The sequence below is a fragment of the Xinfangfangia pollutisoli genome (assembly GCF_020179405.1).
GTDB classification, from domain to species: Bacteria; Pseudomonadota; Alphaproteobacteria; order Rhodobacterales; family Rhodobacteraceae; genus Pseudogemmobacter; species Pseudogemmobacter pollutisoli.
Genome location: NZ_JAICBZ010000002.1, coordinates 55083 through 112753, shown reverse-complemented (window position 1 = coordinate 112753; position 57671 = coordinate 55083). Strand labels below are relative to the sequence as shown.

The following is a 57671-nucleotide window of genomic DNA, read 5'->3' as shown; positions in this document are numbered from 1 at the left end:
ATTTTCGAGGCCACGGCGCCGGGCGGGGATGAAACCCTGAAACAGGCGAATTTCGACCGCCGTTTCAACGAATTGCTGGCCGTCGCGCGGCAAGAGGCCGACCGCGACCGGATCCAGCTGGACTCGCTTCGCACCTCGCTGACCACGCTTGAGGAAAGCGTGCGCAAGCAGACCGAAGACCTGATCCGGCTGGACGAGCTGACGCGCAAGGTCGATGCGGTGCGGCTGCTGTACGAATATTTCCAGGGTCGTTTGCGCGAAACCTCGGTGCAGCAGGGCCTGCAGCGCGCGGATTCGCGGGTGCTGTCGGCCGCCGTTCCGCCCGAGCGTCCGGCCTCGCCGCAGAAGGCGCGGATCATGGCCGCGTCGCTGGTTCTGGGCGGGCTGGTCGCGATCGGCTTCATCTTCCTGCGCGACATGCGCCGCCGGGTGGCCGTCACCGCGGCCGAGCTGGAGATGGGCGTGGGCTATCCGGTGCTGGGCACGGTGCCCTTGCTGCAGGGCCGCCGCACGCGCGAAATGCTCAGCCTGCTGGCCGGCCGGCCCACGTCGTTCGCGGCCGAAAGCGTGCGCAACCTGCGCACCTCGCTGATCCTGCGCGGCGCCTCGGGCGCGCCCAAGGTGATCGTCGTCACCTCGGCCATGCCGAACGAGGGCAAGACCACGCTCTCGGCGGTGCTGACCCAGGCGCTGGCCGGGATCGACCGGCGCGTGCTGCTGATCGATGCCGACCTGCGGCGCCGCACGATCACCCGCGAACTGGTGCCGGCCGACGTGAAGAAGGGCGTCCATGCCATGGTGCTGGCGCAGGAATGGATCGACGGGATCGCCTATCACGACCCCGATCTTGACGCTGACATGATCCCGGCGGAAGACAGCCGGATCAGCGCCTCGGACACGCTGTCTTCGGGTGGGTTCGAGCGGCTTCTGGCGGCCGCGCGGGATCGCTACGATTTCATCGTGGTCGACGCTCCGCCGCTGCTGCTGCTGCCCGATGCACGGCTGATGGCGAAATTCGCCGATGCGGTGCTGATGGCGGCGCGCTGGAACAAGTCGAACCTGCCGCAGGTCCGCGCCGCGGCGCGGCTGCTGGAAAAGGACGCGCAGGCCCAGCTGACCGGCCTCGTGCTGACCATGGCCAATCCCAAGGCGATCGCCCGCTATGGCGACCCCGAGGGCTATTATGCCAGCGGCCGGGTGATGAAGACCTATTTCCGCGAATAGGCCGACAGGAAGCGCGGCCTTTCGTCCAGGCCGAAGACCGCGGCCGACAGGACGCCCGTCGCATAGGCGCCGGTGTCGATGCAGATCCTGTCCCGGATGATCTCACATTCGGGGCGGATCGTGTGGCCATGCACGATCCACAGCCCATCGCCCCGGGCCTGGTCGGGCCAGTGGCGGTTGCCCCAGATCAGATCCTGCTCGCTTTGCTCTTCCAAGGGCAGGCGCGGATCGGCGCCGGCATGGACGGCCACGACATTGCCGCTTTGCCACCACAGCGGCAGATCGCGCAGCCAGTCGATCACCGCCGGATCAATCGCGTCGCGCACCTGATCGCGCAAGGCGACCATCGCCGGGGCGCCGCCGGTCATGGTCAGGCCGCGCAGGCCCAGGCTTTCGATCATCTGCAACCCGCCATGCGACAGCCAGGCCGAGCCATGCCGCGCCGGGTCGTCGATGAAGGCGAGAAACATGCTTTCGTGATTGCCCAGCACGCTGAAGACCCGCGCCCCCTCGACCGTGGCCTCGGCGTGAATGGCGGCAAGCACGCTGGCCGATTGCGGGCCGCGGTCGATCAGATCGCCCACGAAGACGACCGGCAGGTCCGAGGACAGCGCATCGATCTGCGACAGAAGATCCAGCATCAGCGTGCCGCAGCCATGCACGTCGCCGATGACGGCGAAGGGGCCTTCGGGGGCGATGGGCGCAAGGGCAGGCTGCTCTGCTGGTTCCTGCGCAGCACGGTTTTTCCGCAGGGCTTTGCCAAAGAGACTCAACATGTCACAAGTCCTGATTTTGTGCGGACCTGACGGATTTTCGGCTTCTCGGCAAATCGCGTTCCTGTTATCCGGCTTACAACCGGGGCGCGTGTCGCCTGGCGTCATGCCACGGTCTTATTGCCCGGTCTTAATGATTGTCCACAGTTGCGCATAACTCACGTCCAGAACAAGCTCAACTTGCCGGACAGGACTGAATGACTCATAGATTTGCAGGGTTTACCCTGGCGTGCATTTCCCTGACAGCCCTTGCGGCGCCGGCTGCGGCCGAACAGGTCAACCTTTCCTTCTACGGCACGCCCGGGCTGATCGACATGCCCAGTGCGGTGATGATGCCGGATGGCGATCTGGCCTTTACCGTGACACGGGCGGGGGGAAGCCAGCGCAACACGCTGACCTTCCAGATCACGCCGCGGCTGTATGGCAGCTTCCGCTACGCCATCATCGACGGCTATGAAACCGATGGCGGCGACCGCTTCGACCGCAGCTTCGACGTGACCTATCTGATGATCGAAGAGGGCCGGTTCCGGCCCGCCATTGCCGTGGGTCTGCGCGATTTCGCCGGCACCGGGATCTACAGCAGCGAATTCGTCGCGGCGACGAAATCCTTCGGCCCGAAGTTCCGCCTGACCGGCGGGATCGGCTGGGGCCGCCTGGGCGAGCGCAACAGTTTCGACAACCCGCTTGGCGTCTTCGGCGATTATTTCGACACGCGGCCGGCTTCGGGCACGGGCGGAATCAGCCAGACCGGACGGCTGGATTTCGACAACTGGTTCCGCGGTCCCGCGGCGCTGTTCGCCGGGCTGGAATACATGCCGAACGACCGCACGCGGTTCGTGATCGAATATTCCTCGGATGAATACAGTCGCGAATCCGGCCGCGGGGTGATCGACCAGAAATCGCCGCTGAACTTCTCGGTCAGCCACCGGCTGAAGAACGGCATCGACCTGGAACTGAGCTATCTCTACGGCACCGAGATCGGGCTGCGCTTCAGCTATGTGATCGACCCGCGCCGGCCGGCCGGCGGGGCAGGGATCGAATCCGCGCCCGAACCGATCCGGCCGCGCGATGCGGTGGCGGCGGCAAGCTGGGGTCTGGATGATCGCGGGCGCTGGCAGGGCAGCGGCAGCGACCGGCTGCGCACCCGGCTGGAAGCCCAGGATCTGCGTTTCGAAGGGATGGAGCGCGAAGGGTCGACCCTGACGCTGTATATCGGCAACGGACATTACGGCGCGCCCGCGCAGGCGGTTGGCCGCGCGGCGCGGGTTCTGGCCAATGTGGCGCCGCCCGAGGTGGAGACCTTCCGCATCGTCACGGTCGAGAACGGCATCGCGCTGAATTCGGTCACGCTGGCGCGGCGCGACCTTGAGGCGCAGGAATTCGCCCTGGATGGCAGCTGGGACAGTTTTGCCCTGGCGCGGATCGACGATGGCTATGGTCTGACCGCGGTCGAGCCGCGGCCGCGCTTCAGCTACGATCTGCGCCCCTATCTGGACCCGTCCTTCTTCGATCCCGACAATCCGCTGCGCGCCGACCTGGGGCTGCAGCTGCAGGCCAGCTGGTCGCCGACCGCGCATCTGGTCTTTGCCGGCGGCTTGCGCCTGCCGCTGGCCGGCAATCTGGACAGCTCGACCCGCGCCTCGGATTCGATCCTGCCGCATGTGCGGTCGGATTTCGCGATCTATGACCGCGAAACCGATATCGGCCTGACCTATCTGACCGGCGAATACTTCTTCCGTCCCGGCCAGAACCTGTATGGGCGGGTGACGGCAGGCTATCTGGAGCGGATGTATGCCGGCCTGTCGACCGAAGTGCTGTGGCGCCCCAGCCAGGGGCGGCTCGCACTGGGGGCCGAGATGAACTATGCCGTGCAGCGCGATTTCGACGGCGGCTTCGGCCTGCAGGACTATGATATCGCGACGGGCCATGCCTCGGCCTATTACGATTTCGGCAAGGGCTATCTGGCCCAGGTCGATGTGGGGCGCTATCTGGCCGGCGATTACGGCGCCACGCTGACCTTGAAGCGCGAATTCGCCAACGGATTCACCGTCGGCGGTTTCATGACCCTGACCGACGTGTCCTTCGACGATTTCGGCGAAGGCTCGTTCGACAAGGGCGTGATGGTCACCATTCCGATCGCCTGGCTGTCCGGCCGGCCCTCGACCGACGGGTTCACCACCGTGCTGCGGCCGGTGCTGCGCGATGGCGGGGCGCGGCTTGAGGTGCGCAACCGGCTGTACGAGGTCACCTCGGGCCATGTCCAAAGCGATCTGCAAGACGATTGGGGGCGGTTCTGGCGATGAGGGGCTTGCGTCTTCTGGGGGCGGGGCTCGCGCTGGCCGCCCTGGCCGGCTGCGGCAGCAATGGCAGCCCGTTCGACCGGCTTTTGCACAAATCCCAGCCCAGCCCGCGCTTTCTGGCGCTGCATCAGGCCGGTGCTCCGGTCCTGTCGGTGAACATCCTCAACCGCAAGGCGCTGGCGGTGATGTTCCTGGAAACCCGGCGGGCCGGGGTGGAAAGCTGGATCAGCGCCGATGGCGTGGCGTTGCAGACGGCGGACGGCTTTCTGGTCGGCGCCCGCGGCATGGGCGACGAGTTGATGAGCGCCGATGTCTCGGCCAGCCGGGCGCTGGTTCTGGCCGGACGGGCAGGGCAGGCGCAACGCTTCCATTCGATGCTGGACGGCAACAACCAGATCCGCACCCGCAGCTTTGTCTGTGACATCAGCCTGCGCGGTCCGCGCGAGTTGGATGAACGCGGCGCGAAGGTCACGGTGCGGTTGATGCAGGAAGACTGCCACAACCCCGAATTCAGCTTCAGCAATCTGTATTGGGTCACCCAGTCGGGAGCCCGGATCATTCAGTCCCGGCAATGGCTTGGCCCATATACCGGCTCTATTTCGATGCGAAAGGTCACCGAATGAAGAAGTCTCTGGTCAACGGCCCGGCGGCGCGATCGGGCCTGGCCGCGGCGCTGTTCGCCCTGGCCGGCTGCGGTGCGATCTATACGAGCCCCGAAGTCGGCACCTCGGATGACAAGGTTCGCGTGGTCGACATCACCGCCGAAACCGCGATGCAGGCCAATCGCAGCGCCTATGAACCCAAGGCCCTGCCCGAGGTCTTCTTCGCCAATGCGGGCTATGGCAGCCCGCGCGGCATTGGCGCCTTGCCCGAGCCGGTCTCGGCCCCGGATTTCGACGCCTCGGCCGAGGTCGAGCGCCTGCCGCCCACGCCCGAACCCGGCCCCTACCGGATCGGCCGCGGTGACGTGATCGCCGTTTCGCTGCCCAGCGTGGTGATCACCGGCAGCGCCTCGGACCCCTCGCTGATGCGGCGGGGCGAATATGCGGTGCAGGATGACGGCGCGATCTCGCTGCCCGATATCGGCCGGCTGTCGGTGGGCGGTCTGACGCTGAGCGAGGCCGAAGCCGCGCTGTTCCAGCGGCTGGTCGACCGGCAAATGTCGCCGACCTTCTCGATCGAAGTGTCGCAATTTGTGTCGTCGCGCGTGGCGATCGGCGGGGCGGTGCGGGCGCCCGGAACCCAGCCCGTGGGCCTGACCCCGCTTTACCTGGACGAGGCGCTCAGCCAGGCGGGCGGCGTGGACTCGAACGACGAAGGCTCGATCGTGGTGCGGCTGTTCCGCGATGGCGAGTTGTATACCGTCCCGCTGAAATCGGTCTATGCCCCCTCGGGCAAGGCGCGGGTCCGGCTGGTGGCGGGCGACAGCGTCTTTGTCGATCTTGGCTCGGACCTGACCCAGGCCCAGGCCTATTTCGCCGAACAGATCAAGGTGGCCGAGCTGCGCCAGTCGGCGCGGCAGGCGGCGCTGGAGGAACTGGCCTCGGAAATCGCGATCCGGCGCGGCACGCTTGAGGAAGAGCGCAGCAATTTCTCGACCCGGATGCAGCTGGATGCGGTCGATCGCGATTATGTCTATCTGACCGGCGAAGTGGGCAAGCAGGGCCGCTATCCGCTGCCCTTCGGCAAGCGCGCGACGCTGGCGGACGCGCTTTATGGCGAGGGCGGCGGGGTGCGGCCGGAAACCGGCGACGTGTCGCAGATCTATGTGCTGCGCGGCTCGGACGATCCGCGGGCCTTCGGGGCGGTCACGGCCTGGCAGTTGGACACGCGCGAGGCCACGCATCTGGTTCTGGCCACGAAATTCGAGCTGCGGCCGAATGACGTGATCTTCATCGCCGAACAGCCGGTGACGCGCTGGGGCCGCGTGATCAAGCAGATCACCCCCACGCTGATCGCCACATCGGTCAACGCCGCGCAATAGCGGCCGGGAACCGGCCGGAACGGGGCAGGGCGCGCGGATCCGCGCGCCCTTTTCCGTCTGCGCGCAGGCCCGCGCGAAGATCGTTCAAATGCAGCACATCTTTCGGTGCGAAGCGAAGACGCCCGCGATGGCATTAGCCATTGGGTCACCAATTTGCGCCTAGGATTTCGGGGTGTTTCAACCGGACGTCCGGTTCCGACCGGGCGGGGGGCCGTTGCGGAGGCCAAATGACGGCAGGTCTTTCTAGAGCGAAACCCGGGCGCGATCCGGTGCTGATCCTTGGGGCGGGTATTGCCGGCCTCGGCGCCGCGCGCGGCCTGTCGTCGCGCGGGCATGAAATCGTGGTGATCGACGCGGCCAGCGAAGTTGGCGGCACGCATCGCTCGCGGGTGATCGGGCCCTATACATTCGATGTGGGCAGCATCTTCTATGAAGACGATGCGCTGGTCTTCCGCATCTTCCCCGGGCTGCGCGATCTGTGCCCGGTGGTGCGTCGGGTCGAACGACGGTTGACGCCCGAAGCCGGTCTGGTGGATTTCCCGCTGGGGGCCGCCGATCTGGCGGCGCCCGGCCGGCTCCACCGGCTTGCAGCCCAGCTGTCCCTGGGGTGGAGCAAGCTGACCCGACATGGCGACGGATCGCTGGAAGGCGCCTGCGTCGCAAGGCTCGGCCGGCATTTCTACGAGGATTCGGGGCTGAAATCCTATCTGGAACGCATCAACCATGTGCCGCCCGCAGAGGTGGATCAGGAATTCTACGCCCATCGGCTGGGCTTTCTGCAGGGCTGTCCCCGGCAGCCCGCCATGCCGGGGGCCTTCTGGCCGCGCCGGCACCGGCCCGGGCCACGCAGCCTGCGGGTGCGCCCCTCGGAAGGATTCGAGGCGCTGTTCGATCCGGCGCGGCGCATGCTGGATGCGGCTGGCGTGCGCATCGAACTGGGTGCCGAAATCCGCCGGATTCGCAAGATCGGCGACCTGTTCGAGGTGGAAACGGCGTCGCGCAGCTTCCGCGGCTGCGCGGTGGTCAATGCCATGCCGCTGGCAGCCTGTCACAAGGCGGTGTTCGGCACGGAAAGCGGTTTGCAAAGCCTTGATCTGATGACGCTTTTCGTCTCGGCCAAGCGCTTGCCCGCAGCCATGGGCAATGTGGTGCAGAACTTCCATCCGCAGGGGCGCTGGAATCGTGCGACGATCTATTCGCGGATCTATCCAGGCCTTGGGGCAGGGCGCGAATTCCTGTCGGTCGAAGTCACGCTTCCGCCTGAAACGCCCCCCGATCCCGCCGCCGCATATGACGATTTCGCCCGCCATGTCTGCGGTCTGGGCCTTGGGATCGAAGGATTGCGTCTGGAAGGCCATGATCTGGTGCCCCAGGCCTATCCGTTCACGCCGCTTGGCCAGGCGCAGGCGGCGGCTCCGGTGCTGGAGGCGCTGGAGGCGTTTGGCATCGTCTCGGTCGGGCGTCAGGGTCGGTTCGAATATCTGCCGACCGCAACCGGCGTGCTGCGTCGGGTGAATGAGGAACTGGCGCTGGCCAGCGCGCGGTTGCAGCTGCGCAGCAGCAATCCGCCGCGGGCGGTACAGGCCTGAGCCGATCCCGAACCCGTCGCGCGCCACTGGGCGGCTATGATGGAAGAATTGCGCAAAGACAGGCCGTCAGGGCAGTCGGAAAGTCTGCCAACGGCCTTTGAAGCAGGCCAGCTTACAGGGGGCCGGATCTTCTGAGGATCCGGTCATCCAATTTTCGCATAATCAGTATTATGTAAATAAATCGTTAACCGGGCGCGCGGCGCTAGACGATCGCGCGTTCCACAATCGGCCGGCCGGCCTGAACCCTGTCATAGGATAGCTCTGACAGATCAAGGCTTTGCCAGCCCCCGTTCAGAATATGCTCGGCCGTGCCCCGACCCAGCGCTGGCGATTGCTGCAGGCCATGACCCGAGAAGCCATTCAGCAGATACAGGTTCGGCAGCGCCGGATGCGGCCCCAGGATCGCGTTCTGATCCAGTGTGTTGTAATCGTAATGCCCGACCCAGTGCCGCACGACCTTGACCGCGTCGAAGCCCGGGCATCGGGCGTAAAGCGGCTCCCAGATTGCCTCTTCGAACAGATGAAGATCCGGCTCGAAGTCATCGGGATCGCAGGCGGAATCCGAATCGGGCACGGTCGCTGTGATCCAATGGCCCTGTTCGGGCCGCATGTAGAAGGCCCGGTCGATCAGCAAGGGTCCGTCGGGATGGCGCGCATTCGGCGCGTCGATCACGAAGACGGTGCGCTTGCGCGGCTCGACCGGCAGATCCAGCCCGGCCCAACGCAGCACCTGGGCGCCGCGCGTGCCGGCGGCATTGACCACGGCGCCGCAGGACACCAGCCCGCGCCCCGCGATCTCGACCCCGGTCACCCGGCCGGCATTCACCGCAAGACCCACCGCCTCGGCCTTCTCGAACCGCGCGCCCTGGGCCCGCGCGGCATTCCGGAACCCGGCAAGCAGCCCCATATTGTCGAACCAGCCTTCGTCACGCGGCCCGAAACTGCCCGCGGCCAGATCCGACGTCTCGATCCAGGGAAAACGCGCGCCGACCTGGGCCGGCGTCCAGACCTCGGTCGCGGCCCCGCAGGCGCGCTGCATGGCCGCAAGTTCTTCCATCACCGGCTTCTGCGCCGGATCGGTGGTCAGGAACAGATAGCCATTCTCTTTCAGCCCCAGCGAGGCCACCTCGCCCGCAGGCCCCAGGCGTTCTGCAAAATTCCGGATGAAATCAACGCCGAAGCGTGAAATCTTCACGTTGGTCGGGTCTGAAAACTGCTGGCGCACCGACGCAACCGACAACGCCGTCGCCGCCCGCGCATAGCTGGGGTCGCGTTCGACCACCAGAACCTTCAACCCTGGCGCCATCTTGGTCAACCAGAAGGCCGTCGCAGCGCCCATTGCGGCACCGCCAATGATGATGACATCTTCCGTCATGTTTTTGCCAAGTCTCGACAGGGCCGATGCGTCTGAATATGACGGAGCGGGGATGAGGACAACGGGTTGCCGCGAGAATTGCCGCAGCAACATATGGAGGTTTGGTGCATGAGTGGAACTGCCATACTCAGTCGTCTTCGCCAGATCGGTGAGGCACAGTCGATCGATCAGGCCTGGTCGCTGGCGGCCGAGCATTACGCGTCGCTGGGCTTCGCGCGCCTGCTGTATGGCTTTACCCGGTTCCGCCATATCCGCACCATCGGCGATCCCGATGATGCGCTGATCCTGACCACCTGCGACGACGACTATGCGCAGCGCTATTTCAAGGGCGGCTTCTATGCCAAGGCGCCGGTGTTCCGCTGGGCTGAACGCAATTCCGGCGCCTGCACCTGGACCTGGGTGAAAGAGGCGTTCGAGGCCGGCCGCCTGTCGCCGGACGAGGTCGAGGCCGTAAAGTTCAACGTCTCGATGGGCGTTCTGGCCGGCATCTCGGTCAGCTTCCCCGAGGCCTCGGCGCGGTCGAAAGGCGCCATCGCGCTGATCGCCGATCCGGGACTCATGCATGACCGCGTCGAAGAGATCTGGGCCGAACACGCCGACGAGATTCTGTCGGTCGCCCATATGATGCATCTGCGCATCTGCCAGCTGCCGCAGCTGACCCGGGCCCGCGCGCTGTCGCCGCGCCAGCGCGAGGCGCTGGAATGGGTGGCCGATGGCAAGACCACCCAGGATGTCGCCCTGCTGATGGGTGTCAGCGCCGCGATGGTGGAAAAGCATCTGCGGCTTGCGCGCGAAGCGCTGGCGGTGGAAACCACGGCGCAGGCGGTCGCCAAGGGCGCGATGCTGAACATGATCTTCCAGTGCCCGCCCGAGCCGGTGGCCCAGGCGGCCCGCTAGCCCGGGCGTTCTGCCGAAAAGTACACAACCACAGGGTTGGTAAGGATTCCCGCACTCGCTTGACCCAGCGTCATACGCCACTGTGCGCCTGTTCCGAACCGGGTGACATTTCCCCAAGGAATTCATGATCGGGTGGCCGCCCTCTTGCGCTGCGACCCGGTCGACCGTTGCCCGCAGGCCATGCCTGCGGGACAGACCGGCCTGGCTGTCCTCATCCCCAAGGGTCAGGGCCGGACTGGAAAAGGCGCGGCCTTTCTGGGGAAGGCCGCGCCTTTTTTACTGCCTCTGCGGTGCCCGGAACGCAAAAGGGCCGCCCGACATGCGGACGGCCCCTGCCCCACCCCGAAGGGTTGGATCAGCCCTGAGCGATCTTCGCCACTTCGGCGGCGAAATCCTCTTCCTTCTTCTCGACGCCTTCTCCGACCATGATCCGCGCATAGCCGGTGATCTCGACCCCGGCCTCTTTGGCGGCCTGTTCGACCGTCAAATCGGGATTGATCACGAAGGCCTGGCCCAGCAGGGTGTTCTCGGCCAGGAACTTCTTCATCCGGCCCGGGATGATGTTGTTGTGGATCACCTGTTCGGGCTTCGGCTTGGCCGAGGTCGCATTTTCTTCCAGCGCCTTGGCGGTCTGCACCGCCAGCTCGCGCTCGACGATCGACGGGTCCAGCGTGGCTTCCGACAGCGACAGCGGCGAGGTCGCGGCGATATGCATCGCGAATTGCTTGCCGATCTCGGCCGCCTTGGCCTTGTCGCCGTTCAGCGCGACCAGCACGCCGATCTTGCCCATGCCGTCGGCCGCGGCGTTATGCACATAGGATACGACCGTATCGCCTTCCAGCACATGCAGGCGGCGGAAGGTCATGTTCTCGCCAATGCGCGCCACGGCTTCCTGGATCACGGTTTCAACCGTGGTGCCGTTCAGCGCCGCGGCCTTGACCACTTCGATCTCGTCGCCCGCGGTCAGCGCCACATTGGCCACTTCGCGCACCAGCGCCTGGAAATCGGCATTCTTGGCGACGAAGTCGGTTTCCGAGTTGATCTCGACCGCAACGCCGCGGCCATTCGACACGGCCACGCCCACCAGACCTTCGGCGGCCACGCGGTCGGCCTTCTTGGCGGCCTTGGCCAGGCCCTTGGTGCGCAGCCAGTCAACGGCGGCTTCCATGTCGCCATTGGTCTCGGTCAGCGCCTTCTTGGCATCCATCATCCCCGCGCCGGTCGAATCGCGCAGTTCCTTCACCATCGCTGCGGTGATCGTCATTTCATCTCTCCTCGGACATCCGGCCACGGCGGGGGCTAACCCCGCCGGGCAACAGGCTTGTGACAGATGGGCCAGGCCGAGGAACGGCCCTGCCCTTGTTCCTCAGGCCTCTTCGGCCGCCACGGCCTCTTCTTCCGGCTGGGCATCCAGCGCGCCCAGGTCGATGCCGGCAGCGCCCATCTGGGCCGACATGCCGTCCAGCGCCGCGCGGGCGACCAGATCGCAATACAGCGCAATGGCGCGGGCCGCGTCGTCATTGCCCGGGATGATGTGGCTCACGCCCTTGGGCGAGCAGTTGGTGTCGACCACGGCCACAACCGGGATGCCCAGCTTGTTGGCTTCCAGGATCGCCAGATCTTCCTTGCCCACGTCGATCACGAACAGCAGGTCCGGCAGGCCGCCCATTTCACGGATCCCACCCAGCGAGGCTTGCAGCTTCGCCTGGTCGCGTTCCATGTTCAGACGTTCCTTCTTGGTCAGGCCTTCGCCGCCCGCCGCCAGAACTTCGTCGATCTGCTTCAGACGCTGGATCGACTGGGAAACGGTCTTCCAGTTGGTCAGCGTGCCGCCCAGCCAGCGGTGGTTCATGTAATATTGCGCGCATTTTTCAGCGGCTTCGGCGACCGGCTTCTGGGCCTGACGCTTGGTGCCGACGAACAGGATGCGGCCGCCCTTGGCGACGGTGTCGCGCACGATCTTCAGCGCCTGGTCCAGCAGCGGGACGGTCTGCGTCAGGTCGACAATATGGATACCGTTGCGGTCGCCATAGATGTATTCGCCCATGCGCGGGTTCCAGCGCTGGGTCTGGTGGCCGTAGTGAACGCCAGCTTCAAGCAGCTGACGCATGGAAAACTCGGGGAGCGCCATGTCCAAATTCCTTTCCGGTTTGCGCCTCGGCAGGGTGTCTCAGGGTTGCCCCCAACCGGCGGACCAGCACGGGATTTCTCCCCGCATTGGCCCTCACCCAGCCTGTGAAGTGGCGCGCATATACAGCCGCCCTGCCCCGCTGGCAAGGCCGCCCGTCATATCCGCCTGAAATACGCCTGCGAAAGGCCGCCGATGCATCGGCTTGCACAGCGCCCGGGCTTGGGCGATGAAGCCGGCATGGCACCCGACATCCTTTGCATCGGTTCGGTCCTGTGGGACATCATCGGCCGCAGCCCTGCGGTCCTCAGGCTTGGCTCGGACGTGCCGGGCCGGATCACCCGCCTGCCGGGCGGCGTTGCGATGAACATCGCGATGACGCTGGCCCGCTTCGGGCTGCGCCCCGCGGTGCTGACCGCCATCGGCCGCGATCCCGAAGGGGACGAGCTGGCCGCCGCCTGCGCCCGGCTGGGGCTGGACATCGCCTATGCCTATCGGTCCGAGGATCTGCCCACCGACCGCTATATGGCGGTCGAAGGCGCGAACGGGCTGATTGCGGCCATTGCCGATGCGCATTCGCTGGAAGCGGCCGGCGACAAGGTGCTGCGACCCCTGGCCGATGGCCGGCTGGGCAGCGCCGCGACGCCCTGGGCGGGGCCGATCGCGCTGGATGGCAATTTGACCGAACAGCTTCTGGCCGAGATTGCCGTCTCGCCGCTGTTCGCCGCCGCCGATCTGCGCGTGGCGCCCGCCAGCCCCGGCAAGGCCGAGCGGCTGCGGCCGCTTCTGGCCCATCCCAGGGCCACGTTCTACGTGAACCTCGAAGAGGCGAACATCCTGTCCAAGGCCGGCGCCAGCACCGCCACCGCCGCGGCCGAGGCGCTGCTGGCCCGGGGCGCGGCCCGCGTTCTGGTAACCCAGGGCGGCAAGCCTGCCGCCGAGGGCCAGGCCGGCCAGGGTGTAATCGAAGGTTGCCCGCCTTCCGTTCTGGTCACCCGCGTCACCGGCGCGGGCGACACGTTCATGGCCGCCCATATCGTGGCCGAGCGCGAGGGCCAGTCCCGCCGCGCCGCGCTTGACGCTGCCCTTGCCGCTGCGGCGGCCTATGTATCCGGAGAAATCGGCTCGTGACCCTTCCCCTGACCTTCTCGCCCGAAGTCGCCCAGGCCCGCGCAAGCGGCGCGCCGCTGGTGGCGCTGGAATCGACCATCATCACCCATGGCATGCCCTTTCCGCAGAATGTCCAGACCGCCCGCGCGGTCGAGGATGCGGTGCGCGCCGGCGGCGCGGTGCCCGCGACCATGGCGATCCTGGACGGGCGCATCCATGCCGGGCTGACCTCGGCCCAGCTGGACACGCTGGGCCAGGCGCAGGGCGTGGCGAAACTGTCGCGCGCCGATCTGGCGGCCTGTCTGGCCACCGGCGGCACCGGCGCCACCACGGTTGCCGCGACGATGATCTGCGCGCGGCTGGCCGGGATCGAGACTTTCGCCACCGGCGGCATCGGCGGGGTGCATCGCGGCGCCGAGCTGAACTTCGACATCTCGGCCGATCTGATGGAACTGGCGCAGACCCCGGTCACTGTCGTCTGCGCCGGCGCCAAGGCGATTCTCGACCTGCCCAAGACGCTGGAAGTGCTGGAAACCCAGGGCGTGCCGGTCATTGCCTTCGGGCAAGACGATTTCCCCGCCTTCTGGTCGCGCTCGTCCGGGATGAAGGCGCCGCTGCGGATGGACCGGCCGGCCCAGATCGCGGCCGCGCATCGGATGCGCGCGGCCCTGGGCCTGCCGGGCGGCCAGCTGGTCGCCAATCCGATCCCGGTTGAGGCCGAAATCCCCTCGGCCGAGATCACGCCGCATATCGAAGCCGCCCTGGCCGAAGCCGAGGCGCAGGGCATTTCGGCCAAGGCGGTGACGCCCTTCCTGCTGCAGCGCATCTTCGAGTTGACCGAGGGCCGCTCGCTGGCCTCGAACATCGCGCTGGTGCTGAACAATGCCCGTCTTACTGCCCAAATCGCCTGCGAGTTGGTGAAACTGCCGTGAAATCTCGGGCCATTTCCGGTGCGCCCATTGCGCCTGCGGCAGGGGCGTTCCTAGATACTCCCCGAATGAGGGAGACAAGATGACCGAACCCGCCCACCCCCGCCGCGGCTTTCTGGCGGGCCTGCGTGCCAGTTTTCTGACCGGCCTGGTCGTCGTTCTGCCCGTCGGGCTGACGATCTATTTCGTCTGGGCGGTGATCGGCTGGATCGACGGCTGGGTGCTGCCGCTGATCCCGGGGCCCTACAAGCCCGATGCGCTGATCCGCGACTGGTTCGGGCCGGATTATGAATTCCCAGTGCGCGGCGTGGGCGTGCTGGTGTTCCTGGTCGCCACGATCCTGGTCGGCTGGATGGCCAAGGGGCTGATCGGCCGTTCGGTCATCCGCCGCGCCGAGGATGTGGTCGACCGGATGCCGATCGTCCGCTCGGTCTATGGCGCGATCAAGCAGGTGGCCGAGACCTTCTTCAACAAGAAGGAACAAAGCTTCGATCAGGCCTGCCTGGTGCAGTTTCCGCAGGAAGGCAGCTGGGCGCTTGGCTTCATCTCGACCCGGCCCAAGGGCGAACTGGCCGAGAAGCTGGCTGCGAAGGGGCGCGATTATTCGGCGGTCTTCGTTGGGCTGACGCCCTTCACCTCGGGGATCCTGCTGTTCGTGCCCACTTCGGAACTGGTGATCCTGACCGATGTGGGCATCGACGATGCGGCCAAGCTGATCGTGTCGGGCGGGCTGGTCTATCCGCAGATGAAAGAGCCGCGTTAGGGCGAAGAGCCCGATTTTTCGACGAAAAATCGGGCTCCCTAGCCGAACAACGCGTGCAGGTCGACCGAATGGCTGACGCCCAGCTTGTCGCGGTTGCGCTGCAGGAACCGCTCGGCCGCACCGCGCCCATCCTCGCACAGCCGCCGCACCAGATTGCCCGAGGGCTGCAGCTTCGAGGTCGCCGACAGCGTGTTCAGCAGCCCGTCCTCGGCGATCATATGCACCCGCACATCCTTCATCTGCCCCGGCTGCAGCCGTCCCTCGGCGATCAGCCGCTTGACGAAGGCGATCGAGCGCAGTTCGCTCATCAGCGAGGCGTTGAAGCTGATCTCGTTGACCCGGTTCTGAATTTCCAGCGGCGTGTCGGGAATATGCTCGCGATACAGCGGGTTGACCTGCACGATCAGCAGATCCTCGGGCAGGCCCGCGCCGTAAAGCGGCCAAAGCGAGGGGTTGCCGGTGAACCCGCCATCCCAATAGCTTTCGCCGTCGATCTCGACCGCCTGGAACACGGTCGGGATACAGGCCGAGGCCAGCAGCGCCTGCGGCGTGATCTTCTGGCCCGCGAAGACATGCACCTTTCCGGTGCGCACATTGGTGGCGCCGATGAACAGCGCCGGGCCTTCCTCGGCGCAGACCTGGCTGAAATCCAGTTCCGCCACGATCGGCTCCAGCGGATTGGACCAGGCCCCGCCCAGCGTATAGGGCGAATAGAATTGCGCCATCAGGCCCTGCGGGCTGATCGGCAGCATGCGGTCGGCCGCTTCCTGCCAGAAGCGCAGCGCCGGCAGCCATGGCTGGATCCAGGCATAGCTGCGGAAATCGCCGATATCGCCGATCTCTTCCCACAGGTCGCGCAGCCGCTTGCGCGCGGCCTGCCGCCCGCCGGCCACCAGCCCGGCCTTCAGCGCCGCCCCGTTCAGCGCCCCGGCCGAGGTGCCGCTGATCGCGGCGATTTCCAGGTCGTCCTCTTCCAGAAGACGGTCCAGCACGCCCCAGGTGAAGGCGCCATGCGCGCCCCCACCCTGCAGGGCCAGCGAAAGTCGGATCACCCGCGCGGCCTCACATCGCCGTCCAGCCGCCATCGACCGAGATCGTCGTCCCGGTCACCTGATCGGCATAGGCCGAACACAGCCAGACCGCCGTGCCGCCGATCTGTTCGGTGGTGGCAAACTGGCGCGAGGGCTGGCGGTCCAGCATGACCTCGCGGATCACCGTTTCGCGGTCCATGTTATGCGCCTTCATCTGGTCGGGGATCTGCGCCTCGACCAGGGGGGTCAGCACATAGCCCGGGCAGATCGCGTTGCAGGTGATGCCCTGGCCCGCGGTCTCAAGCCCCACGGTCTTGGTCAGCCCGACGATGCCGTGCTTGGCCGAGACATAGGCCGATTTGAACGGCGAGGCGGTCAGCCCATGTGCCGAGGCAATGTTGACCACCCTGCCCCAGCCCTTGGCGCGCATGCCCGGAAGCGCTGCGGCGATGGTGTGGAAGGCGGAATTCAGGTTGATCGCGATGATCCGATCCCATTGCTCGACCGGAAACTGCTCGATCGGCGCCACATGCTGGATCCCGGCATTGTTCACCAGGATGTCGCAGCCGCCGGCCTTCTCGATCAGGGCGCGGCACTCCTGGCCCTTCGACATGTCGGCCTGAATATAGGTCACCTTCACGCCGTATTTGCCGGCCAGATCCTCGGCCAGTTGGTGATCCTCGGGCCGGTCGGTGAAACTGTTCAGCACCACCTCGGCGCCCGCCTTGGCCAGTTCCTCGGCCACGCCCAGCCCGATGCCGGAATTCGACCCGGTGACCACCGCCCGCTTGCCCGTCAGTTCCATCGCTGCCTCCTGATGCTGCGCTGCCGCCAACCTATACGCCGCGCCTGCGAAACGCACGTCACATCGGGAAGAGCGGAAATGAAAAAAACGCCGGCGCAAGGCCGGCGTTAAGTCGTTGAGGCAGGTTTCATACAGGCAAGAAACCTATCGAGCAGTAAGCTCTATATAATCCGGTCTCGCGGGATGGCCAAGCTAAAAGTTTGAAAAGCCTCACCCCCGGCTTTACTCTGGCCCCGAAGAAGCGGCCGGAACGGGGATGGTTTCCAAAATGCGACAGATGTTTTTCGCGCGGCTCAACGGCTGGATCACGGGCCTGGCGCTGGGTTTCATCGCGCAAACCGCGTGGGCAGAGCCGCAGCATGGCATAGCTATGTATGGCGAACCCGCCCTTCCCCCGGATTTTGTGTCTTTGCCCCAGGCCAACCCCGATGCGCCGAAGGGCGGCGGGGTCATCCTGTCGATGTCGGGCAGCTTCGATTCGGTGAACCCGTTCATCACCGCCGGCACCCCCGCCGAGGGGATCACCCCCTATACATTCGAGACGCTTATGGCGCGCAACCATGACGAACCCTTCAGCCTTTACGGCCTGCTGGCCGAATCGGTCGAGACGGATTCGGCGCGCAGTTACGTGGAATTTACCCTGCGTGAGGGCGCGCGATTCTCGGACGGCACGCCCGTCACGGTCGAGGATGTGATCTGGTCCTTCGAAACGCTCGGCACCCAGGGCAATCCGCGCTATCTGGCGGCCTGGAAGAAGGTCGCGAAGTCCGAACAGACCGGCCCGCGCTCGGTCCGCTTCACCTTCAACACCGAAGACCGCGAGCTGCCGCTGATCCTGGGCCTGCGGCCGGTGCTGAAGAAGGCCGATTTCGACGGCAAGGCGTTCGAGACGCCCAGCCTGACGCCGCTGACCGGCTCGGGGCCCTATGTCATCGACAAGGTGACGCCCGGCGTGTCGATCTCCTATCGGCGCAATCCCGACTGGTGGGGCAAGGACCTGCCGGTGAACCGGGGCCAGTGGAACCTGGATACGATCCGTTACGATTACTTCGCCAATACGGTGGCGATCTTCGAATCCGTCCGCGCCGGCGAGATCACCGCCTATCGCGAGGACAATCTGGCCAAATGGGCCAGCCGCTACGATTTTCCCGCCGTGCAGAAGGGCGACATGATCCGGCTTGAAGTGCCGCACAAGCGGCCCTCGGGGATCATCGGACTGGCCATGAACACCAGAAAGCCGGTCTTTGCCGACTGGCGGGTGCGCGAGGCGATGATCCAGGCCTTCAACTTCCCCTATATCAACCAGACCATCACCGGCGGCGCCGCGCCGCGGATCCAGTCCTATTTCTCGAACAGCACCTTCGGCCTGACCCCGGGCGCCCCGGCCGAGGGCGCGGTGCTGGATCTGCTGACCCCCTTCAAGGACAGCCTGCCCCCCGGCGCGATCGAGGGCTATGCCCTGCCCGACGGCGATGCCGCCCGCCCCGTCAGCCGCAAAAGCCTGCGCACGGCGCTGGCCCTGCTGGAGGAAGCCGGCTGGACGCCCGGGGCCGATGGTCTGCAGCGCAATGCCGCGGGCCAGACGCTGCGCTTCGACATTCTCTTGACCGTGGGCCAGGACGAAGCCGCCGCGACCACCGCGATCTATGTGGAATCGCTGAAGGCGCTGGGGGTGGATGCCCGCGTCACCATGCTGGATTCCGCCCAGATGAAGCAACGCACCGACGCTTTCGACTTCGACATGACCTATATCCTGCGCACCCTTTCGCTGTCGCCGGGCAATGAACAGGCGCTGTACTGGGGCGCGGCCGCGGCCGATACCGAAGGCTCGCGCAACTGGATGGGGATCAAGGATCCGGCGGTCGACGCGATGATCGCGGCGATGCTGGCGGCCCAGACGCCCGACGCCTTCGCCGCCGCCGTCCAGGGGCTGGACCGGGCGCTGACGGCGGGGCGCTATGTCGTGCCGTTCTGGTATGCGAACAAGAACATGATCCTGCATCGGCGAGAGTTGAAGCATCCCGAAACGGTACAGCTTTACGGAGACTTCGGGACGTCCTATCTTCCCGCCCTGTGGTGGTACGAAGAATGACCGCCCGATCGATGCAGAAACGACAGGCAAGAAGAAGACGGGCAAGCAGATGAAAAAACTGGCTCTTGTACTCGCGGCGCTGGCCGCGCTTTCGGGTTGCAACACCGTGGCCGGCGTGGGCGACGATGTCTCGGGCGGGGCGCGCACCGTGCAGGGCTGGTTCAACTGATCCGTCCCGCGCCGCGTGGCATTGGTGCTGCTGCGGCGGGCGTCTGACCCGACCGCGCGTCGGGGTTTTGTGCAACCGCGCCAGCAGTCTCTTGCACCGCTGGCCCTGCGGGCCTATCCCGGCAGCATGTCCGCCCTGCCCGATCTGACACGCTTCAACCTGGCCGCCCATGTGCTGGCGGCAGGCCACGCGACGCCCGACAAGCTTGCCCTTGCCGTTCTCAGCCTGACCGGGGCCGAACGGTGGAGCTATGCAAGGCTGATCGGCGCCGTGCGCGGGGCGGGCAGCTGGATGCTGGCGCAGGGGGCGCAGCCCGGCGACCGCATTCTGTTGCGTCTGGGCAATACGCCCGCCTATCCGGTCGCCTATCTGGGCGCCATCGCGGCGGGTCTGGTGCCGGTTGCCACCTCGCCCCTGCTGACAGCGCCCGAGATCACCCGGATGTCGGCGGCCATACGCCCCCGTCTGGTCCTGTCGGCGCCGGGCATCGCCCTGCCGCCCGCGCCTGCGGCGCAGGTGGCCGACCTGGCGCTTTGGGAAGCGCAGCCGCCCTGCGACTGGCATCTGGGCGATGCCGGGCGCGAAGGCTATGTCGTCTTCACCTCGGGCACGTCGGGCACGCCGCTTGCGGTGCGCCATGCCCATCGCGCCATCCTTGCCCGCGCCCTGATGCATGGCGGCTGGGAAGGGTTGACCGTGGCCGACCGGCTGCTGCATGCCGGCGCCTTCAACTGGACCTATACGATGGGCACCGGCCTGCTGGATCCCTGGACGCTGGGCGCCACGGCGCTGATCCCCGCGTCTTCGGTGCAGATCGAGCAGCTGCCCCTGGTGTTGCGCCGCCATGACGCGACGATCCTGGCCACCGTTCCCACCGTGCTGCGCCGCCTGTTGCGCGCGGGCCTGCCGCCCCTGCCCCGGCTGCGCCATGTGCTTTCCGCGGGCGAGCCGCTGCCCGCCGCCCTGCGGGCCGCGTGGCGCGCCCAGACCGGCACCGAAGTGCATGAGGCGCTGGGCATGTCCGAGATTTCGACCTTCATCTCCTCCTGCCCCGACCATACGGCCCCGGATGGGGCCACCGGCTATCCGCAGCCCGGCCGGCACATCGCCATTCTGTCGGAAACCGGCCAGAGCCTGCCGGTGGGCGAGATCGGCCAGCTGGCGGTCTCGACCGGGGATCCCGGCCTGATGCTGTCCTATGACGGCCATCCGCCCCCGTCCGGCCCCTGGTTCGCCACCGGAGACATGGTGCATCAGGATGCCGATGGCGCGATCCATTACCATGGCCGCGCCGATGAGATGATGAACCCGGGCGGCGTCCGCGTCTCGCCGCGCGAGGTGGAACAGGCGCTGTCCGGCCTGCCCGGCGTCACCGATCTGGCCGTGGCCGAGGTCGAACCCAGCCCCGGCATCCGCATCATCGCGTGCTTCTATGCAGGCACCGCTCTGCCGGAAAGCACAGCCCAGGCCTTTGCCGCCGAACGCCTGGCGCGCTACAAATGCCCGCGCGCCTTCCGGCACTTGCCCGAAATCCCCCGCGGACCCACCGGCAAGATCAACCGCCGCGCCCTTGCCACGCTTTTCAGGAAAGACCTCCCGGCATGACCCGGTCGACGATCCGTCTTGACATCTTTTCCGATCCCGTCTGCCCCTGGTGCTTCGTGGGCAAGACCCATCTTGATCGCGCCCTGGCCGACCATCCCGACCATCCTTTCGCGATCCAGTGGCACCCGTTCCAGCTGAACCCCGACATCCCGACCGAGGGCGTCGAGAAGCGTGCCTATCTTGAGGCGAAGTTCGGCGGCAAGGCGCAGGTCGATGCGATCCATGACCGCCTGCGCGAGGTCGCCCGCGCCGCCGGCGTGGCGCTGAACCCCGATGCGCCGCAGCGCCAGCCCAATACGCTGGATGCCCATCGCCTGATCCATTGGGCCGGCATCGAAGGCCGGCAGGCGGCGGTGGTCGATGCGCTGTTCCGCGCCTATTGGACCGAGGGGCAGGATATCGGCGATGCGGCCATACTGGCCCGTATTGCCGCCGATTGTGGCATGGACGGCGCCGCCGTCGCCCGGCTTCTGGCCTCGGAGGCCGATGCCGAAGACATTGCCGCCCGCGACCGCGATGCCCGCCACAAGGGCGTGACCGCCGTACCCAGTTTTCTGATTGCCCAGCAATATCTCGTCTCCGGGGCGCAACCGCCCGAGCTTTGGGGCGACGTGATCAAGGACCTCGCCGCACGCTCATGACCCAGTCCCAATCCCATCCGGCGCGGCTCTCGACCGGAGAGTTCGTGGCCCTTGTCGCCATGCTGTTCGCCACGATCGCCATCTCGATCGACGCGATGTTGCCCGCCATGCCGCAGATCGAGGCAGCGCTGACGCCCGATGCGCCGAACCGGGCCCAGCTGATCATCGCCACCTTCGTCTTCGGCATGGGGCTGGGCACGCTGGTCATGGGGCCGCTGTCGGATGCCTATGGCCGCAAGCCGGTGATCATGGCCGGCGCCGCGGTCTATTGCGCCGCCGCCATCGCCTGCTATGTCAGCGGCTCGCTGGAAGTGCTGCTGGTTGCGCGCTTCCTGCAGGGCATCGGCGCCGCCGCGCCGCGCACCGTGTCGCTGGCGATGGTGCGCGATCTTTACAGTGGCAGGCAGATGGCCCAGGTCATGTCCTATGCGATGATGATCTTCACCCTGGTCCCCGCCCTGGCACCGATGCTGGGCCAGGCGGTGATGTGGGTCGCGTCCTGGCACGACATTTTCCTGGTCTATGTGATCTTCTCGCTGATCTCGATCCTCTGGCTTGGCCTGCGCCAGCCCGAGACCATCCATCCCGAGGATCGCAAGCCCCTGTCACTGGCCGCGATGACCGCCGCCGCGAAGGTGATGCTGGCGCAGCGGGTCGTGCTGGTCGCGATCCTGGTGCAGGCGCTGCTGTTGGCAGTGATCTTCTCGACCATCTCGTCGATCCAGGGGATCTTCGAGAGATACTTCGACCTCGGCGCAAGCTTTCCCTACTGGTTCGGCGCGATCGCGATCCTGTCGGGGGGCGGGTCGCTGCTGAATGCGCGGATCGTGGTCAAGGTCGGCATGCAGCGGGTGATCCGCGCCTCGCTGGCCGCGGTTCTGTGCCTGACTGTGGCTTTCATCGGATTTCTTCTTTTCGGTACAACCGACTGGACCACGGTCTTCGTGCTTTACCTGATCTGGCAATTGTCGGTCTTCACCATGATGGGCCTGACCATGGGCAATCTGAATGCCATGGCGATGGAGCCGCTGGGCCATATCGCGGGCTTTGCCTCGTCGATGATCGCCTCGGTGGCGACGGTTCTGTCGGTGGCGCTGTCCGTGCCGGTGGGCCAGGCGTTCGATGGCACGCCGCTGCCGCTGGTTCTGGGCGTCGGCGGCTTTACCGGCGGGGCGCTGATCCTGACGCGCTGGCTTAGGAAAACCTCCTAAGCCGCCGTCTCCTTTGCTTTTTCCGCCAGATCGCGGGCGATGGCGAAGGCGCCCTTGATCCGGTCGCCTTCGCCCTTCATCTCGCCCTGCAGCACGATCTTGGTGCCCTGCACCTTGGCGGCACCGCCCTGATCCTTCAGGAAGCTGACCAGCCCGGCCGGGTTGGCGAATTTGTCGTTGTGGAATTGCACCGTCGCGCCGCGCGGGCCCACATCCATCTTGCTGATCCCGGCCCTTTTGCACATCGCCTTGATCCGCACGATCAGCAGCAGCGTGTTCACCTCTTTGGGGATCGGGCCGAAGCGGTCGATCAGCTCGGCCGCAAAGCCCTCCAGCTCCACCTTCCGGGTCAGGCCCGACAGGCGGCGGTACAGACCCAGGCGTATGTCCAGATCGGGGACGTAATCCTCGGGGATCATCACCGGCACGCCCAGGTTCAATTGCGGGCTCCAATCATCAGAGATGGTTGACAGACCCTGCAATTCGCCCGTCTTGATCTTCTGGATCGTCTCTTCCAGCATGTGCTGGTACAGTTCATAGCCGACTTCGCGGATATGGCCCGACTGTTCTTCACCCAGAAGATTACCTGCGCCCCGCAAGTCCAGGTCGTGGCTTGCCAAATTGAAACCAGCACCCAGGCTGTCAAGGCTGCCCAGCAGCTTCAACCGCTTCATCGCCTGCGGCGTCAGCGGCGCCCGCGGCTTGGTGGTCAGATAGCAATAGGCCCGGGTCTTCGACCGGCCCACACGCCCCCGTATCTGATACAGCTGCGACAGGCCGAACATGTCGGCGCGGTGGATGACCATCGTGTTGGCGGTCGGGATATCCAACCCGCTTTCCACGATCGTGGTCGCCAGCAGCACGTCATACTGCCCGTCATAGAAGGCGTTCATCCGGTCATCCAGCTCGCCCGCCGCCAGCTGACCGTGCGCGACCAGATAGCTGACCTCGGGCACATGGGTCTTCAGGAACTCCTCGACCTCGGGCAGATCGGAAATCCGCGGCACGACATAGAAGCTTTGCCCGCCGCGATAATGTTCGCGCAGCAAGGCTTCGCGGATGGTAACCGTATCGAATTCAGACACATAAGTGCGGATGGCCAGCCGGTCGACCGGCGGCGTCGCGATGATCGACAGATCGCGCACCCCCGTCAGCGACAGCTGCAAGGTGCGCGGAATAGGCGTTGCGGTCAGGGTCAGCACATGCACCTCGGAGCGCATCTCCTTCAGCCGCTCTTTATGGGCCACGCCGAAATGCTGTTCTTCGTCGATGATCAGCAGGCCCAGCCGCTTGAAATTGATGCCCTTGGCCAGCAGCGCATGGGTGCCGACGACGATATCCACCTCGCCCTCGGCCAAGCCCTTGCGGGTCTCGGCCGCCTCTTTGGCGCCGACGAAGCGCGACAGCGTACGCACCCGTATGGGAAAGCCGCGGAAACGGTCGGCAAAGCCGCGGAAATGCTGGCGCGCCAGCAGCGTGGTCGGACAGACGACGGCAACCTGCATGCCCGCCATGGCGGCCACGAAAGCCGCGCGCATTGCCACTTCGGTCTTGCCAAAGCCCACATCGCCCACGACCAGCCGGTCCATGGGCGAGCCCTTTTCCAGATCGGCCACCACATCGGCGATGGCCGCCAGCTGGTCATCGGTTTCCGCATAGGGGAAGCGCGCCGCGAAAGCCTCCCAGGCGGAATGCGGCGCGTCCAGAACCGGCGCGGCGCGCAGCTGGCGCTCAGCCGCGACGCGCATCAGCCGTTCGGCAATCTCGCGGATCCGCTCCTTAAGCTTGGCCTTCTTCGCCTGCCACGCCCCGCCGCCCAGCCGATCCAGCAGCCCGTCCTCATGGCCGTAGCGGCTGAGCAGTTCGATATTCTCGACTGGCAGGTAAAGCTTTGCACTTTCGGCATATTCCAGCGCGACGCAGGCATGCGGCGCCCCAAGTGCGGTGATCGTCTCGATCCCCAGATAGCGGCCGACGCCATGTTCGACATGCACCACCAGATCACCCGGAGAAAGCGTATCAACCTCGCGCAGGAAGTTATCGGCTTTCTTGCGTTTTCTCGGTTTCGCGATCAGCCGGTCGCCCAGGACGTCCTGCTCGGAGATCACCGCCAGCCCCGGCGCGGTGAACCCCTGTTCCAAGGCCCAGACCACCAGGAAGACACCGCCCTTGTCCTTGGGCAGCGCCTTCAGATCGGCAATCTCCTGGGCCGCAAGCCCCTCATCCTGCAAAAGCCCGCTCAGCCTTTCGCGCGCCCCTTCGGACCACGAGGCGATGACGACCTGCGCCTCTTTGCGCAAAGCGCGAACATGATCGGCCAAGGCTGCAAAAAGGCTGATCTTTTCCTGCTGCCGCTCGGGCGAGAAATTGCGGCCGGCCCGCCCGCCCGCGTCCAGAACACCCGGGCCGGGCGGCTGTGCCAGCGGCGACAATTGCACCAGCCGATGCGCCGAAACCGCCGCCTCCCAGGCCTGATCGTCCAGATAAAGCAGATCGACGCCCACCGGCTTGTAGACCGTATCCAGCCGGGTCCGGTCGTTCATCGCCTCGAAGCGCGCGGCATAGGCATCTTCCACCGCCTCGCGCCGGGCGATCCGCATCACCGGCACCTGATCGTCCAGCAGAACCGAAGCCTCGGGCAGATAGTCGAAGATCGTCTCAAGCCGATCCTGGAAGAAGGGCAGCCAATGCTCCATCCCCTGGTGCTTGCGGCCGGCGCTGACCGCCTCATACAGCGGATCGCCCGAGCCGCCGGCGCCGAATTCCACCCGGTAATTCTGCCGGAACCGCGCGATGGACCCTTCGTCCAGCACCACTTCCGACACGGGTGCGAAATCGACCCGGGTCAGCTTTTCAATGGTGCGCTGGGTTTCGGCATCGAAACGTCGCGCGCCATCCAGTTGATCGCCGAAGAAATCCAGCCGGACCGGCCCGCCCGGGCCCGGCGGGTAGATATCGACGATACCCCCCCGTATGGCGTAATCGCCCGGCTCGGCCACGGTCGAGGCCGGGGTAAAGCCCATGCGGGCCAGAAAGCTGCGCAGCCGCGCCTCGTCGACCCGGTCGCCCACCTTGGCGCGGAAAGACGACTCGCGCACCAGATCGCGCGCGGGCACCCGCTGCGTCGCCGCGTTCAGCGTGGTCAGCACCACAAAGGCGCCCGGCAGCCCATCGGCCAGCGCCGCCAGCGTGGCCATCCGACGCGAGGCGACATCGGGGTTCGGCGATACGCGGTCGTAGGGCAGGCAATCCCAGGCCGGAAACTCCAGTACGGCCACGTCCGGCGCCACAACGGCCAGCGCCGCGCGCATCGCCTCGGCCCGCTTGTCGTCGCGCGCCACATGCAGGACGGGCCGGCCGCGCGCCAGTTCGCGGGCCAGAAGAAAGGCGTCATAGCCCTCGGGGGCGCCGCCCAGAAGGATGCGTTCTGCCATGGTCAATTCAGGATCGAGATGTTCAGGTTCTGGTACATGCCATAGATCGAGGTCACGAAGATCGACAGCATGCCGATGACCTGGACGATGCGGCGGTGAATCAGCAGCCGGCGATACAGGGCCGGGCCACGGTCTTCGCCCGCCTCGATCTTGGCCGCGGTGAAGACCGACAGCCAGCCGACCAGCACCATGGGCGCCGCCAGGAAGAACACCGCCTGGGCGAATTCCACATCATAGCGGAAGGCCAGCAGCGTCAGCACGGTCATCAGGAAGGCGACGCTGGCGAACAGCGGCATGGCGGCGGTGCGGGCGATGCCCAGGATCCGGCGCTGGTTGATCTGCACCATCGCTTCGACATCCTGCTCGGTCTGGCCGCCCTGCCGGCGCGCGCGATGGATCAGATCCTGCGGCACGCCCAGAACCCAATGGCTGGTCGAGGACCACAGCACCGCAAGCGCGATCCAGTACCACAGGTTCGAGAACGACCGCATGTCGATCACTTCAAGAACGGTATCGTAGATATCCACGCTGCCTGTCCCCGGTCTGCCGCGCGGGCCCGCCCCTTGCCTCAGGGCCTGCGCTGTCTTGGCGCTTGAGGCGCGCGTCTTTCCATGGCAGGCAAGCGGCCGGGCTGCAAGCCCTTCCGGGCGCCCGCACGTGGCGCGGGCCCTGTCGCATCTGCCGGAGACCGTGATGACCCCAGTCCAGCCCCCCTTTCCCGCCCTGCGCTTCCGTCGCCTGCGCCGCAGTGCCGCGCTGCGCGCGCTTGCCCAGGAACATGTGCTGGGGGTGGGCGATCTGATCTGGCCCCTGTTCGTGCGCGATGGCGTGGGCGTCGAAGAGCCGGTGGCCTCGATGCCTGGCGTGGCGCGTCTTTCCATTGACAAGATCGTGAGGGCGGCCGAAGAGGCGGCGGCTCTGGGCATTCCGGCGGTCTGTCTCTTTCCCTATACGGATCCGTCCTTGCGCACCGAGACCTGCGAAGAGGCGTGGAATCCGGAAAACCTGGCCAATCGGGCGATCCGGGCCATCAAGGCCGCGGTGCCCGAGATCGCGGTGATGACCGACATCGCGCTGGATCCCTATAATGCCAATGGCCATGACGGGCTGGTGCGGGACGGGGTGATCCTGAACGACGAAAGCGTCGAGGCGCTGGTGCGGATGGCGCTGGCCCAGGCCGAGGCGGGGGCCGATATCCTGGGCCCCTCGGATATGATGGACGGGCGGATCGGCGCCATGCGTCAGGCGCTGGAGGCCGCGGGCCACAAGGATGTGGCGATCCTGTCCTATTCGGCCAAATATGCCAGTGCCTTCTACGGGCCGTTCCGCGACGCGGTGGGGGCGTCGGGGCGGCTGGTCGGCGACAAGAAGACCTATCAGATGAACCCCGGCAATGCCGACGAGGCGCTTCGGCTGGTGGCGCGCGATCTGGCCGAGGGCGCCGATATGGTGATGGTCAAGCCGGGCCTGCCCTATCTGGACATCTGCCGGCGGGTGAAGGACGCCTTCGGCGCGCCGACCTATGCCTATCAGGTGTCGGGCGAATATGCGATGATCCGCGGCGCGGCCGATCGGGGCTGGATCGACGGCGAAAAGGCGATGATGGAAAGCCTTCTGGCCTTCAAGCGGGCCGGCTGTGACGGGATTCTTACCTATTTCGCCCCTCAGGCCGCGCGGTTGCTGCGGCAGCTTTGACCATACGCGACCGTATGGAAACCCATACCCGGGCGTATGCCGCGGCCTGAAACGGCCGCGGAAAACCGCGCAATGCGGCCAAAGCGCATGACAAACCCGCGACGACGCGCTAGATTTTGCGGTGAGCATAAGCGAGACCCCCATCAGGGGGCACAGAGGAGCGGGCAGATGGAACAGATCACGCGCAGGACCATGCTCTGGGGCGTCGGCCTTTCGGCGCTGGCGGTTGCAGGATGCGGCAATGGCATCGGATCGAATGGCGCGGCGCAGATCGACGCCCGGGTCGATGCGACGCAGAACTACCTGTTCGGCCGCTATCCGGGCACGCGCGATCTGGCCAACAAGGCCTCGGGCATCCTGTTCATGCCGCTGATCACCGAAGCCGGGCTGATCTATGGCGGCGCCTATGGCCGCGGTGCGCTGCGCATCCAGGGCGCCACGGTCGATTACTATTCGGCCACCAAAGCGTCGATCGGGCTGCAGATCGGCGCCCAGCAATATGCCCATGCGCTGTTCTTCATGACGCCCGAGTCGCTGGCCGATTTCCGCCGCTCGTCGGGCTGGGCGGCCTCGGCCGACCTGCGCTATGCCACGCCCGAAGAAGGGGCGACGATCGGCAAGGCCACGACCGAGATGGATCCGGTCATCGCCTTTGTCTTCGGTCAGCAAGGCCTGATCGCCGGCGCCTCGCTGGCCGGGGTGAAATACACAAGGATCATCCCGTAACACTTCGCGCGGAACCTTAGGTCCCGCGCGCAAGCCTTTGCTTTCAGGGAAAGAAGTCGTCTACTTCAAGCGACGGATGAGGCTTGAGGTGTCGTTGCGGCCGCCGCCCATCAGCTGGACATCCTTGTAGAACTGGTCAACCAGCGCCGTCACCGGCAGCCGGGCGCCGATCTCTTCCGCCGTGTCGAGGCAGATCGCGAGATCCTTGCGCATCCAGTCGACCGCGAAACCGAAGTCGAATTCATCCTTCAGCATGGTCTTGTGACGGTTGACCATCTGCCAGGAACCGGCCGCGCCCTGACCGATCACCTCGACCAGTGCCTCGCCGTCCAGCCCCGCCTTCTGCGCGAAGGCCATGCCCTCGGCCAGGCCCTGCACCAGACCCGCGATGCAGATCTGGTTCACCATCTTGGCCATCTGGCCCGCGCCCACCCCGCCCAGACGGCGGCAGACCCGCGCATAGGCGGCGATCACCGGCTCGGCCGCGGCATAATCCGCCTCGGATCCGCCGCACATCACCGACAGAACCCCGTTCTCGGCCCCGGCTTGCCCGCCCGAGACCGGCGCGTCGACATAGCCGATCCCGCTTTGGCCAGCGATTTCAGCCAGTTCGCGCGTGACCTTCGCGGAAACCGTGGTGTGATCGACAAAGATCGCGCCTTTCGACATGCCGGCAAAGGCCCCGTCCGCCCCCAGACAGACCTGACGCAGATCATCGTCATTGCCCACGCAGGCCATCACGAACGCGGCCCCCTCTGCCGCCTCGCGCGCCGTTTCGGCCGCGCGCCCGGCATGCGCCCCGACCCAAGCCCCCCGCTTCGGGGCCGAGCGATTCCAGACCGTCACCTCATGCCCCTTGGCCGCCAGATGGCCGGCCATGGGAAAGCCCATGACTCCCAGGCCCAGAAATGCCAGTTTCGCCATGATCTTCTCCTGTCTTCCATTTCGGTGATTTGCGCATCGCGCCGCGATCGACTACGAACCACCCCCAAGCCCCAAGGTCAAGCCGAGCCCGCCCATGTTCACCCTGTTCCGCTGGCTGATCCGCATCGTCTCCGGCCTTCTGCTTCTGGGCGTGGCGGCGGTGCTGGTCCTGTACTGGTTCCTGTCGCGCTCGCTGATCGACTATAATGAAAGCTTCACGCTGAACGGCATTTCGGCCCCGGTCGAGATCGTGCGCAACAACGATGCGGTGCCGCATATTTTCGGCAAAAGCGACGCAGATGTCTATTTCGCGCTGGGCTTCGTGCATGCGCAGGATCGGTTGTGGCAGATGACCATGCTGCGCCGTACGGCCCAGGGGCGGCTGTCCGAACTGTTCGGCCCGCCGACGCAACAGGTCGATGAACTGGTCCGGCGGCTGGATATGTACGGGCTGGCCCTGGCCTCGGTGAAGGCCCAGGATGCCGAGACGATGACGGCGCTGACCGCCTATTCCGCGGGCGTCAATGCCTGGATCGAACAGGTGAATTCGGGCGCCCGCGGGCGGGGTGCGCCGGAATTCTGGCTGTTCGAACCCGAGATCGCGGCCTGGGCGCCGGCGGATTCGATCGCCATCATCAAGCTGATGTCGCTGCAATTGTCATCGCATGTGCAGGACGAGGTGTTGCGCGCGCGCCTGTCGCTGCTGCTGTCGCCCGAACGGCTGGCCGATATCCTGCCCGATGATCCGGGCCAGGCCATCGCCGCCCTGCCCGATTATGCAGCACTGGTGCCCGGCGTTGCGCCGGATGCGCGCAAGCTGGACTTTGCGCTCGGCCCGTTTTCGCCGGTGGCGGAACCGGGCATGGCCGGCGCGTCGAATGCCTGGGCGGCGGCGCCCTCGCGCTCGGCCGCGGGCGGGGCGCTGCTGGCGGGCGACCCGCATCTGGGCTTTACCGCGCCGTCAATCTGGTATCTGGCCCGGCTGGAGTTGCAATCGGGCGGCGTGATCGGCGGGACGATCCCAGGCGTGCCGGTGGTGATGGTCGGACGCAGCGAGAAGATGGGCTGGGCGCTGACCACCGCCTATCTCGACGATCAGGATCTGGTGATCGAGAAGCAGAACCCCGAAAACCCCGAGGAATATGCCCTGCCCGACGGCAGCTGGGCCAGGTTCACCAGCCGGCAGACCATTCTGCAGGTCAAGGGCGCGCCGCCGGTGACGCTGACGCTGCGCTGGTCGCGCAACGGGCCGATCCTGTCGCCGAAACTGTACAATGTCGGCACGGTGACCCCGCCCGGCCATGTCGCCGCCCTGTCCTGGACCGCGCTGTCCGATCAGGACACGTCGATGACCGCGGCGATCCATCTGATGAAGGCGCAGACCGTGGCCGAGGCGATGGAGGCGGGGCGTCTGCATGTGGCGCCGGCGCAGAATCTGATGCTGGCCGGGCCCGATGGCATCGCGATGCAGGTGATCGGCCACATGCCGGTCCGCGACGCCGCGCATCCCAGCCAGGGCCGCCTGCCCTCGCCCGGATGGAATCCGGCGGTGGGGTTCAAGGGCATGTTCGACTATGCCGAGAATCCCAGTTTCCTGAACCCGCCCTCGGGTCTGCTGGGCAATACCAACAACAAATCGGTGGACCGCCCCTTCCCGCTTCACGTCTCGTTCACCTGGGGCGATACGATGCGGATCCAGCGCTGGCTGACGCTGATGAAATCGCGCGGGGTCCATACGCGCGAAAGCTTCATCGAGGCGCAGACCGATACGGTCAACCCGACGGCGCGGCTGCTTTTGCCGCTGATCGGCGCCGATCTGTGGTTCACCGGCGAGGCCGCGCCCGAGGGCACGCCCGAGGCTTTCCGCGAGCGGGCGCTGAAGCTGCTGGCGGAATGGAACGGCGAGATGAACGAGCATATGCCCGAGCCGCTGATCGCCGAGGCCTGGCTGCGGCGGCTGCAGGACCGGCTGATCCGCGATGAGCTGGGGCCGATGGCCGATACATTCACCCATCCCGACCCGGTGTTCCTGGAGCGGGTGTTCCGCAATACCGATGGCGCCGGCATCTGGTGCGACGTGATCCAGTCGGCGGCGGTCGAAACCTGCACCGATATCGCCCGCATGGCGCTGGACGAAGCGCTGCTGCGCCTGTCGGAAACCTATGGGCCGAACATCGAAAGTTGGCGCTGGGGCGATGCGCATCAGGCGGCGCAGGATCACCCCGTCCTGGGCAATATCCCGGTGCTGCGCTATTTCGTGAACATCCGCCAATCGACCTCGGGCGGGGATGACACGCTGCTGCGCGGACGCACCAAGGGCGAAGGCGAAAACCCCTATCTGAACGTGCATGGCGCGGGATATCGCGGGGTCTATGACTTCGCCGATCCGGATTCCTCGGTCTTCATCGTCTCGACCGGCGAATCCGGCCATCCGCTGAGCCGGCATTACGACGATCTGGGCGAGTTGTGGCGGCGGTCGGAATATATTCCGATGTCGCTGGATCCGGCGCTGGCGCGGGGTGCTGCGGTGGGGATCATGCATCTGACCCCAGCCGGTGGCGGCTGAGATCCGGGTACCGACAGGCCCTGCGCCGCGCCATCATGACGCGCGCCGCAAGGCCGGCGCCGCGGCTTCGGGCTTGGTCTCGGGCAGCTGGAAGCGGCCGACCAGGCCAACCAGCGCCTCGCTTTCGCCGCGGATGCCACGTTGGGCGCCCGCCATCTGCTCGACCATGCCGGCATTCTGCTGGGTCACCTGATCCAGCTGGGCCAGGCCCTGGCTGATCTCGCCCAGCCCCGCCGATTGGGTGCCGATCGTGCTGGCCAGACCGTCGGCCAGACCGGCGACCGCAGCCACCTCGTCGCGGATCCCGCCAAGCGCGGCGCCGGTGCGGTCCACCAGATCGACGCCCTTCATCACCTCATCGGCCGAACCCTGGATCAACTCTTTGATTTCCCTGGCCGAGTCCGAGGTGCGTTGGGCCAGGGCACGCACTTCCGAGGCCACGACCGAAAAGCCCCGCCCCGCTTCCCCCGCCCGCGCCGCCTCGACCCCGGCATTCAGGGCCAGAAGATTGGTCTGGAAGGCGATGTCGTCGATCACCCCGATGATGCGGGAAATCTGCTCGGAACTGCTGCGGATCCCGGCCATCGCCAGAACCGCCTGCTGGACGATGGTCTGGCTGTCGGCCGCCTGGGCCAGGGTGCGGGCGACGCCTTCGGCGACTTTGCGGGTATCGTCGGCCGCCTGGCGGACCGATCCGCTCAATTCCTCAATGGCCGCGACCGATTGTTCCAGCGTGGCGGCCTGGTTCTCGGTCCGGCGCGACAGATCGTCGGTCGAGCGGCTGATCCCGTCCGTCCCGCCGCGGATGCGCGCGATCGCCTGGACCACCGCCCCCAGCGTTTCGCAAAGCCGGCCTGCCATGCCGTTCAGATCGCGGCGCAGGGCTTCGTAATCGGGCGGAAATTCCTCGGCGATGCGCTGCGCCAGATCGCCCGCGGCCAGCTGGTCGAGCGCCGCACGCAGCCGATCGACCACCCGGGCCTGGTCGGCCTGCGCCTGGGCGCGGGCCAGATCGGCCGCTTCCGCCGAGGCAAGGCGGCTGCGCAGCAGATCAAGATCGCGGGCCAGCGCGCCGATCTCGTCCCGCCGGGCGGTTTCGGGCACCGGACTTGCATAGTCGCTTTCCGCCACCGCCCGGATCGCCTGCCCCACGCGCTGCAGGGGCTGGCTGATCGTGCGGCGCAACAGCCAGGCCGCGCCGACCGCCAGCGCCAGAAACAGCGCCAGCGCCTGCAATCGGCTGATCAGCAGATCGTGGTCGATCTGGGCCTGAAGCGGCGCGTCGGTCCATTCGACCACCAGCGCGCCCAGCGGCGCGCCATCCTTGCCGCGGATCAGCTGCGCCAGCGTCAGCCCATCGGCCGAGGCCTGGGGCGCGTCGCCGGCAAGGGCCGCTTCGGCCAGGCCTTTCAGCGGCGCCGCCAGGTCTTCGTCCGAGGCGGGCAGCACGGCGATGGTGCCGGCCTTGGCATCCACCGCCAGCGCCCGCAATGCAGTGCCGGCATTGCGGTCGAGCAGCGGCTGGACCAGCAGTCCCACATCCGCGGCCTTGCGGAACTTGACCGCCGCGGTCAGCGACTCGGCCAGCGTTTCGGTCGCTTCGCCGGCAAAGCGCAGCAGCCCCTGCCGCGCCAGATCATCGGCCAGGCGGCCGCCCTGCCAACTGAGCAGCGTCGCGACCACGGCCGCGGTCACCGCCGAAATCCCGACGGCCCGCAAGAAGACCGAGCCACCACCAAGACCGCCCTGGGCCATCTGTCACCCCGATTCCTGAAAGGAAAAGCTCTGCCGCGCCTTACATCAGCGAATCGGCATCGACCCCCACGGTCAGCATTCCGACCGCCTGGCCGCTGGCCGGATCGACCACGGTCACCGAAATCTGGCCCTGATAGCGCTGGGTCGATTCATCCAGCTCCACATCCGAGATATGGGCACCGTCCGGGGCGGGATAAGTCTTGGTGAACTTGTCCTCATCCCCCTGCCAGTAATCCGAGGTCGGATCGGTGGCCGCGACATTCAGCCCCTTGGCATCGGTGATGAAGGCTTCGGTGATCGCGCCACCCGACTCGGCCACGCGCGCCCGCAGGAATTCGGCCGCGGGGTTGTTCAGCACCCCGCCCACCAGGGCCGAATCGGCCGCGCCCAGTTCGGCCGCCCATTGCTGATCCAGCGTGTCGATCTTGGTCTGATCATAGCCGGCGGTCACCCCGTTCTGCGCCACGATCGCCGCGACCAGCGCCGGGTCCGAGGCCCAGGCGGCGATATGGTCGGTCCGGTAGGCATCCAGCGCGGGGGTGAATTCATCGGCCGCGCGACCGGAAGGCGCGGACAGCGCGATCAGCAGGGCGGCGGCGGGCAAGGCGGCAAGGCGGATCATGGGCTGGTCCTGTTGGCTGTTGAAGGGGCGGGCACCGATGGCACCGCCCCCGCAGCCTGAGGCCCGAAGCTTTCTTCCGGGTTAAGCCTTCAAATTGAGCGGAATCTCTGCGCCTGCCGCTCGGTCCAGCGCACGGTGACGCGCCAGCCCTGCTCGCCGGTCTCTTCCGCCAGCACGATGCCCTGACCATGCAGCCAGGCATGTTTGCGGCCTTCGGCAAAGGGCAGATCCAGCACTTCCTCGCGCCGCTCTTCATCCAGTAGCCCGGCGATCCGCGCCAGCAGGGGTGCGATCCCCTCGCCGGTCAGGGCCGAGACCGGCATCACCTCGGGCCGCTGCGCCGCCTGGGCCTGCAAGGCCTCGCGCCCGGCCGGATCCATCAGATCCAGCTTGTTCCAGACCTCGATCTGCGGGGTGGCCGCCGTCACGCCCAGACTGGTCAGGATCTCGGCCACATCGGCGGCCTGTTCGGCCGTCTCGGGATGGCTGATATCGCGGACATGGCAGATCAGATCGGCCGACAGAACCTCTTCCAGCGTGGCGCGGAAGGCCGCGACCAGCTGGGTGGGCAGGCCCGAGATGAAGCCGACCGTATCGGACAGAATGATCTTGCGCCCCGGCGCGCCGCTTTCGCCCGGCAGCGTCACGCCGCGCATCGTCGGATCCAGCGTGGCAAACAGCATGTCCTTGGCCAGAACCTCGGCCCCGGTGATCCGGTTGAACAAGGTGGACTTGCCGGCATTGGTGTAGCCCACCAGCGCCACGATCGGGAACGGCACCTTGGCGCGGGCGGCACGCTGCAATTCGCGTGTGCGAACAACACGTTCCAGCCGCCGCTTCAGGCGCACGACCTGATCGTCGATCGCCCGACGGTCGGCCTCGATCTGGGTTTCGCCCGGGCCGCCGACAAAGCCGAAGCCGCCCCTCTGGCGTTCAAGGTGGGTCCAGGCCCGCACCAGACGCGAGCGCTGATAGCTGAGCGCCGCCAGTTCCACCTGCAACACGCCTTCGCGGGTGCGGGCCCGGTCGGCGAAAATCTCAAGGATCAGGCTGGTGCGGTCCAGAAGCTTGACGCCCAGTTCCTTTTCCAGATTGCGCTGCTGCACCGGGCTGACCGGCCCGTCGACCAGCACCAGCTCGACCGCGTCGGCCTTGATCCGCGCCTTCAGCTCTTCCAGCTTGCCCGAGCCGAACAGCAGGCCGGGATGCACGCGCGGCAGGCGCACCACCTCGGCCCACAGCACATCCAGCCCCGGCAAAGCGGCGGCCAGCGCCACCGCCTCGGCCAGCCCATGTTCAGGCAGCCGTCGGGTCTGGCGGGCACGGGTATCGGGATGCAGGACAATCGCCCGCGTCGGCTGGGCGGACGTGTCGAAGCCCCGGCCTGCGCGGTCAAGCGGCAGGTCGAAGCCGTCGTCCTCCTCCTCGTCTGGAAGATCGGAAATCAGTCTTCGCCTTCATACAGGTTGATCGGCCCGCCCGGCATGATCGTCGAGATCGCATGCTTGTAGACAAGCTGCGACTGGCCATCCCGGCGCAGAAGCACGCAGAAATTGTCGAACCAGGTGATGACGCCCTGCAGCTTCACCCCGTTGATCAGAAAGATCGTCACCGGAACCTTCTGCTTGCGGACGTGGTTAAGGAATGCGTCCTGCAGATTTTGCTTGTCGCCAGCCATTTTTCTTTTGCCTTGCGCTTCGCCGCGTTGACCGCGGGCTAGTGAACGGATCGTCTGACCTACGGGGTGAGGCAGCGGAAAGACCCCCGCTTGCCCCACATGCCGGCGTCTCGGACAATATTATGCGGGATTCGCGCGGTTACCAGTCGAAAAGATCAGTCTAAGCCACAGGTGTTGCGGAACTATCGCCGCCAGCCCCCCGGCGCCAGAAGCGCGATCAGGGCCAGCGTTTCCAGCCGGCCCAGAATCATCGCCGCCCCCAGAATCAGTTTCACCGGATCGCTGAGCCCGGAATAGAGGATGGGATCCAGCGAGGCGACGCCCGCCAGCTGCCCGGTGGTGGTCAGGCCCGCGATGCCCAGAACCAGCGCCGTCTCGAAGGCCAGACCGGCCACGGTCAGCGCCGCCATCACCAGCGCCACCGAAATCGCGAACAGCATGAAGAACACCCAGGCCTGATAGGCGCCCTCATAGCGCAACCGCCGTTCTGCCGCGCCGCCGCCGCCAATGGAATTCGGATGGATGATCCGCTCCAGCTCGCGCTGACCATGGCGGAACAGCGCATAGACCCGCAACAGCTTGACCCCGCCCGCCGTCGTGGCCACCCCGCCGCCCAGGATCGCCAGCGCCAGCAGCAAAAGCCCCGGTGCGCCCAGACCCGACCAGTCGCGCGCCGACGACCAGTAGGCGCTTTCATAGCCCGTGGTGGTCAGGAACGACAGCGAGGTGAACATCGCCCCCCAGAAGGCGCGCAGGAAGCTGCGCAGCGAGGACAGATCGCCGGTCTGCACCTCGCTCATCAGATGGCGCAGCAGCAGGACCAGCACCACCACGACGACCAGACCCGCGGCCAGCCGCAATTCGGGGTCGCGGCGCAGCGCCTGGGCCTGGATCTGCGGCGATTGCAGCGGCATGGCGCGGCGGGTGATGGCGAAGATCAGGAAGCAGAACATCAGAATCTCGCCCGGCAGGCCCGAGCCGGTGACCGACAGGCCGACGCCCGCGGTGATCCCGCTGGTCGACAGCGTGCCCATGGCATGGACCAGCGCCAGCAGCCCATCCTCGCCCGCGATCAGAAGTCCGATCCACAGCGCCAGCGTCAGCCCGGCATAGACCGGCAGGATCGTCGCCGTATGCCGCGACAGCCGCAGCGCGGGGTCGGCCAGCCGGGCGATCTGCATCACTCCCTGCCCGCTGCGCCCCGGCGCCCGGCCCGACAGAACCTCGGCCCCGCCCAGATTCAGCGGCGCCAGCACCGCCGAGGCCGCCAGCAGGATGAAGAAGCCGCCGAACCAGCCGCTCATCGCGCGCCACAGATGCACCGAGGGCGGCAGACGCCCTGGCTCGTAGACCGAAGCGCCGGTGGTGGTGAAACAGGACAGCATCTCGAACCAGGCATTCGAGAAACTCGTATCCGGCAGCGCCAGATCCAGCGGCAGCGCCATGGCCAGCGGCAGAAGCAGATAGGCCCCTGCCAGCGCCGCCAGCTGGCCCTGCACACCGATGCGCGCCCGCATCTGCCTCGTCGCAAGCGCCAGCATCACCGCCAGAACGCCCAGCACCAGCCCGGAATAGAAGAAGGCCTGCGCGACATGGTAATGGCCCAGGATCACCGCATGCGCGGCCGGCAGCCAGGCGGCCAGGCCCAAAGTGCCCAGCAGCACCACCAGCAGCGGATATTCCGACAGGCGCGGCATGGCCTAGAAGAAGTCGATCGAGACCTGCAAAAGGCGCTCGACCTCTGGCACGTCCTTCGACATTGCAAACAACGCGATCACATCGCCGGCCTCGATCCGCAGATCGCCGGTCGGCTTCATCACCCGGTCGCCCTTCATCACCGCGCCCACCAGCACACCTTCGGGAAATTCGATGTCGCGGATCAGCCGCCCCGCCAGGGGCGAGGTCGACAGGACCTGCGCCTCGATCATCTCGGCCTCGGCATCGCCCAGCGAATAGACGCCGCGCACCCGCCCGTGCCGGATATGGCGCAGGATCGAGGAAACCGTGGTGGCGCGCGGGTTGATATAGGCGTCGATGTCCAGGGGCGCCATCAGGGGCGCCAGCGTGGGGTCGTTGATCAGGGTGATCGCCATCTGGCAGCCCGCTTGTTTGGCGCGGACCGAGACCAGGAGATTGGTCTTGTCGTCATCGGTCACCGCCAGAACCGCATCGGCCCGGTCGACCGCGGCTTCCAGCAGCATGTCCATGTCCATCCCGTCGCCGTTCAGCACGATGGTGCGCTCCAGCCCGTCGGCGGCGTTTTCCGCGGTCGTGCGGTCCTTTTCGATCACCTTCGCCCGGATCCGGTCGGTCCGTGCCTCCAGCGCGCGCGCGACGCCCAGACCCACATTGCCGCCGCCCACGATCACCACCCGCTCTTGCTTGCGGTTCTTCTTGCCGAAGATTTCCAGGCAGCGGGTCACGTCTTCGGAATGGGTGAAGACATAGATATCGTCCTCGGCCAACAGCTGGTCATCGGCATCGGGCGCCACCAGACGCCCGCCGCGCCGCAGCCCCACCACGATCGCCCGCAGGGTCGGGAAAAGGTCGTTCAACTGGCGCAGGGGCGTGTTCAGAACCGGGCAATCCGCGTCCAGATGCAGGCCCAGCAGCTGCGCCCGCCCGCCCATGAACACTTCGGTATCGAAGGTCGAGGGCGCCGCCAGCCGCTGCAGCGCCGCCTCGGCCACTTCACGCTCGGGGCTGATCACCACGTCGATCGCCAGCCGGTCCAGCGTGTAAAGATCGGACCAGGCGGTCTCAAGGTAGGATTGGTTGCGGATCCGCGCGATCTTGCGGGTGACGTTGAAGGCCGACTGCGCGATCTGGCAGCAGACCATGTTCACCTCGTCGGAATGGGTGGCCGCGATGATCATGTCGGCATCGCGCGCGCCGGCCTTCTCCAGCACATCGGGATGGCTGGCAAAGCCGACAACGCCCCGCACATCCAGCGTTTCCGTGGCGCGGCGCACCAGATCGGCATTCACATCGACCACGGTGACATCGTTCCGTTCCCCGGAAAGATGGCGGGCAATCTGCCAGCCCACCTGCCCCGCGCCGCAGATGATCACCTTCATGCGCTGTCCCTTCGCGGCCCCGTCACCCCGCCTGTTTCGCAGATCGGCAATGCAGGGTCAAATCCGCCCCGGTGCGATCAGAGATCGCCCTCGTCCTCGCCATCATCCTCGAAATGCGCCGAGCGGCCACCGGCCTTCGAGGTGGTCACCACCCCCAGCGATTTCAGCTTGCGATGCAGGGCCGAGCGTTCCATGCCGACGAAATTCGCGGTGCGGCTGATATTGCCGCCGAAGCGGTTGATCTGCGTCAGCAGATATTCCCGCTCGAACAGCTCGCGCGCCTCGCGCAGCGGCAGGGTCGCGACCATGCCGCCCAGCACCATCCCGTCGCCCGCCGCGGCCTGCGCCTCGGTGCCCGGCAGTTCGCGCGCCTCGATCAACCCGCTGGATTCGCCAAGGATCAGAACACGTTCGATCACGTTCCTCAGCTGGCGCACATTCCCAGGCCAGGCCATGGTCTGCAGCATCGCCTCGGCCTCGGCGCTGAAGCTGCGCGCCGGCAGGCCCTGGCTGCGATGGAACCAGTCGACGAAATGCCGCGCCAGTTCGGGAATGTCGTCGCGCCGGTCGGCCAGGGCCGGCACCGCGATCGGCACCACATTCAACCGGTCGAACAGTTCCTGCCGGAACCGCCCGGCCCGGATCTCGGCCGTCAGATCGCGCGAGGTCGACGAGATCACCCGCAGATCGACCCGCACCTTGTCGGTGCCGCCGGCGCGGGTGAACTGCTGCTCGGTCAGGACGCGCAGGATTTTCGACTGCGTTCCCAAGGGCATATCGGCCACTTCGTCGAAATAGACCACGCCGCCATGCGCCTGCTCCAGCAGCCCCGGCTCGACGCCGCGCTCGGTCGTCTCGCGGCCGAACAGCACTTCTTCCATGCGTTCGGGCTCGATCGAGGCCGAAGACACGCTGATGAACGGGGCGGCGCCGCGGCTGGAATTCGCGTGAATGAAGCGCGCCGCCATTTCCTTGCCCGATCCGGGCTGGCCGGTCAGCATCACCCGGCCGTTGGACTTGGTGACCTTTTCAAGCTGCGCTTTCAAGGCTTTGAAGGCCGGACTTGAACCGATCATGTCAGATTGGCTGACGTCGCGGCGGCGCAGTTCATGGTTTTCGCGCCGCAAGCGGCTGGTTTCCATCGCCCGCGCAACAACGACCGTCAACTGGTCGATATTGAAGGGTTTTTCGATGAAGTCATAGGCGCCCTGCTTGATCGCGGCCACCGCGATCTCGATATTGCCATGCCCCGAGATGATGATGATCGGGATATCCGGGTTGTCGCGCTTGGTGGACTTGAGGATGTCGATCCCGTCCATCCGGCTGTCCTTAAGCCAGATGTCCAGGATCATCAGCGCTGGCGGATCGGCGTTGACCTCTGCCATGCAATCGTCGGAATTCCCAGCCAGTCGAACGACATAGCCTTCATCCCTCAGAATGTCCCCGATCAGCTCGCGGATGTCCTTCTCGTCATCGACGATCAGAATGGTCATGCCTCACCCCCCTGGCTCTGCGGCCCGATATTGCGCCCCATCCGGCGTTTGGCGAGCCGCGGCAGGCGGATCTCGGCCATGGCGCCGGCATGGGCATTGCCGGGAAAGACCGGCGCATCGACCAGCGCCAGCGTCCCCCCGTGTTCCTCGATGATCTTCTTGACGATCGGCAGGCCCAGGCCCGTGCCCTTGGCGCGCGTCGTCACATAGGGTTCGAACAGCCGCGACCGGTCGGCCGGCAGGCCGCACCCATTGTCGGCAATGCTGATCAGACTTTCACCATCCTGCATCTCAAGCCGGATGCGGATTTCGGGCACATGACCATCAGGTGCGCCTTTTTCCTGCAAGGATTCAATCGCTTCACCGGCGTTCTTTATCAGGTTTGTCAGCGCCTGGCTGATCATGGTCGCATCCAGATCCATCACCATCGGGCCTTCGGGAATCTCGGTTTCGAAGCGCACGCCGGGCTGGCCCGCCTTCTGCAGCGTCACCGCATCGCGCAGGATCGCCACCAGATCGGCCTCGCGCCGGTCGGGTTCGGGCATGCGCGCGAATTTCGAAAACTCGTCAACGATGCGCCGCAAATCATTGGTCTGACGCACAATGACATCGGTCAGCGCGTCAAGTTCGGCCGGTTCCCGCACTTCGCCGCGGAATTTTCGCTTCAGCCGTTCGGCCGACAGCGCGATCGGGGTCAGCGGGTTCTTGATTTCATGCGCGATCCGCCGCGCCACATCGCCCCAGGCTGCCATCCGCTGCGCCGCGACCAGATCGGTCACGTCGTCGAAAGCCACGACATAGCCTTCCAGCCGGTCTTCCTCGGAGCGCCGTTCCGACAGGCGCACCAACAGGTTTTCCAGCCGCCCGCGCCGCGTCAGCCGGATCTCTTCTTGCGCCGCAACATCAGCATCGTCGCGCAATCGTTGGAACAGGTTCGAAAATTCCGGTACAACCGCATCCAGAGACTGGCCATGCGGATCCCCCGTCACATCCAGCAGCCGCATCGCGGCGCGGTTGGCGAAATCGACATTGCCCGCCGCATCCAGGCCGATCACCCCGGCGGTCACGTTCGACAGCACGGAATCGAACAGCCGCCGCCGCCGCTCGGTCTGGCGATGGCTGTCCATCAGCGCCTCGCGCTGTCCCTTCAGCTGCCGGGTCATCTGGTTGAACAGCCGCCCCAGCATGGCGATCTCGTCATCGCCCTCTTCCTCATGCACCTGCACGTCCAGATCGCCGCCGCCCACCCGCTGCGCCGCCCCCGCCAGCCGCCCGACCGGCCGCGACAGCCGTTCGGCGAACCACAGGCCCAGCCAGATCGCCGCCAGAATCAGGATGATCGCGAAGGCGATGTAGATCAGGCCGAAATTCAGCAGCAGCCGGCCGCGTTCGGATTCCAGCTGATTGTACAGCTGCACCGTTTCCTGGGTTTCATCCAGCAGCGACAGGATCGAGCCATCGACCTTGCGGCTGACGTAAAGGTAGCGATCGGGGAAGGCCTCAAGATAGACCAGCGCCCGAAACTCGTTATTGTCCCAATCCTCGATCAGCAGCGGCTGGGCGCTGTCCCGCGCCTGGGCCAGCTGCGCCGCCGTCACCGGCTCGAACCCGAACAGATAGGACCGGTCGCCTCGGGTCTTCAGCGTGCCCGAACCGTCCAGCAGATAGGCCTCTTTCAGCCCGCGCTGAATCAGCTCTTGCCCCTGGCTCAGCAAGGGGCGCAGTTGATCGTCGCGCAGGAAGAAGGTCTTCTGCTTGGCCAGGTTCAGATAGGCCGCCAGCGCGATCGTGTCTTCGGTCAGATCATGGCGCTGCTCGTCCTCATAGGCGCGCGCCGCCGACAGCGACGATCCGACGACCGAGCGGACCCGGTCGGAGAACCAGCCCTCAAGCCCCAGATTGACCGACAGAACCGCGAAAACCGCCACCAGAACCGTGGGCACCAGCGCCACCCCGGCGAAAACGCCGGACAGGCGCAGGTGCAGCCGCGATCCGGCCGATTGGCTGCGCCGGTCGGCGATCATCCGCGCCACGCGCGCCATGACCAGCGCCGCGATCAGCAGCACATAGACCAGATCCGCCAGAAGCGTCAGGCGCAGCTGCGGCGAATTCGCGCCCTGGGCAAAGGGCCCCAGCGCCAGGAAGGTCGCAACCACAAGGACAGGCCCCAGAAAGACCAGACCCAGCGTCATGGCCGTCTGCACCCGCCGCTGCCGGCGCAGACGCGACAGCCTGACCCAGACGTCCCGCCTTAGATTGCGATCCAATACCGTCATAAATCCGCAACATCTTGTGGCCTTCGGGGCATGTCCCCGCGCTGCCACGCTTGATGTTGCGGTTTTACATCAGCTTGCGCCGCCGTGTCACGCGGATATCGAGATCGGTGATCTTCTTGCGCAAAGTATTGCGGTTGATCCCCAGCAGATCGGCACATTTTGCCTGATTGCCGCCGGTCGCATCCAGCGCAATCTCGATCAGCGGCAGTTCAACTTCCTTCAGGATGCGCTGATACACGCCCGGAGGCGGCAATTGCCCGCCATGCAGATCGAAATAGCGCTTCAGATGCCGCGCCACGCTGGCCGACAGCTTCTCGCCCTCGATCCCGCCCTTCAAGGGCTCGGCCGCGGGCTGGCCGCCCAGCACGCCCTCGATTTCCGGCTTCGAGATCTCGGCCTCGGCCGAGGTGACCAGCAGCCGCCGGATGGTGTTTTCCAGCTGCCGCACATTGCCCGGCCAGGAATAGGTGCGCACCATTTCCCGCGCCTCGGCAGACAGCCGCCGGACGGTGCCGAAATCGCGCTCGCCCTTCTGCAGGAAATGTTCCGCCAGCAGCGGAATATCCTCAACCCGTTCGCGCAAGCTGGGCACATGCAGCGTCACGCCGCCCAGCCGGTAATACAGATCCTGGCGAAAGACGCCCGCATCCATCCGCCCGGCCAGATCGACCTGGCTTGTCGCCATGACCCGCGGCGCCTTGTCGCCCAGCATGTCCAGAAGCCGCACCACCCGGGCCTGGGTGTCGTCGTCGTAATCGGCGACCTCGTCAAAGACGACCGAGCCGCCGCGCGCCCGCGCGATCAGGCTGGCCGGGCCCTCGACGCCCTGCAGATCGGCCGCCTGGGCCACGATGAAGGGCAGCGTCCGCCGATCCGAGAAGTCATGGATCGCCCGCGCGATCAGGCTTTTGCCGGTGCCCGATTCCCCGGTGATCAGCACCGGAATATCGGTGTTCATCACCCGCGCCACCAGCCGGTACAGCGCCTGCATCGCCGGCGTGCGGCCGACCAGCGGCAGATCCTCGCCCACATCGCCCTTGACCGGCGCGGCCGGTTTCGGCGCCCGGCGCTTCTGTTCCAGCGCCCGCGCGCTGCGCTTCATCAGGTCGGGCAGGTCGAAGGGTTTCGGCAGATAATCAAAGGCTTCGGCCTCGGCGGCCTGGATCGCGGTCATGATCGTGTTCTGCGCCGAGATCACGATCACCGGCAGGCCGGGCCGCATCTTGGAAATCCGCGGCAGCGAATCCAGCCCGTTTCCGTCGGGCATGATCACGTCCGAGATCACCAGATCGCCCTTGCCCTCTTCCACCCAGCGCATCAGCGTCATCAGCGAACTGGTCGCATGCACCTTGCAGCCCGCCCGGGTCAGCGCCTGGGTCAGCACCGTGCGGATCGTGCGGTCGTCATCCGCGACAAGAACGGTTCCGTCCATCGGTCAATAGTCCTTCCGTTTATCCTTGGGCGCCATGGGCAGGGAAATACGGAACGCGGTGCGCCCCGGCACCGATTCCACTGAAATCCAGCCTCCGTGATCGGAGATGATCTTCGAGACCAGCGCGAGCCCCAGCCCGGTGCCGTTCTCGCGCCCCGAGACGAAGGGTTCGAAGATCTCGGCGGCGATATCGGGCGAGATGCCGGGCCCGTCATCGATGATCTCGATGTTCAGGGGCAGCGCCGCGGGCGGTGCATCCTTGCGGCGCACCCGCAGCGACAGATCGTAGAAGGTGCGCAGCCGGATCGTGCCGCCCTGCGGGCCTGCCGCTTCCGAGGCATTCTTGATCAGGTTCAGGAAGACCTGCATCAGCTGGTCCGGATCGGCCCAGGTCGGCGGCAGCGAGGGGTCGAAATCCTCGACGATCGCCATATGCGCGGCAAAGCCCACCATGGCGGATTTGCGGGCACGGTCCAGCGCGTCATGGATGTTCACCGCCCGGCAATCCGGCGGGCGGACATTGCCGAACTGCTCGACCTGCTCCAGCAGCTTCACGATCCGCCGCGTCTCTTCCACGATCAGATCGGTCATCTCGCGGTCTTCGGGGCTCAGGCTCATCGACAGAAGCTGTGCGGCGCCCGAAATCCCGGCCAGCGGGTTCTTGATTTCATGCGCCAGCATCTCGGCCATGCCGATCGCCGATTTCGCCGCCGATTTCGCCCCCAGGGACCGGCCCAGCCGATCGGCGATTTCACGTGGCGACAGGATCAGCAGGATGATGCCCGGATTGTCATGCATCGGCGCGATATGGATCGTGCATTGCACCGGGGCGCGTTCGCCGGTCGTCACATCGACATCGTTGATGTTCAGCGCCGATTGGTTGGCCCGCGCCCGGCTGAACGCCTCTTCCATCGGCGCGTCGATCGACAGGCGGTCAAAGGCGGGCTGGCCCTGCAAGGCACGCGCCGAGGCGTTCATGAAGGCTTCCGCCGCGGGATTGGCCTCGACGATGCGGCCGGCCTCGTCGATCAGCAGCGAGGGCAAGGGCAGCGAGGCCCAGATCACCCCCGGCACCGGATAGGGCGAGCGATAGGTCGGGCTCATGCGGCCACCTCGGTTTCGGCAAAGGCCTCGCGCAGAAGTCGGATCACCTGCGCCGGATCGGTCGAGGTCAGGATCGCGTCGCGCGCCTGATCCAGCCCGGCTTCCTCAAGATACCAGCCCAGATGCTTGCGCGCGCAGCGCAGGCCCAGCTCGCGGCCGTAAAACCCCAGCATGTCCTCGTAATGGCCGATGATCATCTCGGCCAGCGCCAGGCCCTGCGGAATCGCCGGCGCGGGCCGGCCGTGCAAAGCCGCCGCGATCTGCGCCAGCCGCCAGGGCGCGCCCTGCGCACCGCGCCCGACCATCACCCCATCGGCCCCGCTGGCCGCCAGGGCCGCCTGCGCGGTCTGCGCATCGACGATGTCGCCATTCGCGACCACCGGGATCGACAACGCCTCTTTCACCGCCCGGATCGCCGCCCAATCGGCCCGGCCCTTGTAGAACTGGCAGCGCGTCCGGCCATGGATCACCACCATCTTCACCCCCGCGCCTTCCGCCCGCCGCGCCAGGTCGGCCGCGTTCAGGCAGCTGTCATCCCAGCCAAGCCGGGTTTTCAACGTCACCGGCACCTCGACCGCGCCCACCACCGCCTCGATCAGCGCCAGGGCCAGATCCAGATCGCGCAGCAGCGCCGAGCCGCACAGGCCCGTGGTCACCCGTTTCGACGGGCAGCCCATGTTGATGTCGATGATCTGCGCGCCCTGCCCCGCGCACCAGCGCGCGGCCTCGGCCATCAGCGCCGGATCGCGACCCGCCAGCTGGACCGCGGTCGCGCCCTCGCCAAAGCCCAGCTCGGCCCGCGCCCGCGCCTCGGGCCGGTCGCGCAGCACCTCTTCCGAGGCCACCATCTCGCTGACCACCAGGCCTGCGCCGAAACGCCCGACCATGCGGCGGAACGGCAGATCCGTGATGCCGGCCAAGGGCGCCAGCAGGACCGGAGGGTCGATCGTGTAAGGGTGCAGACAGAAGGCCACTTGCGTTCCCGATTGCCTTTTTGCTGTGCGCTCGCCTCTGGGTTAGCGCTGACAAGGGCGGCATACCACAATGTCGCAGCGGATTTGTGACCGATTATCAGGCATCGCACAAATATTATGCAGCATCGCCGGGTTTCTGGACAGATTGTCAGCCGCGGCGCGCTGACCTAGGAAGAGCCATGCAGACCCATGTCATCATCGTTGCCGCCGGTCGCGGCAGCCGCGCGGGCGGCGACATCCCGAAACAATGGCAGATCCTGCGCGGAAAGCCCGTGCTGGCCCATACGCTTGCGGCCTTTGCCGGCTGGCCGGTGACGCTGGTCATCCATCCCGATGACCGCGCCCGGGCCGAGGCGCTGTTTCCCGGCCTGCCGCTGGTTCCGGGCGGCGCCACGCGCAGCGACTCGGTCCGCGCGGCGCTGGAGCAGCTGGCGGAGAGCGGTGTGACGCGGGTGCTGATCCATGACGGCGCGCGTCCGCTGGTGTCCCGGGCGCTGATCGCCCGGCTCAGCGCGGCGCTGGACCGGGGGCCGGCCGCGGCGCCGGCGCTGGCGGTGACCGATGCGCTTTGGCGCGGCGCGGCGGGCCGGGTGACCGGCACCCAGCCGCGCGACGGGCTGTTCCGCGCCCAGACCCCGCAGGCCTTCCATCTCGCCCAGATCCTGGCCGCCCATCGCGCCCATGGCGGCGCCGCGGCCGATGATGTCGAGATCGCCCGCGCCGCGGGGCTTGACGTCCAGATCGTCGAGGGCGAGGAAGACAATCTGAAACTCACCTGGCCCGGCGATTTCGCCCGGGCCGAAGCGATCCTGAAAGGCCGCGACGTGGATATCAGGCTTGGCAATGGTTATGACGTGCATGCCTTCACCGAGGGCGATCATGTCTGGCTTTGCGGTGTCAAGATCGCCCATACGCGGGCGCTTCTGGGCCATTCGGATGCGGATGTCGGCATGCATGCGCTGACCGATGCGATCTATGGCGCGCTGGCCATGGGCGATATCGGCCGGCATTTCCCGCCCTCGGATCCGCAATGGAAGGGCGCGGCCTCCGAGATCTTCCTGCGCCATGCCGTCGCACTGGCCGGCGCAAAGGGCTATCGCATCTCGAATTGCGACGTGACGCTGGTCTGCGAGCGGCCGAAGATCGGCCCGCATGCGGCCGCAATGCAGTCCGCGCTGGCCGCGATCATGGGGCTGGATCCCGACCGGATCAGCGTGAAGGCCACCACATCCGAGCGGCTGGGCTTTACCGGGCGCGAGGAAGGCATCGCGGCGCTGGCCACTGCGACGCTGGTGCAGCCATGAGCCGCGCCGTCGCCACCGTGCTGGGGATCGGGCATCTGCGCCCGGCTTCGGGCACCTGGGCCTCGGCCGCGACGGTTGCGGTTGCGGTGGGGCTGTACCAGGCGGGGCTGGCGCTGGCCGTGCCGGTTTTGTTCGTGCTGGCGGTGCTGGCGGGGTTCTGGGCGGTGCCGCGCTATCTGGCCGGGCGCGGCGACACCGACCCGTCCGAAGTGGTGATCGACGAGGTGGCGGGCCAGTTGCTGGCGCTGTGCTTCACCGTGATCCCGCTTTGGCGCCATGACGTGGCGGATCTGGCGCTGGCGGCCTGGCCGGGCTGGGTCGTGCCGTTTCTGCTGTTCCGGCTGTTCGACATCTGGAAGCCCTGGCTGGTCGGGCGCGCCGACCGCCGCCACGATGCGGCCGGGGTGATGCTGGATGACCTGTGGGCGGGGCTGTTTGCCGGCCTCGGCTCGGCCGCGCTGGCGGGGCTGTATCACGGGGCGATCGAGCCATGGCTCTGACCAAGGCAGAACAGATCCTGGCCGAACAGATCCTGGCGCGGGCCCGGTTCTGGGGCCTGCATCTGGCCACGGCGGAAAGCTGCACGGCCGGGCTGGTGGCTGCGGCTCTGACCGATCCGCCCGGGGCCTCCGAGATCTTCGATCGCGGCTTCGTCACCTATTCCAACGCGGCGAAGATCCAGATGCTGGGCGTGCGCGCCGAAACCCTGACGGCCTATGGCGCCGTCTCGGAACAGGTGGCCGCGGAAATGGCCGAAGGCGCCCGCGCCGCGGCGGGGGTGGAGCTGGCCGTGTCGATCACCGGCATCGCCGGGCCCGGCGGCAGCGAACACAAGCCCGAGGGTCGGGTCTGCTTCGGCCTGGCGCGCGACGGGGTGTCGGTCTTGACCGAAACGGTCGAATTCGGCGCCCTGGGGCGCGATGCGGTGCGGCGCGCAGCCCGCGACCACGCGCTGGCGCTGCTGCTGGCCGCGCTGGACTGACGGCACCCTTGCTGCGTGCGCCCCATGGGGCCGCGCCCGTACCGAAGCCGCGCGCCGATCTTGCCCCACCCGCGCCCAGACCGCTGGCCGCAAGGCGCGTGTGGCCTGCCCTGCCGGCGCGAAAGGTCCAAGGGCATCGCAACCCGGGTCACGCCCCGGCAAGGCCCGATCCGCAGGCGCCCCGAAGGGCCCGGCCCGTCAACACGGCCGCGTCAATGCAACTGGCCCTGAACCGTCGTTGTCAGATCGCTCAGCGAGAAGGGCTTGGCCAGAAATACCGAATTCGGGATCCGCGCCTGATCTTCGGCAAAGGCTTCTTCGGCATAGCCCGACACGAAAACCACCTTCACATTCGGCCGGTTTTCCAGCGCCAGCCGGACCCAGGACGGGCCATCCATCCCCGGCATCACCACATCGGTGACGAAAATGTCGACTTCCAGCTTCGGATCTTCCAGCGTCTTCAGCGCAGCCTCGGCATTCTCGGCCTCAAGCACCGTATAGCCCCGCATCCTCAGCGCCCGGCTGGCAAAGGCGCGCACCGGCGCCTCGTCCTCGACCAGCAGAACCACGCCCTCACCCTTGCGGGCGACCAGCTTCCGCGCCTCTTCCCCCTGCACCGGCGTTTCCGCTTCGGACGGCTCATGCACCGGGAAATACAGCTCGAACGTCGTGCCCCTGCCGACTTCGCTTTCGACAAAGACATAGCCGCCCGACTGTTTGACAATGCCATAGACAGTGGACAGGCCCAGCCCCGTCCCCTCGCCCACGCGCTTGGTGGTGAAGAACGGCTCGAAAATCTTGTCCAGCCGGTCGGAGGGAATGCCGCAGCCGGTGTCGCTGACCCGGACCAGCGCATATTCGCCGGCGGGAATCAGCACCCGGCCGCGCGGCTGCGGCGCATCCATCGCCACCGCCTCGGTCTGGATCTGGATCGCCCCGCCCTCGGGCATGGCGTCGCGCGCATTGACGACCAGATTCATCAGCACCTGTTCCAGCCGGCGCCGGTCGGCGCGGATCGGGCCCAGCAGAGGATCATGCGTCAGTTTCAGCGCGATCTTCTCGCCCACCAGACGGTTCAGCAGATGGGTCAGATCCGACAGCACATCCTGCAGATCCAGCCGCACCGGCTTCAGCGTCTGCTTGCGCGAGAAAGCCAGCAACTGGCTGACCAGTGCCGCGGCGCGGTTGGCGTTCTGGCGGATCTGCTCCAGGTCGGAATATTCGCTGTCTTCGCGCCCGTGCCGCAGCAGTAGCAGATCACAATGCCCCGAGATCGCGGTCAGCAGATTGTTGAAATCATGCGCGATTCCGCCCGCAAGCTGGCCGATCGCCTGCATCTTCTGGCTTTGGTTGAACTGCGCCTCCAGCTTTTTCAGCGCCGATCCGTCCGACAGGATCGCCAGCGCGCCCACGCGCCCCCGCTCGACGATGCGGCGCAGCTGGACCTGGACGAAATTCTCCTCTCCGCCGCGCCGGACATGCAGAACCTCGGCCCCCGCCGGCAGGCGTTCCTCGATCACATCGGCCAGCCAGTCGCCGACCGGGCGGCCCAGATCCTCGAACAGGTCGTGAATGGACACCCCGGCCAGCGAGCCTTCGCCCAGAAGATCGCGCGCGGCCCGGTTGGCGCCGCGCAACAGCCCGTCTGCGCCGAATTTCATCAGCGCGACGGGCAGGTTTTCGTAATCGGTCGGCGCTTCATCCGCCTCCTGCTGCGCCGAGGCGGGCAGAAGAAAGATCTCGCGCCGGTCGCCCACACCGTCGACCTCGGCCAGAATGGCGCGGATCGGCCCCTCGGCCGACTGGACCTGCACCTCTTCGCCCGAAACCAGCCGCTGCTGCAGGAAGATACGGTCCAGCCGCTTGGGTCTTTCGCCCAGCAAGCGCCGCATCGCCTCGTTCGAGAACAGGACGACGCCGGATTTGTTGGCCACGACCATCGGCAGGCTCAGCCCCTCGGCCCCGCGGCCGGTGGGGCTGCGGTCCTGAAATTCTTCCAGGCGCCAAAGAAAGCGCTGGGGCGCGACCCGATGCACCGAAAGCCGCAGATGCCCGCGTCGGGTGACCACATCCTCGCGCGCGGCGCCCAGATTGGCGGCGCGCGATTGCAGGCGGAACAGGACGGCCGAGGGCGAGGCGAATTGTTCATGCAGCGCCCCCACCAGCGTGGCCGAGGCGGTTTCGCCGAAACGGGCCTGGGCGGCGGCGTTGCGATAAAGGATCTGGCCCAGTTCATCCGTGGTGAAACAGGGCGAGGCATCGTCGCCCACCAGCGATTGCAGCTGCGCGCCCAGCCGCGCTTCGCGGCGGCGGTCGGACAGCGCCACCAGCCGCAGCGCCAGCGCGACCAGCGCCAGGGCCAGGCCACCGCCCGTCAGCACATAGCGCAGGGTCGGGTCGCCGGTCGCATAGGCCAGGCCGAAAAGCACCGCGGCGCCGGCCACAAGCCAGGAGGCCCGGCGCGACAGGTTGCGCGCCGTCGACATCACCGCCCTGATTTCCTGATCGGCCCCGATCACCCAATCCTCCGTCCGGGGGATTCGACCCCCGTCTCCATAGACCGCGCAATTCGTTAACCCCGACTTAACCGCGTCCGAATTTCCCCGGCAAGCGGCTTGTAGGGCGGCGAAGCGGGGGTCAGGCGGCGGTCAGAAGGGCGACAAAGAACCCGTCGCCGCCCTGCAGGGGCGAGAAGCGGCGCGTCAGCCGGCAGGACCAGCCGGAATGGCGGGCCAGAAAGGCCTCGACCGCCTGCTCGTTTTCCTCGCGCAGGAAGGAACAGGTCGCATAGGCCAGCGTTCCGCCAGCCGCGACCATGGCCGCGGCCCGGTCAAGGATGCCGGCCTGGATCCCGGTCAGCTCTGCCAGCCGGTCGGGCGTCAGGCGCCATTTCCCCTCGGGGTCGCGGCGCCAGCTGCCGGAACCGGAACAGGGCACATCCGCAAGGATCAGATCGTAAGGGCCAGTTCTTTCAGGGTTTTCCGTCAGGGCGACCTTCAGTCCAGCCCGCGCGGCCCGGGCCGGAAGATCGGCCATCCGCCGCGGCGCGATGTCATGCGCCACCAGCCGCAGCGGTGCGCGGGCGCCCATGGCCAGCGTCTTGCCGCCGCCGCCCGCGCAAAGATCCAGCACCTTCAGGCCCGGCGCCAGCGGCAGCGCCTCGACCACCGCCTGGGACGAGGCGTCCTGCAATTCGACCAGCCCCTCGGCATAGGCGGCCGAGCGTTCGATCCTGCGCGCGCCCTCGGTCACGGTCAGGGCGGCCTCGGCCAGTGGATGCGGCGCGGCGATGATACCCTCATCGGCCAGCCGTTCCATCGCCGCCGCGCGCGCGATCCGCGCCAGGTTGACGCGCAGGGTCACCGGGGCGCGGTGGCGCATCGTCTGGGCCACCGCGGCGAAATCTTCGCCAAGCGCCGCCCTGAGGGGCGGCTCCAGCCAGTCGGGAATGTCAAAGGCCTCGGCCCCTTCGGGGGCCCGGCCCGGCTCGTCCCCAACCGGCGCCGGCCCGTGGGCCGAGCCGTCGAACCACAGCGCCGGGTCGATCCCGGCCGCGCGTGCCGCACCCAGGATCAGCCCGCGCCCGGTCATCGCCCCGCCCAAAGCGGCAAAGCTGCGCCGGCAGCGCAGGGCGTCGAAGACCAGATCGCGCACCGCCGCCCGGTCACCCGAGCCGGCATAGCGCGCGCCCCTGGCCCATTGGGTCAGCGCCTTCTCGGCCGGCTCTCCGGCCAGGCTGCAGTCCAGAACCGCGATGGCCGCGGCCGCCCGCGCCGCCGGAACCATCTCACATCACCCGGTAATTCGGGCTTTCGCGGGTGATCTGCACGTCATGGACATGGCTTTCCTTCAGCCCCGCCCCGGTGATGCGGACGAACTGGCAGTTCTTGCGCATCTCCTCGATCGTGGCGCAGCCGGTATAGCCCATGGCCGCCCGCAGACCGCCCACCATCTGATGCACCACCGCCTGGGCCGAGCCCTTGTAGGGCACCTGGCCCTCGATCCCTTCCGGGACCAGCTTGTCCGAGGCCGCATCCTTCTGGAAATAGCGGTCGGCCGAGCCGCGGGCCATAGCGCCGATGCTGCCCATGCCGCGATAGGCCTTGAAGCTGCGGCCCTGCCACAGGATCACTTCGCCCGGCGATTCATCGGTGCCGGCGATGGCCGAGCCGACCATGGCACAGCTGGCGCCCGCGGCGATGGCCTTGGCGAAATCGCCGGAATACTTGATCCCGCCATCGGCGATGACCGGAATATCCCCCGCGGCGCGGGCCGAATCCATGATCGCGGTCAGCTGGGGCACGCCCACGCCCGCGACGATCCGCGTGGTGCAGATCGAGCCGGGGCCGATCCCCACCTTCACCGCATCCGCACCGGCACCGATCAGCGCGCGGGTGGCCTCGGCGGTGGCCACATTGCCGGCCACGACCTGCACCGTGTTCGACAGCGCCTTGATCCGCTCGACCGCGCGGGCCACGCCTTCGGAATGGCCATGCGCGGTGTCGATCACCACCATGTCGACGCCGGCCTCGATCAGCGCCTGGCTGCGTTCAAAGCCCGCATCGCCCACGGTCGAAGCGGCGGCCACGCGCAGCCGGCCCAGTTCGTCCTTGCAGGCATGCGGGTTCAGGACCGACATTTCCGTGTCCTTCAGGGTCAGCAGGCCCGTCAGCACGCCGGTCCCATCGGTGACCAGAAGCTTCTCGATCCGCCGCGCCTTCATCAGGCTGATCGCCTGGGCCCGGTCGATCGGCTCTTTCAGGATCGCGAGGTTTTCCGAGGTCATCATCACCGAAACCGGGGTGCGATCGTCGCTGGCAAAGCGCATGTCGCGGTTGGTCACGATGCCCACCACCCGGCCATCGCCGTCCACCACCGGAAATCCGGTGATGTTGTAGCGGTCCATCAGCAGCTTGGCATCGGCCAGCGTCTGATCGGGGGTCAGGGTGATCGGCTTGTAGACCACGCCGGATTCAAAGCGCTTCACCCGCCGCACTTCGGTGGCCTGCTGTTCCAGATCCAGGTTGCGGTGGATCACGCCAATGCCGCCGGCCTGCGCCATGGCAATCGCCATGCGCGCCTCGGTCACCGTGTCCATGGCGCTGGACAGCAGCGGAATGTTCATGCGGATGGATTTGGTGACAAAAGTCGCCGTGTCGGCATCGGACGGCAGAACGCTGGACGCTGCCGGCACCAGAAGTACATCGTCGAAGGTAAGAGCCTCGCGAATCTCCATGGGTCACTCCTCGGGGATCATCGTTTGGCGGTTCCCTGTTTCACCTTGGCCGGCCGGGCGCAAGGGAAAAGCGGCGCCCCGGGGTTGAAAGCCGGCCCCCCGCGTGCAGATTGTGCCGCAGGGCAGCAGGGGCAGGACATGCGCGTCACCATCGTCGAGAACACCAGGATCACCCATCACGGCCAGGTCGGCGTGGCCCTGCACGAGGCGGCCGCGCGGATCGAGATTCTGCGCCCCTGGGCGGGCGAGCCGCTGCCGGCGACGCTGGCAAGCGATGCGCTGGTGGTCTTCGGGGGCGAGCAATCGGCGCTAGCCGACGACACCCATCCCTATCTGCCGCAGCTGGCCCGGCTGATGGCCGATGCGGCGGGCGCGGGCAAGGCGGTGCTGGGGGTCTGCCTGGGCGCACAGCTTTTTGCCCGGGGCCTGGGCGCGCGGAACGTCCTGGGCACGGCGCCGGAATTCGGCTGGTGCGAGGTCACGCGCAGCGACGTGCCCGATCCGCTGCTGGGCGCCCTGCCCCGCAGCTTTCCGATCTTCCAATGGCATTCCGACACGTTCACCCTGCCGCCGGGCGCCACAAGGCTGGCCGGATCGGCGCAGGCGGAAAACCAGTCCTTCCGCTTCGGCCGCGCGGGCTATGCGACGCAGTTCCATTTCGAAGCCTCGCGCGCCGTCGTCGCCGATTGGAGCCGGGAATTCCCCGATCTGGTCGAGCGGCTGTCGCCCGGCTGGCATGCCGCCCATCCGGCGCTTGCCGCGGGCCCGGGCCTGCAGGCCGATGCGCATGGGCTGGCGCTGGCGCGCGCCTGGGTCGGGCTGATCGGCTAGGGTCCCGCGCCCTCAGGCCGTGGCGGTGTTGGTCTTGCTGGCCAATTGCCCGCCCGGCCAAAGCTTCAGCACTTTCCAGGCGATCCAGGGCACCACCACCAGCGCCACGGCCAGAAGACCCACGCCCAGGCTGGACAAGGGGCCGCCCTGGCGCAGCATCGCCGTCGCAACGGCCGCCATCGGAAAGGTGAAAGCCCCCCAAAGCGGCGAGAAGCCCGCCGCGGTCAGCCAGCCCGACAGCAGCGCCATCAGCGCCGCCAGACCCAGCGCGGCAATCGCGAAGCCCAGGGCCATGCCCTCCATCCCGGTCAGCGCGGCCGAGGTGGCAAACAGGCTGGCCGGTGCCAGATGGATCGCCAGCATCGGCCGCAGCGGCGCCGGGGGAAAGCCGCGGATCAGCTGGGCCAGCGACACGCCCCAGATCGCCGCGGCGATCGGCAGGGTCAGCCAGATCAGCCCGCGGGCCAGCTCCATCTGCCCCAGCAGCGCCGCCGAGGGCGCGCCGATGATGAAGCCGGTAAAGATCAGGTGCCAGCCCGGGTTCACCACCCGCGTCTCGGCCGGCATCCGCGCCAGAACCCACAGCACGCACAGGGCCAGCGCCAGATGCAGGCCCAGTCCCACCGACAGCACCGCCACCGCAAATCCCGGCGCGAAGGGCGCCAGCAGGCCCGCCGCCGCCAGAAGTCCGGCCGTGCCGGCCGCCAGCCCCGACCGCGCCGGCATGACCTTCAGATCCTCCAGCAGCACGCCCGGCCGGCGGGCCAGCTTGGTGCCATAGGCCACCGCGCCAAAGACCCAGAACCCCAGCGCCAGCCCCGCGACCAGATCGCCGACCCCCGCCGGCAGGCCCAGCCGGTCCAGCCCCAGCCGCAGCGCCATGGCCAGGCCCAGAATCCCCAGCAGCACCGGAAAGATCGCCGGCGGCACCTTGGCGAAAACCGGCAGGCGCCGCGGCGGAAACTCGGGCGGCGGATAGGCTTTGGGGCGGAATCGTGCGGGCTCGATGGCCATGCGGGCTCTCCTTTGTTGCAGGGCATCCGATTGTGGCGGCCAAGGCAAGGGCCGCCATTGCCGCAGCCCCGCCACTGCCGACGCCGGATCAGAGCGGCAGAACCGGGAACCAGTCTTCGCGCAAGGGTTGGCCCGGCTGCATGCCATGACCCGGGAACGGCGGCGAGGTCGGCCCCGGCCGGTCGACATAGCGCGCATCATCGCCCACCAGTCGCAGCGAAAACGCCCGGCGCCGCGCCGTGGTGGTATTGCCGCGCGCGCCATGCAGGGTGCGGTAATGGAAGGCCACCGCATCGCCCGGCGCCATCTCCCATTCCAGAATGCGCATGCCTTCGGCCTCGGGATCGGGCACGGGCATGTAATCGTGATCGCCCGGGTAGAAATCGCTTTGCGACACCCAGCGGGTCGGCAGCACGTCCTTTTCCCACAGATGGCTGCCGGCAACGCAGCGCAAGGACGCCTCGCGCACCGGGTCCAGCGGCACCCAGAAGCTGACGGTCTGGCGCCCCTCGACAAAGTAATAGGGCCCGTCCGTATGCCAGGGCGTGGGCTTGGCGGTGCCCGGCTCTTTCACCAGCACATGGTCGTGGAACAGCTGCACCCGCTGCGATCCCATCAGCCGCGCCGCCGCCGCGGCCGCGCCCGAGCCGAAGATCGCGCGTTCGAATTCGGGGATGCGGGTCCAGTTGCAGTAATCGTCGAAGAAGCGCCCGGCCTCGCCCGGCTTCAGCGTCGCCATCTGCTGGGTGGGCGCGGCGATGTTCTTCTCGATCCCCGCCCGCAGCTCGTCGACCCAATCGGCAAACAGCCCGCGGATCACCACCGCGCCATCTGCCGCATAATCCCGCACCGTCTCGTCGCTGATCGCAACCATCATCCGCCCCCCCGTTTCGCCAGAAGCCTGCCCCGCGCCGCCGCGCTGGACAAGCCCCCACAGCCCACCCATTCTGCCTCGGCAAAGGAGAGCATGCATGAGCGGACATGGCTATGAGACCGGGCGGCTGAACCTGCCCTTCGTCGGGATTTCCACCTTCGGCAAGCGGCCCTACCAGCCGGATTGGGGCGCGATCTCGGCCGATGCGGCGATTCTGGGGGCGCCCTTCGATTTCGGCACCCAGTTCCGCGCCGGGGCACGTTTCGGGCCGCGCTCGATCCGCGAGGCCTCGACCCTGTTCTCCTTCGGCCATGCCGGCGCCTATGACCACGAGGACGACGCCACCTATCTGGGCCCCGAGGTGACGATCGTCGACATTGGCGACGCCGACATCGTCCATACCGACACCGAGAAAAGCCATGCCAATATCGAGGCGGGTGTGCGGGCGATCCTGAAGGCGGGCGCGCTGCCGGTGGTGCTGGGGGGCGACCATTCGGTGAACATCCCCTGCATCCGCGCCTTTGCCGATCAGGGCCCGATCCATATCCTGCAGATCGACGCCCATCTGGATTTCGTCGATATCCGCCATGGCGTGAAACATGGCCATGGCAATCCGATGCGGCGGGCGGCGGAAAGCGCGCATGTGACCGGGATCACCGCGCTGGGGATCCGCAATGTCAGTTCAACCGCCAAGGACGGGTACGAGGCCGCCCGCGCCATGGGCGACGATTTCCTGTCGGTGCGCCAGGTGCGCAAGCTGGGGGTCGAGGGCGTGATGGCGCGCATCCCCGCCGGAGCGCGGCTTTACGTGACGATCGACATTGACGGCTTCTGCCCCTCGATCGCGCCCGGAACCGGCACGCCCTCGCATGGCGGGTTCCTGTATTACGAAGTGCTTGAGATCCTGCAGCAAGTGGCGAAGCGGCATGAAGTGGTGGGGATGGATCTGGTCGAGGTGGCGCCGGATTACGACCATTCGGGATCAACCGCGATCCTGGCCGCGCAGGTGCTGCTGAACTTCCTGGGCTTCGTCTTCCATGCCCGCAAG

46 protein-coding genes (2 of these 46 cut by a window edge) are annotated in these 57671 nt (G+C 66.9%); 21 read left to right on the top strand and 25 right to left on the bottom strand.

Annotated features, from left to right (window positions below):
* A protein-coding gene (locus K1Y73_RS01495) for a Wzz/FepE/Etk N-terminal domain-containing protein (protein ID WP_225026140.1) crosses the window boundary here: on the top strand, positions 1–1224 show its 3' portion. It extends 903 nt beyond the left edge of the window; only the last 1224 of its 2127 coding nucleotides appear in the window; the start codon falls outside the window, past its left edge; the stop codon is at positions 1222–1224.
* Here K1Y73_RS01495 and K1Y73_RS01490 read toward each other — a convergent pair.
* Positions 1209–2000 carry a metallophosphoesterase gene (locus tag K1Y73_RS01490; RefSeq protein ID WP_225026139.1) on the bottom strand — a complete coding sequence of 264 codons (792 nt, stop codon included), beginning with the start codon at positions 1998–2000 and terminating at the stop codon, positions 1209–1211. The two genes, K1Y73_RS01495 and K1Y73_RS01490, sit on opposite strands and share 16 nt — an antisense overlap.
* Before the next feature lie 194 nt (positions 2001–2194).
* Between K1Y73_RS01490 and K1Y73_RS01485 the strand changes: the two genes are divergently transcribed.
* The 4 genes from K1Y73_RS01485 to K1Y73_RS01470 all read left to right on the top strand — a co-directional run bounded on the left by K1Y73_RS01485 (position 2195) and on the right by K1Y73_RS01470 (position 7870).
* Positions 2195–4300: a YjbH domain-containing protein gene (locus K1Y73_RS01485; RefSeq protein ID WP_225026138.1), complete on the top strand. Its 2106-nt coding sequence runs from the start codon at positions 2195–2197 to the stop codon at positions 4298–4300.
* Positions 4297–4920 carry a YjbF family lipoprotein gene (locus K1Y73_RS01480; RefSeq protein WP_225026137.1) on the top strand — a complete coding sequence of 208 codons (624 nt, stop codon included), beginning with the start codon at positions 4297–4299 and terminating at the stop codon, positions 4918–4920. Before K1Y73_RS01485 ends, K1Y73_RS01480 begins: the two co-directional genes overlap by 4 nt.
* Positions 4917–6281 (top strand): polysaccharide biosynthesis/export family protein, encoded by a 1365-nt coding sequence (locus K1Y73_RS01475; protein ID WP_225026136.1) that lies wholly within the window; start codon positions 4917–4919, stop codon positions 6279–6281. The genes K1Y73_RS01480 and K1Y73_RS01475 overlap by 4 nt, the downstream gene beginning before the upstream one ends.
* Before the next feature lie 227 nt (positions 6282–6508).
* The gene (locus K1Y73_RS01470; protein WP_225026135.1) at positions 6509–7870 is read left to right on the top strand and encodes an FAD-dependent oxidoreductase; all 1362 of its coding nucleotides are present in this window, start codon (positions 6509–6511) and stop codon (positions 7868–7870) included.
* Positions 7871–8072: 202 nt separating this feature from the next.
* Here K1Y73_RS01470 and K1Y73_RS01465 read toward each other — a convergent pair whose 3' ends face one another.
* Positions 8073–9245, bottom strand: a complete 1173-nt coding sequence (locus K1Y73_RS01465; RefSeq protein WP_225026134.1) for an NAD(P)/FAD-dependent oxidoreductase — start codon at positions 9243–9245, stop codon at positions 8073–8075.
* A gap of 108 nt (positions 9246–9353) precedes the next feature.
* On the opposite strand from K1Y73_RS01465, the gene K1Y73_RS01460 reads away from it, so the two are divergent.
* A complete protein-coding gene (locus K1Y73_RS01460; RefSeq protein WP_225026133.1) occupies positions 9354–10142 on the top strand; it encodes a LuxR family transcriptional regulator in 789 nt (262 codons plus the stop codon).
* 355 nt (positions 10143–10497) lie between these two features.
* On the opposite strand, the gene tsf is transcribed toward K1Y73_RS01460, so the two are convergent.
* Both tsf and rpsB read right to left on the bottom strand, forming a co-directional pair.
* Positions 10498–11406, bottom strand: coding sequence for a translation elongation factor Ts (gene tsf, locus K1Y73_RS01455; protein WP_225026132.1), 909 nt, complete (start codon positions 11404–11406; stop codon positions 10498–10500).
* A gap of 102 nt (positions 11407–11508) precedes the next feature.
* On the bottom strand, positions 11509–12273 hold the full coding sequence (rpsB, locus tag K1Y73_RS01450) for a 30S ribosomal protein S2 (RefSeq protein WP_225026131.1): 765 nt from the start codon (positions 12271–12273) through the stop codon (positions 11509–11511).
* 237 nt (positions 12274–12510) lie between these two features.
* On the opposite strand from rpsB, the gene K1Y73_RS01445 reads away from it, so the two are divergent.
* The 3 genes from K1Y73_RS01445 (at position 12511) to K1Y73_RS01435 (ending at position 15072) form a co-directional block, all read left to right on the top strand.
* Positions 12511–13401: a PfkB family carbohydrate kinase gene (locus K1Y73_RS01445; protein ID WP_225026130.1), complete on the top strand. Its 891-nt coding sequence runs from the start codon at positions 12511–12513 to the stop codon at positions 13399–13401.
* The gene (locus K1Y73_RS01440; RefSeq protein WP_225026129.1) at positions 13398–14312 is read left to right on the top strand and encodes a pseudouridine-5'-phosphate glycosidase; all 915 of its coding nucleotides are present in this window, start codon (positions 13398–13400) and stop codon (positions 14310–14312) included. Before K1Y73_RS01445 ends, K1Y73_RS01440 begins: the two co-directional genes overlap by 4 nt.
* A 79-nt stretch (positions 14313–14391) precedes the next feature.
* Positions 14392–15072, top strand: a complete 681-nt coding sequence (locus K1Y73_RS01435) for a DUF502 domain-containing protein (RefSeq protein WP_225026128.1) — start codon at positions 14392–14394, stop codon at positions 15070–15072.
* A gap of 38 nt (positions 15073–15110) precedes the next feature.
* Here K1Y73_RS01435 and K1Y73_RS01430 read toward each other — a convergent pair whose 3' ends face one another.
* Together K1Y73_RS01430 and K1Y73_RS01425 are read right to left on the bottom strand one after the other, a co-directional pair.
* A complete protein-coding gene (locus K1Y73_RS01430; RefSeq protein WP_318248207.1) occupies positions 15111–16124 on the bottom strand; it encodes a patatin-like phospholipase family protein in 1014 nt (337 codons plus the stop codon).
* Between the two features lie 10 nt (positions 16125–16134).
* Positions 16135–16908, bottom strand: coding sequence for a 3-hydroxybutyrate dehydrogenase (locus K1Y73_RS01425; RefSeq protein ID WP_225026126.1), 774 nt, complete (start codon positions 16906–16908; stop codon positions 16135–16137).
* 268 nt (positions 16909–17176) lie between these two features.
* Here K1Y73_RS01425 and K1Y73_RS01420 point away from each other — a divergent pair, with 268 nt between their 5' ends.
* The 4 genes from K1Y73_RS01420 to K1Y73_RS01405 all read left to right on the top strand — a co-directional run bounded on the left by K1Y73_RS01420 (position 17177) and on the right by K1Y73_RS01405 (position 22626).
* On the top strand, positions 17177–19000 hold the full coding sequence (locus K1Y73_RS01420) for an extracellular solute-binding protein (protein ID WP_225026125.1): 1824 nt from the start codon (positions 17177–17179) through the stop codon (positions 18998–19000).
* Positions 19001–19238: 238 nt separating this feature from the next.
* Positions 19239–20774, top strand: a complete 1536-nt coding sequence (locus K1Y73_RS01415; RefSeq protein ID WP_318248206.1) for a class I adenylate-forming enzyme family protein — start codon at positions 19239–19241, stop codon at positions 20772–20774.
* A complete protein-coding gene (locus tag K1Y73_RS01410) occupies positions 20771–21415 on the top strand; it encodes a DsbA family oxidoreductase (protein ID WP_225026124.1) in 645 nt (214 codons plus the stop codon). Before K1Y73_RS01415 ends, K1Y73_RS01410 begins: the two co-directional genes overlap by 4 nt.
* Positions 21412–22626: a multidrug effflux MFS transporter gene (locus tag K1Y73_RS01405; protein WP_225026123.1), complete on the top strand. Its 1215-nt coding sequence runs from the start codon at positions 21412–21414 to the stop codon at positions 22624–22626. Before K1Y73_RS01410 ends, K1Y73_RS01405 begins: the two co-directional genes overlap by 4 nt.
* Here the strand turns inward: K1Y73_RS01405 and mfd are convergent.
* Both mfd and K1Y73_RS01395 read right to left on the bottom strand, forming a co-directional pair.
* Positions 22623–26060 (bottom strand): transcription-repair coupling factor, encoded by a 3438-nt coding sequence (mfd, locus tag K1Y73_RS01400; protein WP_225026122.1) that lies wholly within the window; start codon positions 26058–26060, stop codon positions 22623–22625. The two genes, K1Y73_RS01405 and mfd, sit on opposite strands and share 4 nt — an antisense overlap.
* A gap of 2 nt (positions 26061–26062) precedes the next feature.
* Positions 26063–26587, bottom strand: a complete 525-nt coding sequence (locus K1Y73_RS01395; RefSeq protein ID WP_225026121.1) for a component of SufBCD complex — start codon at positions 26585–26587, stop codon at positions 26063–26065.
* 166 nt (positions 26588–26753) lie between these two features.
* Here K1Y73_RS01395 and hemB point away from each other — a divergent pair, with 166 nt between their 5' ends.
* Both hemB and K1Y73_RS01385 read left to right on the top strand, forming a co-directional pair.
* On the top strand, positions 26754–27755 hold the full coding sequence (gene hemB / locus K1Y73_RS01390) for a porphobilinogen synthase (RefSeq protein ID WP_225026120.1): 1002 nt from the start codon (positions 26754–26756) through the stop codon (positions 27753–27755).
* Positions 27756–27923: 168 nt separating this feature from the next.
* The gene (locus K1Y73_RS01385; RefSeq protein ID WP_225026119.1) at positions 27924–28481 is read left to right on the top strand and encodes a lipid-binding SYLF domain-containing protein; all 558 of its coding nucleotides are present in this window, start codon (positions 27924–27926) and stop codon (positions 28479–28481) included.
* A 60-nt stretch (positions 28482–28541) separates the two neighbouring features.
* Here K1Y73_RS01385 and K1Y73_RS01380 read toward each other — a convergent pair whose 3' ends face one another.
* Entirely contained in the window at positions 28542–29405 is an 864-nt protein-coding gene (locus tag K1Y73_RS01380; RefSeq protein WP_225026118.1) for an NAD(P)-dependent oxidoreductase, read from the bottom strand.
* A gap of 94 nt (positions 29406–29499) precedes the next feature.
* Here K1Y73_RS01380 and K1Y73_RS01375 point away from each other — a divergent pair, with 94 nt between their 5' ends.
* On the top strand, positions 29500–31971 hold the full coding sequence (locus K1Y73_RS01375; protein WP_225026117.1) for a penicillin acylase family protein: 2472 nt from the start codon (positions 29500–29502) through the stop codon (positions 31969–31971).
* A gap of 33 nt (positions 31972–32004) precedes the next feature.
* Here K1Y73_RS01375 and K1Y73_RS01370 read toward each other — a convergent pair whose 3' ends face one another.
* From K1Y73_RS01370 to dusB, 11 genes are all read right to left on the bottom strand, one after another.
* Positions 32005–33726 carry a methyl-accepting chemotaxis protein gene (locus K1Y73_RS01370; RefSeq protein ID WP_225026116.1) on the bottom strand — a complete coding sequence of 574 codons (1722 nt, stop codon included), beginning with the start codon at positions 33724–33726 and terminating at the stop codon, positions 32005–32007.
* Between the two features lie 40 nt (positions 33727–33766).
* A complete protein-coding gene (locus K1Y73_RS01365) occupies positions 33767–34348 on the bottom strand; it encodes a hypothetical protein (RefSeq protein WP_263626455.1) in 582 nt (193 codons plus the stop codon).
* Positions 34349–34437: 89 nt separating this feature from the next.
* On the bottom strand, positions 34438–35751 hold the full coding sequence (gene hflX, locus K1Y73_RS01360) for a GTPase HflX (protein WP_225026208.1): 1314 nt from the start codon (positions 35749–35751) through the stop codon (positions 34438–34440).
* 41 nt (positions 35752–35792) lie between these two features.
* Entirely contained in the window at positions 35793–36026 is a 234-nt protein-coding gene (hfq, locus tag K1Y73_RS01355; RefSeq protein ID WP_225026115.1) for an RNA chaperone Hfq, read from the bottom strand.
* Between the two features lie 182 nt (positions 36027–36208).
* Positions 36209–37723 (bottom strand): potassium transporter TrkG, encoded by a 1515-nt coding sequence (locus K1Y73_RS01350; protein WP_225026114.1) that lies wholly within the window; start codon positions 37721–37723, stop codon positions 36209–36211.
* 3 nt (positions 37724–37726) lie between these two features.
* Positions 37727–39103, bottom strand: coding sequence for a Trk system potassium transporter TrkA (gene trkA, locus K1Y73_RS01345; RefSeq protein ID WP_225026113.1), 1377 nt, complete (start codon positions 39101–39103; stop codon positions 37727–37729).
* 77 nt (positions 39104–39180) lie between these two features.
* Positions 39181–40596, bottom strand: a complete 1416-nt coding sequence (gene ntrX / locus K1Y73_RS01340) for a nitrogen assimilation response regulator NtrX (RefSeq protein ID WP_225026112.1) — start codon at positions 40594–40596, stop codon at positions 39181–39183.
* Positions 40593–42872 (bottom strand): sensor histidine kinase NtrY-like, encoded by a 2280-nt coding sequence (locus K1Y73_RS01335; protein ID WP_225026111.1) that lies wholly within the window; start codon positions 42870–42872, stop codon positions 40593–40595. The genes ntrX and K1Y73_RS01335 overlap by 4 nt, the downstream gene beginning before the upstream one ends.
* Before the next feature lie 64 nt (positions 42873–42936).
* Positions 42937–44304 carry a response regulator gene (locus K1Y73_RS01330; protein ID WP_225026110.1) on the bottom strand — a complete coding sequence of 456 codons (1368 nt, stop codon included), beginning with the start codon at positions 44302–44304 and terminating at the stop codon, positions 42937–42939.
* A gap of 3 nt (positions 44305–44307) precedes the next feature.
* A complete protein-coding gene (locus tag K1Y73_RS01325) occupies positions 44308–45408 on the bottom strand; it encodes a two-component system sensor histidine kinase NtrB (RefSeq protein WP_225026109.1) in 1101 nt (366 codons plus the stop codon).
* Positions 45405–46382 (bottom strand): tRNA dihydrouridine synthase DusB, encoded by a 978-nt coding sequence (gene dusB / locus K1Y73_RS01320; RefSeq protein WP_225026108.1) that lies wholly within the window; start codon positions 46380–46382, stop codon positions 45405–45407. The genes K1Y73_RS01325 and dusB overlap by 4 nt, the downstream gene beginning before the upstream one ends.
* A gap of 179 nt (positions 46383–46561) precedes the next feature.
* Here dusB and K1Y73_RS01315 point away from each other — a divergent pair, with 179 nt between their 5' ends.
* Genes K1Y73_RS01315 through K1Y73_RS01305 form a run of 3 tightly spaced genes read left to right on the top strand, consistent with a single transcriptional unit; the run spans position 46562 to position 48668 of the window.
* The gene (locus K1Y73_RS01315; RefSeq protein WP_225026107.1) at positions 46562–47686 is read left to right on the top strand and encodes a bifunctional 2-C-methyl-D-erythritol 4-phosphate cytidylyltransferase/2-C-methyl-D-erythritol 2,4-cyclodiphosphate synthase; all 1125 of its coding nucleotides are present in this window, start codon (positions 46562–46564) and stop codon (positions 47684–47686) included.
* Complete coding sequence (locus tag K1Y73_RS01310; protein WP_225026106.1) at positions 47683–48186, top strand: phosphatidylglycerophosphatase A family protein; 504 nt, start codon at positions 47683–47685, stop codon at positions 48184–48186. Before K1Y73_RS01315 ends, K1Y73_RS01310 begins: the two co-directional genes overlap by 4 nt.
* A complete protein-coding gene (locus K1Y73_RS01305; RefSeq protein ID WP_225026105.1) occupies positions 48177–48668 on the top strand; it encodes a CinA family protein in 492 nt (163 codons plus the stop codon). Before K1Y73_RS01310 ends, K1Y73_RS01305 begins: the two co-directional genes overlap by 10 nt.
* 212 nt (positions 48669–48880) lie before the next feature.
* Here K1Y73_RS01305 and K1Y73_RS01300 read toward each other — a convergent pair whose 3' ends face one another.
* The 3 genes from K1Y73_RS01300 to guaB form a co-directional block, all read right to left on the bottom strand.
* Positions 48881–51154: a hybrid sensor histidine kinase/response regulator gene (locus K1Y73_RS01300; protein ID WP_225026207.1), complete on the bottom strand. Its 2274-nt coding sequence runs from the start codon at positions 51152–51154 to the stop codon at positions 48881–48883.
* A 151-nt stretch (positions 51155–51305) separates the two neighbouring features.
* Entirely contained in the window at positions 51306–52454 is a 1149-nt protein-coding gene (locus K1Y73_RS01295) for an RsmB/NOP family class I SAM-dependent RNA methyltransferase (RefSeq protein WP_225026104.1), read from the bottom strand.
* 1 nt (position 52455) lies between these two features.
* Complete coding sequence (gene guaB / locus K1Y73_RS01290; protein ID WP_225026103.1) at positions 52456–53904, bottom strand: IMP dehydrogenase; 1449 nt, start codon at positions 53902–53904, stop codon at positions 52456–52458.
* 138 nt (positions 53905–54042) lie between these two features.
* Between guaB and K1Y73_RS01285 the strand changes: the two genes are divergently transcribed.
* Positions 54043–54735, top strand: coding sequence for a type 1 glutamine amidotransferase (locus K1Y73_RS01285; RefSeq protein WP_225026102.1), 693 nt, complete (start codon positions 54043–54045; stop codon positions 54733–54735).
* A gap of 12 nt (positions 54736–54747) precedes the next feature.
* Here the strand turns inward: K1Y73_RS01285 and K1Y73_RS01280 are convergent, their stop codons facing one another.
* Both K1Y73_RS01280 and K1Y73_RS01275 read right to left on the bottom strand, forming a co-directional pair.
* The gene (locus K1Y73_RS01280; protein ID WP_225026101.1) at positions 54748–55749 is read right to left on the bottom strand and encodes a TDT family transporter; all 1002 of its coding nucleotides are present in this window, start codon (positions 55747–55749) and stop codon (positions 54748–54750) included.
* Between the two features lie 88 nt (positions 55750–55837).
* Complete coding sequence (locus K1Y73_RS01275; RefSeq protein ID WP_404819046.1) at positions 55838–56626, bottom strand: phytanoyl-CoA dioxygenase family protein; 789 nt, start codon at positions 56624–56626, stop codon at positions 55838–55840.
* Positions 56627–56720: 94 nt separating this feature from the next.
* On the opposite strand from K1Y73_RS01275, the gene speB reads away from it, so the two are divergent.
* Positions 56721–57671, top strand: partial view of an agmatinase gene (gene speB / locus K1Y73_RS01270; protein WP_225026100.1) — the 5' portion only. Its footprint extends 12 nt past the window's final position; only the first 951 of its 963 coding nucleotides appear in the window; its start codon is at positions 56721–56723; its stop codon lies beyond the right edge, outside the window.

Coding starts and splice junctions, on each gene's coding strand:
- K1Y73_RS01490 (WP_225026139.1), bottom strand. CDS start 2,000: ATGTTGAGTCTCTTTGGCAAAGCCCTGCGGAAAAACCGTGCTGCGCAG.
- K1Y73_RS01485 (WP_225026138.1), top strand. CDS start 2,195: ATGACTCATAGATTTGCAGGGTTTACCCTGGCGTGCATTTCCCTGACA.
- K1Y73_RS01480 (WP_225026137.1), top strand. CDS start 4,297: ATGAGGGGCTTGCGTCTTCTGGGGGCGGGGCTCGCGCTGGCCGCCCTG.
- K1Y73_RS01475 (WP_225026136.1), top strand. CDS start 4,917: ATGAAGAAGTCTCTGGTCAACGGCCCGGCGGCGCGATCGGGCCTGGCC.
- K1Y73_RS01470 (WP_225026135.1), top strand. CDS start 6,509: ATGACGGCAGGTCTTTCTAGAGCGAAACCCGGGCGCGATCCGGTGCTG.
- K1Y73_RS01465 (WP_225026134.1), bottom strand. CDS start 9,245: ATGACGGAAGATGTCATCATCATTGGCGGTGCCGCAATGGGCGCTGCG.
- K1Y73_RS01460 (WP_225026133.1), top strand. CDS start 9,354: ATGAGTGGAACTGCCATACTCAGTCGTCTTCGCCAGATCGGTGAGGCA.
- tsf (WP_225026132.1), bottom strand. CDS start 11,406: ATGACGATCACCGCAGCGATGGTGAAGGAACTGCGCGATTCGACCGGC.
- rpsB (WP_225026131.1), bottom strand. CDS start 12,273: ATGGCGCTCCCCGAGTTTTCCATGCGTCAGCTGCTTGAAGCTGGCGTT.
- K1Y73_RS01445 (WP_225026130.1), top strand. CDS start 12,511: ATGGCACCCGACATCCTTTGCATCGGTTCGGTCCTGTGGGACATCATC.
- K1Y73_RS01435 (WP_225026128.1), top strand. CDS start 14,392: ATGACCGAACCCGCCCACCCCCGCCGCGGCTTTCTGGCGGGCCTGCGT.
- K1Y73_RS01425 (WP_225026126.1), bottom strand. CDS start 16,908: ATGGAACTGACGGGCAAGCGGGCGGTGGTCACCGGGTCGAATTCCGGC.
- K1Y73_RS01420 (WP_225026125.1), top strand. CDS start 17,177: ATGCGACAGATGTTTTTCGCGCGGCTCAACGGCTGGATCACGGGCCTG.
- K1Y73_RS01410 (WP_225026124.1), top strand. CDS start 20,771: ATGACCCGGTCGACGATCCGTCTTGACATCTTTTCCGATCCCGTCTGC.
- K1Y73_RS01405 (WP_225026123.1), top strand. CDS start 21,412: ATGACCCAGTCCCAATCCCATCCGGCGCGGCTCTCGACCGGAGAGTTC.
- mfd (WP_225026122.1), bottom strand. CDS start 26,060: ATGGCAGAACGCATCCTTCTGGGCGGCGCCCCCGAGGGCTATGACGCC.
- hemB (WP_225026120.1), top strand. CDS start 26,754: ATGACCCCAGTCCAGCCCCCCTTTCCCGCCCTGCGCTTCCGTCGCCTG.
- K1Y73_RS01385 (WP_225026119.1), top strand. CDS start 27,924: ATGGAACAGATCACGCGCAGGACCATGCTCTGGGGCGTCGGCCTTTCG.
- K1Y73_RS01380 (WP_225026118.1), bottom strand. CDS start 29,405: ATGGCGAAACTGGCATTTCTGGGCCTGGGAGTCATGGGCTTTCCCATG.
- K1Y73_RS01375 (WP_225026117.1), top strand. CDS start 29,500: ATGTTCACCCTGTTCCGCTGGCTGATCCGCATCGTCTCCGGCCTTCTG.
- K1Y73_RS01370 (WP_225026116.1), bottom strand. CDS start 33,726: ATGGCCCAGGGCGGTCTTGGTGGTGGCTCGGTCTTCTTGCGGGCCGTC.
- K1Y73_RS01365 (WP_263626455.1), bottom strand. CDS start 34,348: ATGATCCGCCTTGCCGCCTTGCCCGCCGCCGCCCTGCTGATCGCGCTG.
- hfq (WP_225026115.1), bottom strand. CDS start 36,026: ATGGCTGGCGACAAGCAAAATCTGCAGGACGCATTCCTTAACCACGTC.
- K1Y73_RS01350 (WP_225026114.1), bottom strand. CDS start 37,723: ATGCCGCGCCTGTCGGAATATCCGCTGCTGGTGGTGCTGCTGGGCACT.
- trkA (WP_225026113.1), bottom strand. CDS start 39,103: ATGAAGGTGATCATCTGCGGCGCGGGGCAGGTGGGCTGGCAGATTGCC.
- ntrX (WP_225026112.1), bottom strand. CDS start 40,596: ATGACCATTCTGATCGTCGATGACGAGAAGGACATCCGCGAGCTGATC.
- K1Y73_RS01335 (WP_225026111.1), bottom strand. CDS start 42,872: ATGACGGTATTGGATCGCAATCTAAGGCGGGACGTCTGGGTCAGGCTG.
- K1Y73_RS01330 (WP_225026110.1), bottom strand. CDS start 44,304: ATGGACGGAACCGTTCTTGTCGCGGATGACGACCGCACGATCCGCACG.
- K1Y73_RS01325 (WP_225026109.1), bottom strand. CDS start 45,408: ATGAGCCCGACCTATCGCTCGCCCTATCCGGTGCCGGGGGTGATCTGG.
- K1Y73_RS01315 (WP_225026107.1), top strand. CDS start 46,562: ATGCAGACCCATGTCATCATCGTTGCCGCCGGTCGCGGCAGCCGCGCG.
- K1Y73_RS01310 (WP_225026106.1), top strand. CDS start 47,683: ATGAGCCGCGCCGTCGCCACCGTGCTGGGGATCGGGCATCTGCGCCCG.
- K1Y73_RS01305 (WP_225026105.1), top strand. CDS start 48,177: ATGGCTCTGACCAAGGCAGAACAGATCCTGGCCGAACAGATCCTGGCG.
- K1Y73_RS01300 (WP_225026207.1), bottom strand. CDS start 51,154: ATGTCGACGGCGCGCAACCTGTCGCGCCGGGCCTCCTGGCTTGTGGCC.
- K1Y73_RS01295 (WP_225026104.1), bottom strand. CDS start 52,454: ATGGTTCCGGCGGCGCGGGCGGCCGCGGCCATCGCGGTTCTGGACTGC.
- guaB (WP_225026103.1), bottom strand. CDS start 53,904: ATGGAGATTCGCGAGGCTCTTACCTTCGACGATGTACTTCTGGTGCCG.
- K1Y73_RS01285 (WP_225026102.1), top strand. CDS start 54,043: ATGCGCGTCACCATCGTCGAGAACACCAGGATCACCCATCACGGCCAG.
- K1Y73_RS01280 (WP_225026101.1), bottom strand. CDS start 55,749: ATGGCCATCGAGCCCGCACGATTCCGCCCCAAAGCCTATCCGCCGCCC.
- K1Y73_RS01275 (WP_404819046.1), bottom strand. CDS start 56,626: ATGATGGTTGCGATCAGCGACGAGACGGTGCGGGATTATGCGGCAGAT.